Genomic DNA, 55,970 nt, shown 5'->3' with positions numbered 1-55,970 from the left:
GCCCCTGGGCAGCCACGCCACGCGCGACTTCATCGCCGAAGTCTGCTCGCTGACCGGCCTGCCCCAGCCCGCACAAGACCCCAGCAACGCGCACGCCCACTGGTACGCCAAGTCGGTCGACTCGACCTACCTGACCGGCAAGCGCGTCTACATTTTTGGCGACGCCACCCACGTGGTGGCCGCCGCCCGTATCGCCAGCCAAGAGATGGGCTTTGAGGTGGTGGGCCTGGGCACTTACAGCCGCGAATTTGCCCGCGAAGTGCGCGACTGTGCCAAACGCTACGGCGTCGAAGCCCTGATCACCGACGACTACCTCGAAGTCGAAACCCAGATCAACGCGCTGCAACCCGAGCTGATCTTGGGCACCCAAATGGAGCGCCACATCGCCAAGCGCCAGGGCATCCCCTGCGCGGTGATTTCAGCCCCGGTGCACGTGCAGGACTTCCCGGCCCGCTACGCGCCGCAAATGGGTTTTGAAGGCGCGAACGTGCTATTCGACACCTGGGTGCACCCGCTGATGATGGGCCTGGAAGAACACCTGATCGGCATGTTCCGCGAAGACTTCGAGTTCCACGCCGGTGCCGCGCCCTCGCATCTGGGCAGCACGCGGCCTGCGGCGGAGAACGTGGCTCCAATTGTCGCTGCGCCGGTCAGTGCACCCGTCGCAACACCCGTTGCAGCAGTTGCTTTACCAACGGCACCCGCACCCACCAACACCCTGACCACCGACAGCGTTCAAAAGGTCGCTGTCCCCGCCCAAGCCGCCTCGAACCAGGCCACCTGGAGCCCCGAAGCCGAAAAGGAGCTGGGCAAGATCCCGTTCTTTGTGCGGGGCAAAGCGCGCCGCAACACCGAGCGATTTGCCCAAGACCAGGGCGTGGCGACCATCACCGTGGAGACGCTCTACGATGCCAAAGCCCACTTCAGCCGGTAAACAGGCCTCATCCAACACACCTCGCATGAGCGTGGTGCTGTTGACCATGGACAGCCACTTGGCCAGCGCCGCCGAGAGCGCGGCCGAACGCCTGGCCCGCGACCTGCCCGGCCTGCACTTGCAAACCCACAGCGCCTCGGCCTGGCGCGACAGCGACAAAGCCCTGGCCGCATGCCTGGCCGCTGTGGCGCAGGCCGATCTGGTCATCGTCACCATGCTCTTCATGGAAGACCATTTCCTGCCGGTGCTCGACGCCTTGCAGGCGCGCCGCGAGCATTGCGACGCCATGGTCTGCATCATGTCGGCCCCACAAGTCACCCAACTCACCCGCATGGGCAAGCTGGTCATGGGCCGCGAATCGAGTGGCCTGATGGCCTTGCTCAAAAAGCTGCGCCCCAGCGCCAAGAACAAAGACACCGGTTCTGAGACCGGCGCGCCTTCGAGCGCCGGGGCCAAACAAATGGCCATGCTGCGCCGCTTGCCCAAGCTGCTGCGCTTCATCCCCGGCACCGCGCAAGACCTGCGCCTTTTCTTCTTGACCATGCGCTACTGGCTGGCGGGTTCCGAGCACAACATTGAGCACCTGGTCAAAACCCTGGTGCACCGCTACGCCCAAGGCCCACGCGAGCCGCTGCGTGCCTTGGCCCAACCCGAAGACCCCATCGAATACCCCGAGGTGGGCCTGTACCACCCGCAGATGAAAAACCGCATCAGCGAACAGCTGAGCGACCTGCCCGGCCACGGCCGCAAAGACCAGCCCGCCGTGGGCTTGCTGCTCTTGCGCTCGTATTTGCTGGCCGGCAACACCGCGCATTACGACGCGGTCATCCATTCACTGCAAGCGCGTGGTCTGCACGTCATCCCCGCCTTTGCCAGCGGGCTCGATGCCCGCCCGGCCATGGACCGCTTCTTCAAGCAAGGCACGGGCTCCAAAATCCAATCCTTGGTCTCGCTCACCGGCTTCTCGCTGGTCGGCGGCCCGGCCTACAACGATGCCAGCGCCGCCGAAGTGGCCCTGAGCGAACTCGATGTGCCCTACATCGCCGCCCACCCGCTCGAATTCCAATCGATCGAGCAATGGGGCGACTCCACCCGTGGCCTGCTGCCGGTGGAAAACACCATCATGGTGGCCATCCCCGAACTCGACGGCTCGATCTTGCCCATGGTCTACGGTGGCCGCCCTGGCCCCGCCGGTCAAACCTGCCACGGCTGCGACAAGCGCTGCACCTTCCCCAGCGGCCCGCGCAGCCAGGACATGTTCACCTGCAGCGAGCGCACCGAAATGCTCACCGCCCGCGTCGAGCGCCTGGTGCGCCTGCGCGACAAGCCACGTGCCGACCGCAAGCTGGCCATCGTGCTGTTCAACTTCCCACCCAACGCGGGCAGCGTGGGCACGGCCGCTTACCTCTCGGTGTTCCAGTCGCTGTTCAACACCTTGCAGCGCTTGGCGCTTGAGGGCTACCAAGTGACCTTGCCGGACAGCGTGGACGACTTGCGCAACCGCCTGTTGCACGGCAACGCCAGCCAGTACGGCACGCAGGCCAATGTGCTGCACGCGATCGACACCAGCCACCATGTGAAAAACGAACGCTGGCTGAACGAGATCGAAGCGCAGTGGGGCCCAGCCCCCGGCAAGCACCTGACCAACGGCCAGTCGATCTTTGTGCTGGGCGCAGACTTTGGCCAGGTGGTGGTCACGGTGCAACCGGGCTTTGGCTACGAAGGCGACCCGATGCGCCTGCTGTTTGAAACCGGCTGCGCCCCCACCCACGCTTTCAGCGCCTTCTACCGCTACCTGCGCGACGACTACGCCGCCGACGCGGTGCTGCACTTTGGCACGCACGGCGCGCTCGAATTCATGCCCGGCAAACAAACCGGTCTGTCGGCCCAGTGCTGGCCCGACCGCCTGATCGGTGCGCTGCCCAACGTCTACCTGTATGCCGCCAACAACCCGTCCGAAGGTGCATTGGCCAAACGCCGGGGCGCGGCCACGCTGGTGAGCTACCTCACCCCCTCGCTCACGCATTCGGGCCTGTACAAAGAACTGGTCAGCCTGCAGCAATCCATCGAGCGCTGGCAGCAAATGGGCCCGGACCAAGCGCAAGACCGCGACAGCCTGACCACGCTGATCCGTGAGCAAGCGCAGAGCATCGACCTGGCCGTGCCCACCACACAAGACAGCGACCCTACCGCCTGGATCGAGCAGCTGCAGAACCAGTTGCTGGAACTCGAATACGCCCTGATCCCCGAAGGCCTGCACGTCATGGGCCAAGCCCCCACCCGCGAGCAGCGCTTGGGCACCCTCAAAGTCATGGCCGACGCCATGGGCTTGACCGGCGCTCAAAACGCCAGCTTGATGGAGGCCTTGGTCGACGGTGCGAGTGAGGCACAACTGTCCAATCAGTTCAGCACCGACCTGCCCGCTGGCGACAAAGCCCAGGCCGAGACGCTGCGCCAACTGGTGCGCAGCAACCGCCTGCTGGGCGAAGACCACGAAATGCAAGGCCTGATGCGCGCCCTCGACGGCCGCTACCTGCAACCCGCCCCCGGCGGCGACCTGATCCGCAACGCCAATGTGCTGCCCACCGGGCGCAACCTGCACGGCCTCGACCCCTTCCGCATGCCGTCTGCCTTTGCCGTGCGCGATGGCATGCGCCAGGCCGACAAGCTCCTGGCCCGTTACCAGCAAGACCACCAGGCCCTGCCCGAGACCGTGGCCATGGTGCTGTGGGGCACCGACAACCTCAAGACCGAAGGCAGCCCCATGGCGCAAGCCCTGGCCTTGATGGGCGCCGCCCCGCGCTTTGACAGCTACGGCAGATTGGCTGGCGCGCAGCTGATTCCTTTGGCAGAACTGGGCCGCCCGCGCATCGACGTGGTCATCACCTTGTCGGGCATCTTCCGCGACCTGCTGCCCATGCAAATCCGCTTGCTGGCCGAAGCCGCATTTTTGGCGGCCAGCGCCGACGAACCACTCGATCAAAACTTTGTGCGCCAGCATGCCCTGGCCTACCTGGCCGAGCACGAAGGCAGCAACATGGAGTGCGCGGCGCTGCGCGTGTTTGGCAACACCGAAGGCGCGTATGGCGCCAATGTGAACCACCTGATCGACAGCAGCTGCTGGGAAAACGAAAACGAACTCGGCGACGCCTTCACCCAGCGCAAAGGCTTTGCCTACGGCCGAGAAGGCCGCCCGGTGCGCAACACCACCGTGCTGCAAAGCGCGCTGGCCAGTGTGTCGCTCACCTACCAAAACCTCGACTCGGTGGAGCTGGGCGTGACCAGCATCGACACCTACTTCGACACCTTGGGCGGCATCAGCCGCGCCGTGCTGCAGGCCAAGCACCAGCGCGACGGCAACGCCGCCGAAGCCCCGCCTGTGTTCATTGGCGACCAGACCCAGGGCGAGGGCGTGGTGCGCAGCCTGACCGAACAAGTGGCCTTGGAAACCCGCAGCCGCATGCTCAACCCCAAGTGGCACGAAAGCATGTTGCAACACGGCTACGAAGGCGTTCGCCAGATCGAAGCCCACCTCACCAACACCATGGGCTGGTCGGCCACCACAGGGCAAGTGCAGCCCTGGGTCTACCAGCAACTGGCCCAGACCTTTGTGCTGGACCCTGCCATGCGCGAACGCATGGCCCAGCTCAACCCCACCGCATCGGCCAAAGTGGCCAACCGCCTGCTGGAGGCCACGCGCCGTCAGTATTGGCAACCCGACGCCGAAACCATGTCAGCTCTGCTGCGTGCCGGCGAAGAACTTGAAGACCGCCTTGAAGGCATACACGAAGGACTCCCAGCATGATCGAAACCACCAGCATCCCGGTGAACAGCATCCAGAGGGTACGCGGCGCAGACGGCGAGGGCAGTGTGCAGTTCCAGATGGACCCCACCGTCAAGATCGGCACCGCCAAGGTGTTTGCGGTTTACGGCAAGGGCGGCATTGGCAAGAGCACCACGTCTTCCAACCTGTCGGTGGCCTTCAGCAAGTTGGGCAAGCGCGTGCTGCAAATCGGCTGTGACCCCAAGCACGACTCCACCTTCACCCTGACCAAAAAACTCATGCCTACCGTGATCGACGCGCTCGAAACCGTGGACTTTCATGCCGAAGAGCTGCGCCTCGATGACTTCGTCTTCAAAGGATACAACGGCGTGATGTGCGTCGAAGCCGGTGGCCCGCCCGCGGGCACCGGCTGCGGCGGTTACGTGGTCGGCCAGACTGTGAAACTGCTGAAAGAACACCACCTGCTTGAGGACACCGACGTGGTGATTTTTGATGTGCTGGGCGACGTGGTGTGCGGCGGTTTTGCTGCCCCGCTGCAACACGCCGACCGTGCGCTCATCGTCACGGCCAACGACTTTGACTCGATCTTTGCGATGAACCGCATCGTGCAGGCGATTGGTGCCAAGGCCAAGAACTACAACGTGCGTTTGGGCGGCGTGATCGCCAACCGCAGCGACGCGACCGACCAGATCGACAAATACAACGCGGTCACGGGCCTGAAAACCATGGCGCACTTCCCCATGCTTGACGAGATCCGCAAGAGCCGTTTGCAAAAGTGCACCCTGTTTGAGCTGGAACCCACACCCGCCGTCAAGGCCGTGCAAGACGAGTACATGCGCCTGGCCGCTGCGCTATGGCTGGGGGCCGACCCGCTGCCGTCCATCCCGATGAAAGACCGCGACATTTTTGACCTGCTGGGTTTTGACTGATCCGCACGCCAAAACTCGCACAGAAAGCACGCCATGAATACCACCGCCTACGAACAACGCCGCAGCCAGATCGAGCACTACTTTGACCGCACGGCGGCCGATGCCTGGGCCCGCCTGACCTCGAACGAGCCGGTGGGCCGCATCCGCGCCACGGTGCGAGCCGGACGAGACACCATGCGCGAAACCCTGCTGTCGTGGCTGCCTCAAGACCTGCGCGGCCTGCGCGTGCTGGACGCCGGTTGCGGTACCGGCGCGCTGGCCCTGCAGGCAGCCCTGCGCGGGGCCGAAGTGGTGGCAATTGATTTGTCACCCACCTTGGTCAAGCTGGCTGCCGAACGCATGGCGGCCGAACACCCGACGATGCCCGGCTCGGTGGAATTCATGTCAGGCGACATGCTCAGCCCCGACTTGGGCCACTTCGACCATGTGGTGTGCATGGACTCGCTGATCCACTACGACAGCGACCAAATCGCCGAAGCGCTGGCCGGTTTGGCCCAGCGCACCCGCGGCTCCATGGCCTTCACGTTTGCGCCGCGCACACCCCTCTTGGCCCTGATGCACAGCGCGGGCCGCCTGTTTCCGCGCAGCGACCGCTCACCGTCTTTGTCACCCGTGGCGCACGCTGATTTGCTGCAGCGCATGCAAAACCGCCTGGATTTGCAGGGCTGGCAAGGCGCGCGCATGCAGCGCGTGGCCAGCGGCTTCTACACCTCACAAGCCTGGGAGTGGACCCGCTCATGAAACTGCGTGTCCCCATGCCCCGCTGGTTCACGGCCTACGGCACGCGCTTCATGCCGTTTGCCGACGCGGCCTCGCCTGAGCTGCCGATGGCGCGCTTGCTGCGCCTGTCGCTGTTCCAGGTGGTGATCGGCATGGTGACAGCGCTCTTGGTGGGCACGCTCAACCGGGTCATGATCGTGGAGCTGCAAGTGCCAGCCTGGTGGGTCGCCTTGGCAGTCGCCATCCCCATGGTTTTTGCGCCGCTGCGCACCTTGATCGGTTACCGCAGCGACACGCACCCTTCGGCGCTGGGCCTGCGCCGCATTCCCTATATGTGGACCGGCACCTTGCTGCTGTTTGGCGGCCTGTCCATCATGCCGTTTGCCTTGTTGCTGCTGTCCGAGCCCGAGGCCGCCAACCTGTGGGTAGGCCAGCTGGGCGCATGCCTGGCCTTTGTGCTGGTGGGCGCGGGCATCCAGGTCACACAAACTGCAGGCATGGCGCTGGCGCACGACTTGGCCACAGACGACAAACGCCCCCGCGTGGTGGCCTTGCTCTACAGCATGCTGCTGGTGGGCATGATCGCCAGCAGCGCGGTGTTCGGCCTGATCCTCAGTGACTTCAGTCCGCAAAAACTCATCCAGCTGGTGCAAGGCTGCGCCGTCATGGTGGCGGTGATGAACTTGGCCTCGTTGTGGAAACAAGAGGCGCGAGGCACCAAGCGTGGCCGCCGCGAAGCCGGTGGCTTTGCCAGCAGCTGGAAGGACCTGATCGCCCAGCCGCAAATGCGCCGCTTTTTGTGGACCCTGGCGCTGGGCACTTTCGCCTTCAACATGCAAGACATCGTGCTCGAGCCTTATGCGGCCGAGATCCTGAAGCTTGACGTGGGCGCCACCAGCGCCCTCACGGCTTTGAGTGCCGGTGGCGCTTTGTTGGCTTTCCTCGTGTCAGCCCGCTGGTTGTCAGGCGGCATGCACGCCTGCCGCCTGGCCAGTCTGGGTGTGCTGCTGGGCTTGCCCGCTTTTGCCATGGTGATTTTTTCGGGCCCGCTCGAAGCGGCCTGGATGTTCCGCATCGGCGTGGGCCTGATCGGTTTCAGCGGCGGTTTGTTTTCGGTGGGCATGCTGGTCACGGCCATGGGCATGGCGGCGGACGGCAGCCCCCTGGGCCACCTGGGCGGTCTGGTCATCGGCACCTGGGGGGCGGTGCAAGCCACCAGCGCGGGTGCGGCCATGGCACTGGGCGGGGCTTTGCGCGACAGCGTGTCGGTGCTGGCCATGTCGGGCGCTTTGGGCGAGGTGCTGGTCACCCCCATCACCGCCTACAGCTTCGTTTACCACCTGGAAATGTATTTGTTGTTTGTTGTGCTGGTGGCCCTGGGCCCGATGTTGCGCGCGAGCCGTTTGGCCGCACGGTCAGAGGTCCAAAAAACCAGCACCCCCCAACCCTTTGGCCTGGCGCAACTGCCGGGCTGATGCACCGATTTTTTGAAGGAGACAGCCATGGAAACAGGCGCAATCACCCAGTACATCGATGTGGCCCAAATCGTCTTGTACATGTTTTGGGCATTCTTCGCGGGTCTGATTTATTACCTCTTGCGTGAAAACCACCGCGAGGGCTACCCCATGGATTCGGGCCGCGAAAACGGCCCCAAGATCGAAGGCTGGCCACCCGTGCCCGAGCCCAAGACGTTCAAGACACAAGACGGCCACACTTACTTGTCGCCCGATTTGGCACGACCCGATGGTGAGTACAGTGCGCAGCCCACCCACGGCTGGAACGGCGCACCGCTGGAGCCCGTGGGCGACCCCCTGCTGGCAGGCGTGGGCCCTGGCGCCTGGGCCATGCGCGCCGACATTCCCGATGCAGACCCACACGGTCACCCCAAAATCGTGCCCCTGCGCGTCGCTGCTGACCACTCGGTGGCCAAACAGGACGTGGACCCGCGTGGCTTGCCGGTTTGGGGCGCTGACAAGGTGGTGGCGGGCACCGTGGTGGACCTTTGGGTTGACCGCATGGAGATGATGTTCCGTTACGCCGAAGTGCAACTGGCGAACTCGGACAAGCGCGTGCTGCTGCCCATGACCTTTGCGCGCATCAAAAAAGACGGCACCCATGTGCAGGCCATTTTGGGCCACCAGTTTGTGAATGTGCCGCAAACCAAATCGAACGAGCAGATCACCTTGCTCGAAGAAGAAAAAATCACCGCCTACTACGGCGCGGGCACCTTGTACGCCACCCCTGAGCGTCAGGAACCCATCATATGAAAGCCACCCACGAACACGAGTGGGAAGCCGCCCCAGGCCTGCCCAGCGCCCTGCCCCCGGGCGAGCGCGTGGTCTGGCAGGGCGCACCCGACTGGAAACGCCTGGCCATCCACGCGTTTCATGTGCGCAAGATCGCGCTGTACTTCGCGCTCATGCTCGCAGTGCAGGCCATCAACCTCACGGCGCCTGAAGGTCGGGTGGATTGGAAACCTCTGGTCGTGGCCGCCAGCCTCTACGCCCTGGCCCTGGCCCTCCTCTTGGGCACGGCCTGGATGTCGGCGCGCAGCACGCTCTACACCCTCACCAACAAGCGTGTGGTCATGCGCATCGGCATCGTGCTCACGCTGACCTTCAACCTGCCCTTCAAACGCATCGCGGGTGCATCACTCAAGACCCAAGGCGCGGGCACAGGCGACATCGCGCTGGCCTTGCACCCCGAAGACCGCATCGGCTGGGCCCACCTGTGGCCGCACCAGCGCGCTTGGCATGTGACCCAACCGCAGCCCACTTTGCGCTGCGTGCCGGACAGCCAACAAGTCGGTGAGCAACTGCTGAACCTGTGGCGTGCCGAACGTGCGGGCCAAAGCCTGCACTTGGGAGACGTTCCAGTCCATCAGCCGCACACACCCAAGCACGGCATGCTGGCATGAACACCCTGCCCCAACACGACTGGCAGCCCAGCCGCAAAACGCCGCAGGCCCAGGGCCTGAACCGGCCTATGGCCTGGATCGGCGTGATGCTGCTGGCCATGCTGGTGGCCGTGGGCCTGGCCCGCTGGTCGGGCCTGGATCCACGGACACCCGACGCTGCCGTGCAGTGGCAGCGCGACCTGCAGTTTCGCGACCTGCCCAGTGGCGACATCGCCGTGGTGGACCACCGCACCGGCCAGCAAGTGGCCCTGTTTTCTGGCGAGCAAGGCTTTTTGCGCAGCACCTTGCGCGCATTGGCCCGTGAACGCCAGCGCGAAAGCCTGGGCAAAGAAGCCCCCTTTTTGTTGATCGGCCGCACCGACGGCCGACTGACCCTGCAAGACCCCAGCACCGGCCAGCGCATTGACCTGGAGTCTTTTGGACCCAGCAATGCGGCGGTGTTTGCCAGTCTGAGACTGGCCGGCCCAACAGCCCCCTGACCTTGAATTTTTCTGCACCGGAGAACCCCATGACCGCCACCGTTGTCCACACCATCAAAACCGCTGAAGACGCCAACAAAAAGGCCGTGCACGACGACATGATCAGCCCGCGTTTTTACACCACCGACTTCGCCGCCATGGACCGCATCAGCGTCGAACCCGTGCGCGCCGAGTGGGACAGGATGATGGCCGAGTACGAGGGCGACAACAACCACGACCACTTCCAGCGCGACGAGGCATTTGCGGGCGAAGTGGCGGCCGGCATGGCCAGCCTGTCGCCCGAGATGCGCCAGGAGTTCATGGACTTTTTGGTCAGCTCCCTCACGTCGGAGTTTTCCGGCTGTGTGCTCTACAACGAGATCCGCAAGAACGTCACCAACCCCGACATCAAGCAGCTCATGACCTACTTGGCGCGCGACGAATCGCGCCACGCAGGCTTCATCAACCTGTCGCTGCGCGACTTCAACTTAGGCATCGACCTGGGCAACTTGAAGCGCACGAAGAAGTACACCTTCTTCAAGCCCAAATACATTTACTACGCGACCTACTTGTCCGAGAAGATCGGCTACGCCCGCTACATCACCATCTTCCGTCAGCTCGAAAAGCATCCCGAAAAACGCTTTCACCCCATCTTTCGCTGGTTCGAGCTGTGGTGCAACGACGAGTTTCGCCATGGCGAATCGTTTGCGCTGATCATGCGCGCCAACCCCAAGTTGCTCAGTGGCGGCAACAAGCTCTGGATTCGCTTTTTCTTGCTGGCCGTGTACGCCACCATGTACGTGCGCGACCACACCCGCCCCATGCTGCACGAAGCCATGGGCCTGGATTCGAGTGAGTACGACTACCAGGTGTTCCGCATCACCACCGAGATCACCAAGCAGGTCTTCCCGCTCGCGCTTGACACCGACAACCCCGACTTCCGCCGGGGTCTGGAGCGCCTGTTTGCACTGTCGCAAGCCATGGCCAAAGCCAAGGCCCGCGGCGGCGTGGTGGGTAAATTGCAGCAAGGCGTGTGCGCTGTCAAAGCCGCTGCCACCTTTGCGCGTCTGTACTTCATGCCCGTGATTGCCCAAGACCTGTCGCCCCAGGTGCGCATGGAACCGGCATGGTGACTGAAGTCGTTTGGGCCTGCGTTTTCACGGCACTGTGCTGGTGGCTCGGCACGGGCGTGATTTTGTGGCTCGACCGGCTGCCTGCGCGCAGCTTCCGTTTCAGTCTGGCCGGCTGGACGGTGCTTTTGGCTTTGAGTTTTTGGGGCGTGGCCCACAGCATGCAAGAGGTCAGCGTGTTCAACGCCTACCTCGCCTTTGGCAGCGTGATCGTCATGTGGGGCTGGCACGAGCTGGCCTTTTTGACCGGCTGGATCACCGGCCCGCGAAAAATCCCATTGGACCCCGGAACCAAGGGATGGCCGCGTTTTGTGCAATCGGTGCAGGTCATGCTCTACCACGAGCTGGCCTTGCTGGCCAACTTCGCCGTGCTGTGGTGGATGCAAGAGAGTCAGCCCAGCCATGTGGCCATTTGCACCTTTGCGCTGCTGTGGTGCATGCGCCTGTCGGCCAAACTGAATTTGTTTTTTGGCGTGCCACAAAACGGCGCGCAATACCTGCCCGATCACCTCAAATACCTCGCCAGTTATTTCCGAACCACCAGCGGCATGTCGCTGTGGTTCGTGCTGTCGATGGGCGTGGCCATGGGCACCTGGTTCTGGTTGGTTTGGCTGGCGCAACAAGGCGCGGTGGCCATCACCACCGGCTGGGTCATGCTGGCCACTTTGCTGGGCCTCGCGATCGTTGAACACATCATCATGATTTTTCCTTGGCCACTGGAGCGGCTGTGGGGTTGGGCCATGGGCCAGACCACCAAACCGGCTTTGACCACACCCCCTTGAAGGCCCACCATGAACACGATCACACACGCTTACCGCTCTGAAGGTTTCGGCATTCCCGTCTCGCCGCAAGGCCCAGAGCTGGGCACCCCGTCCAAGCTTCGCCAGCGCCCGGTGGCGGTGGTCATTGGCAGCGGTTTTGGCGGACTGGCCGCAGCGATTCGGCTGAGCGTCAAAGGCTACGAGGTCAAGGTCTTTGAAAAACTCGACGCCCCCGGCGGCCGCGCCTATGTGCACCACCAGGACGGTTTCACGTTTGATGCGGGCCCCACCATCATCACCGCGCCCTTTTTGCTCGAAGAGCTGTGGGCGCTGTGTGGCAAAAGCTTTGCGGGCGACGTGAAGCTGGTGGCCATGGACCCGTTTTACCGCGTGCGTTTTGCAGACGGCACTTGGTTCGACTACAACGGCGACCCCGAGCACATGCGCGCCGAAGTGGCCCGTTTTGAACCCGATGACCTGCCCGGTTACGAACGCTTTTTGGAAGAAGCCGAACGCTGCAAAACCCTGGGTTTTGAAGGCATGGGCGACATGGCCTTTGACAAGGTCAGCGACCTGATGGCCGCCATCCCCGACTTCTTGCGCATGGGCGCCTGGCGCAGCCTCTACAGCCTGGTGGCCAAACACATGCGCAACGACAAGCTGCGCATCGTGATGAGCTTTCACCCGCTTCTGATCGGCGGCAACCCCTTTGCCGTGACCTGCGCCTACGCCCTCATCAACTCGCTGGAGCGCACCTGGGGCGTGCACTCGGCCATGGGCGGCACCGGGGCGATTGTCAAAGGCTTGGTCAGCCTGCTGGAAGAACGCGGCGTGCCGCTGCGCTGCAACGCACCCGTCACACAAATTCGCATCGAAAACGGCCGTGCCTGTGGCGTCGAACTGCAAAGCGGCGAGTTCGTGCCCGCCGACATCGTGGTGAGCAACGGCGACACCGCCTGGACCTACAAAAACCTGGTGGCCCCAGAGCACCGCCGCGTGTGGACCGACCGCAAGATCGCCAACGGCAAGTACTCCATGGGCTTGTTTGTCTGGTATTTCGGCACCTCCAAACAATACCCTGACGTGCCGCACCACATGATGGTGCTGGGCCCGCGCTACAAAGGTCTGCTGCAAGACATCTTCAACAAGCACAAACTCGCCGAGGACTTCAGCCTGTATCTGCACCGCCCCACCGCCACCGACCCCTCTTTGGCGCCCGAAGGCTGTGACACCTTTTATGTGCTCTCGCCCGTGCCGCACATGGACAGCGGCACAGACTGGCCTGCGTTTGCTGAGACCTACCGCGCCGCGATTGCCGAGAGCCTGGAAGCCAGCGTGTTGCCCGGTCTGCGCGACTGCATCGTGACCAGCAAGGTCAGCACACCGCAGGATTTTCAGGACAACTTGTGGTCGTACAAAGGCGCAGGCTTTGGCCTGGAGCCGCTGCTGCTGCAAAGCGCGTGGTTCCGTCCGCACAACCGCAGCGAGGATGTGCCGGGCCTGTTTGTGGTCGGTGCCAGCACGCACCCTGGCGCGGGCGTGCCGGGTGTGCTCATGTCGGCCAAAGCTTTGGAATCGGTGGTCCCCCATGTCAACGTCTGAACGCACCCCCAACGCCGTGAGTTTGCAAGAACTCGACTTCGACTCGCAAGACCTGCAGGCCTGCGTGGCCATGATGCAGGGCGGCTCCAAAACCTTTTTTGCGGCCAGCCGCCTGCTGCCACCCCGCGTGCGCACGGCAGCCATCGCGCTCTATGCCTTTTGCCGCGTGGCCGACGACCTGGTGGACGAAGCCGCTGCGGGCGACACCCCACTCGATGTGCTCCAAGAGCGCTTGGACGCCATCTATGCGGGCACCCCACACGACCATGTGGAAGACCACGCGCTGAGCCTGGTGGTGCAGCAGTACAAACTGCCGCGCCATTTGCTCGACGCCCTCATCGAAGGCTTTGCCTGGGACTCTGGGGGCCGATGCTACGACAGCATCGAAGACCTGCACGCCTATGGCGCCCGCGTAGCAGGCAGTGTGGGCGCGATGATGAGTTGGATCATGGGCCCACAAAGCATGGACACGCTGGCCCGTGCCTGCGAGTTGGGCGTGGCCATGCAGCTCACCAACATCGCCCGCGACGTGGGGCACGACGCCAGCATCGGCCGCCTGTACCTGCCGCGCCGCTGGCTGGTGGAAGCCGGTGTTCAGCCCGAAGCCTGGATGGCCGAGCCCACCTTCTCACCAGCCATCGCCAGTGTGGTGGCGCGCTTGCTCGACGAAGCCGACCGCCTGTACAAACAAGCGCATTCGGGCATTGCCGCCCTGCCGCCCGACTGCCGCGCCGCCATTTGCGCGGCCAGCATGATCTACGCCGAAATCGGCCACCAACTGCGCCGCGAAGGCCTGGACTCGGTCAACAAACGCACGGTGGTGAGCACCACGCGCAAGCTCATGCTGCTGGCCAGCGCTTGGACCCAGGTGCACTGGATCCGCGTGGCCGACCACAGCCCCGCGCCGCTGGCCGCCATCGTGGGCCTGGTGCAAGGCTGCCGCGACGCCGCTCAGCAAACCGGCAACAAAGCGTACTTTCCGAACCGGGCCATGCCCCAACGCGTGGCCTGGATGCTGAACTTGTTCGAGCGCCGCGAAACCGAGCGCCTGGACCGCAACGCACTGCGTCAAAACCCATGAGGGTGCCCAGCCACAGCATCAATGTGCGCCTGCTGTACGTGAGCCGCGCCGTCGGCCCACAAACCACCACGATGACCACCACCATCTTGGCTCAAGCCCAAGCCCACAACGCCGCGCAAGGCATCACGGGTGTGCTGTGCCAAGGTCAAGGCTTTTTCTTTCAGGTGATCGAAGGCGAGCGCAGCAAGGTCAACGCGCTGTACCGCCGCATCAGTGCCGACACACGACACCAGGACGTGGAGATCTTGCACTACGAAGAAATTCACGAACGCCGCTTTGGCCAATGGTCCATGGCGCTGGTGCACCTGTCGGTGGACGACCCCATGGTCAAACTGCACCACCCCGACTTCGACCCTTATTCGGCCTCCGGCCCGCAAGTCATGCAGCAGGTGCTGGATTTGCTGGAATCGGGGCAGCCCATTCGGATGCCTGCGGCTTGAGTCGCATCTTGCTTCACATCTGATCAATCGCCGTATTCACCGCTGGCGCTTCGCCCGGCTTGTCCGACAGTGAAAAGCGGTCTTCGGTGCGGGTGTAAAAACTCGCGCCAAAGCGGGCCACTGGCTTGTAGTCGCGCAGGTTGACACGCCAGGCTTCGGTGTCGATCAGGCCATCACGGGCGGCCAGCCACTGGATGCGGCCGATGAAAACGTAGCGGCTGGGGGTTTCGAGCTTTTCGTGCAGCACACACTCAAACGCAATGGGCGCTTCCTGGATGCGCGGGGGGGCCACGGTGTGCGAGGGCACGGGCGTCAGGCCCACGGCGGTCAACTCGCTCACGTCAGAAGGCATGGACTCGCCACAGTTGTGCATTTTTTGCGCCATGGGCTCGTCGGACATGTGCACCACAAACTGGCCGTTGTGCAAGATGTTGGCAGCCGTGTCTTTGAGGCGGCCGTCTTGCAGGCGGTTGATGCTGATCATCAAAATGGGCGGGTCTTCGCCAATCATGTTGAACATCGAAAACGGCGCGGCATTGATCACACCATTGGCGCCGAGCGTGGTCACCAGGGCGATGGGCCGGGGCACGATCAGGCTGGCCATGAGCTTGTAGCGCTGGTAGCTGCTGATCTGGTCAAAGTCGACTTCGGTCATGAAGGGGTTCCACACGGTGGGGGTTGAGGGACGTTACAAAAAAAAACGGCAGCATCCAGTCTAGCCCTCGCTGGATGCCGCCGCCGGTGGGTGGCGTGAAAGCCTTGGCTGGCGCTCAGGCGATCACTTCGACCTTGGCGCGTTTGGCCACCGCGCTCCAGGTGGTGATTTGTGACTGGATGAGCTTGACGAAATCGTCGCCCACCACAGGGGTCTTGCGGGCCAAGGTTTGCACCTCTTCGAGCCGCGCCACCACATCGGGCTTGGCCAAGATTTCAGGGATGAGCGCGGTCAGTCGCTGCGCAATCGGGGCGGGTAAGTTCTTGGGCGCAGACAGACCCAACCACTGTGAGCCTGTCAGCGAGCCATAGCCCAACTCGGCAAAGGTGGGGATGTTGGGGAAAGCCGCCATGCGTGTGGGTGTGGACACGGCCAAGGCGCGCAGCGAGCCGGCCTTGAGCTGGTTGACGTTGGTGGTGACGGGGTCAAACACGCTGTCGATCTGGCCACCCAGCAGGTCTTGCATGGCCGGGGCGCTGCCTTGGTAGGGCACATGGTCGTGCTCGTTGGCCTGGCCTTCGATTTTGAGCAGCTCGCCATACAGGTGGTTGGCCGAGCCAATGCCCGAAGTGCCAAAGCGCACGGGTTTGGTTTTGGCGGCGTTCACATACTGGGCCAACGTTTGGTAAGGCGACTGGGCCCGCACCAGCAGCAGCATGGGCGCTTCGACCAGCATGCCCATGTGGGTGAAGTCGTTGACCGGATCAAAGGGCATGGTGCGGCGTGTGGCCGTGGCATAAATGTGAACCGAAGCGTGGCTGACCAAGAGGGTGTAGCCATCGGCGGCCTGGCGCGACGCGAATTCGGTGCCGATCAAACCGCCAGCCCCTGCGCGGTTGTCCACCACCACGGTTTGCGACAAGGCGCTTGAGAGGTGCGGCGCCATCATGCGCGCCACGGTGTCCACCAGGCCACCGGGTGGGTATTGGCAGATCAAACGGATCGGGCCTTTGCTGGGCCAGGCAGAAGACTGGGCGTGGACCCACGGGGCAGCCAATGTGGCGGCACCCGCAGCCAATAAATCACGACGTTTCATGGGGACTCCTAGAGCAAATCAAGGTTGAAAAAAGGGCTTGACCACCGGCCAGCGGTGTCTCTATGCAGGAGGTGTGCCAACCCGGCACGATGGATGCTTTCAGGAGTGGTACACGCACAAGGCCCTTTGGCCTTGCACTGGCCCGGCCTTTTGGCCACACCAAAACGGGGCTGACCTGCCCAAGGCCGCACCGTTTTGAGTTGGGCGGGTGCACAGGTTTGGGGCGGATGGCACACGCACCCCAAAAAGGAAGCTCCCGTATGGACACCACCTCACAGCGCCGCTATTTGCTGATCAACCCCAACACCAACCCGATGACCACACAGCGACTGCAGGAAGTCTTGCAGCCCCAAGTGCCGCCGGGTGTGCAGCTGGTTGTGCAGACCGCCCAATTTGGCGCCCCCTACATCGCCTGCGAAGCCAGCCATGCGGTGGCGGCCCATGCGTGTCTGGATGTGTGGACCACGCACCGGGGCACGCCAGAGCAGCCGCTGGACGGCGTGCTGATTGGCTGCTTTGGCGACCCGGGTTTGTTCGCACTGCGCGAAGTCAGTGGCTGCCCGGTGACGGGTCTGGCCGAGGCCTCATTCATCCAGGCCGCTGCGCTGGGGCCTTTTGCCATCGTGACCGGGGGCGAGCGCTGGAAGCCCATGCTGCAGCGCCTGGCCAAGGGTCTGGGTTATGGCGAACAGCTGCGGCACATCGAAACCGTGGCCCCCACCGGGGCGGCGCTGCAAGCCGACCCAGAGATGGCCATTCAATGTCTCAGCCAAGCTTGCCAAAACGCAGCGCAGCACGGTGTGGCCAGCATCATCTTGGGCGGTGCAGGTTTGGCCGGTTACGCCCGGCTGCTGCAAGCCCACTGCGACCTGCCCTTGATCGACAGCGCCCAGGCAGGCTGGGAGGTCTTGCTGCAACAACAGGCCCCCGCTGCGCCGACAAGCCACGATGGTTTTTATGTGCAATGGCAGTGCATCCCCGATGCGTTCGGGGACATCTCAACCAGAAGTTAAGGATGAACATTTGAAACATGGATTGAGGCGATGGGCACAAACAACGCCCAGCAGTCGTTTCGCATCAACTGCCCCACTCCTCACCCAAACTCTGCGCCTGCTCCAACACCAGCTCCACCGCCGCGTCGGCCTGGTCGGGCGGGTATTTGTATTTGCGCAAAATCCGCTTGACCATCAATCGCAGCTGCGCCCGCACGCTTTCGCGTTCTGACCAATCGGTTTTGAGGTTGGCCCGCAAACTGGCGGTCAGCTCCTGGGCGATCTTTTTCAGGATCTCGTCTTGCAGCAAACGCACGGCCGACTCGTTGTTGGCCAGCGCGTCGTAGAACTTCACCTCGTCTTCGTGCAGGCCCAGCTGCTCGCCCCGGTTGGCCGCTTCGCGGAACTTGCGGGCCATGGCGATCAGCTCCTCCATGACCTGGGCGGTTTCGATGCTGCGGTTCTGGTTGCGGCGAATCACGTCGGCCAGCATGTCGCTGAACTTGCGGTCTTGCACCACGTTGCTCGCAAATCGGCTTTTGATCTCGCCCTGCAGCAGCCGCTCCAGCAGCTCTACCGCCAGATTCTTCTCGGGCAGGTTTTGCACCTGCGCCAAAAACGCCTCGTCCAGCAGGCCGATGTTGGGCTTGTCCAGGCCCACCGACTGGAAGATGTCCACCACCTCGCCCGACACCACGGCCGAGTTGATGATCTGGCGAATCGCCAGCTCGCGCTCCTCGTCGGTCTTGCGCTGCGCGCTCGCATCGCGCTTGGTCAGGATCACCTTGACCGCCTGCATGAAAGCCACTTCGTCACGGTGCGCCTTGGCCTCGGGCAAAGTGCAGCACAGGCTAAAGGCGTGGCTCATGGCCAGCGCGTGGTCGGCAAAACGCTTTTTGCCGTCGCGCTCTTTGTCTGACTTGAGGCCCAGCACATGGTTGGCCGCACCCGCCAGCACACGGTGCCCGCCCGTTAAAAAGTCTGAATAGTCAAAGCCGTGCAGCATAGCCTGCAGCACGTCGAGCTTTTCCAGCATCACGGCCAGCGCCTCGCGGGCGTCCACCGTGGGTTTGCCTCGGCCTTTGCTGGCCGTGTATTCCTTCATGGCGGCTTTGAGGTCTTCACCAATGCCGATGTAATCCACCACCAAGCCGCCCTGCTTGTCCTTGAACACGCGGTTCACCCGGGCAATCGCCTGCATCAGGTTGTGGCCCTTCATGGGCTTGTCCACGTAAAGCGTGTGCACACAAGGCGCATCAAAACCGGTGAGCCACATGTCGCGCACGATCACCAGCTTGAGCGGGTCTTGTGGGTCTTTGAAACGCTTTTCCAAACGCTTTTTGACCAGACCGCTGTGAATGTGCGGGCGCAGCAAAGGCTTGTCACTTGCGCTGCCGGTCATCACGATCTTGATCGCGCCCTGCTCCGGGTCGTCGTGGTGCCAGTCGGGGCGCAGCTTGACGATCTCGTTGTAGAGGTGCGCGCAAATCTCGCGGCTCATGGCCACCACCATGGCCTTGCCGTCTTGCGCGTTGTTGCGCTCTTCAAAGTGCGCCACCAGGTCGGCCGCCACGCTGGCAATGCGCGGCTCGGCCCCCACCACTTTTTCCAAAGCGGCCCACTGGCTCTTGAGCTTGGCTTGTGTGCTCTCTTCCTCGTCCTCGGCCAGCTCGTCCACCTCGTCGTCCAGGTGCGTGATGTCGGCCTCGTTCAGGCTCAGCTTGGCCAGGCGGCTCTCGTAATAAATGGCCACCGTCGCGCCGTCTTCTTGCGCCTGCTGCATGTCGTACACATGGATGTAGTCGCCAAACACGGCCCGCGTGTCGCGGTCGGTGCTGCTGACGGGTGTGCCGGTGAAGGCCACAAAGGTGGCATTGGGCAGCGCATCGCGCAGGTGTTGGGCGTAGCCGACTTGGTACTTGGCGATTTGGTTGACCACGTACTCGGGCGGCGCAAAGTCGGCGGTGCTGGCCACGCTGGGGCCATCGCCTGTGCTGAGGGCTTGTGCGGGGCTCGCCCCTGGTTTGGGTTTGTGCAGCTTGAGCTTGGCCTCAAACCCATACTGCGTGCGATGCGCCTCGTCCACGATCACCACAATGTTGCGCCGTGCGCTGAGCATCGGGAAAATGTCTTCGTCCTCACCCGGCATGAACTTCTGAATGGTGGCGAAGATGATGCCGCCAGACGGCCGGTTGGCCAGCAGCTCGCGCAGCTCCTGGCGCGTGCGGGCTTGCTGGGGCTGCTCGCGCAGCAAATCCTGGCTCAGGCTGAACACGCCCATCAGCTGGCCGTCCAGATCGTTGCGGTCGGTGATGACCACGATGGTCGGGTTTTCCAGCCGGGGCTCTTGCATCACGCGGGCGGCAAAGCAGGTCATGGTGATGCTCTTGCCGCTGCCCTGCGTGTGCCACACCACGCCACCTTTGCCTCGCCAGATTTCATCGAGCGTGCTGGCCGCGTGCACCACTTGCTCCACCGCTGCACGCACGGCATGAAACTGGTGGTAGCCCGCCACCTTTTTGACCAACTTGCCGTCGTCCTCGAACAGCACAAAAAAGCGCAGGTAATCCAGCAAATTGGCGGGCGACAAAATGCCGCGCACCAAAGTCTCCAGCTCCTGGAACTTGCCCAGCGGGTCCAGCGCCACGCCATCGATCGTGCGCCACTGCATGAAGCGCTCGGCCGTGGCCGACAGCGAGCCCATGCGGGCCTCGATGCCATCGGCAATCACCAACAAACCGTTGTAGGTGAAGACATCGGCAATCTGCTCTTTGTAGGTCTGAATCTGGTCAAACGCCTTCCAGATGTCGGCATTCAGGTCGGCCGGGTTCTTGAGCTCAATGAGCACCAGCGGCAAACCATTGACAAACAAAATGATGTCGGGCCTGCGCGTGTGGCGCGGCCCCTTGATGCTGAACTGCTGCACCGCCAGCCACTCGTTGCGGCTTGCGTCTTGCCAATCCACCAGGCGTACAAAGTCACCTCGTGTCTCGCCATCCTTTTGGTACTGCACATGCACGCCCGTGACCAAAACCCGGTGAAACGCCCGGTTGCCCGACAACAAAGCAGGCTGCCCCATGTCGAGCACTTGCCGAAAAGCATCCTCGCGGGCGGCGGCGGGCACGGCCGGGTTGAGCCGGTCAATGGCTGCACGCAAACAAGGCACCAACACCACATCCCGACTGCTGGCCCGCACCAAGCGCTGGTCCAGATCTGGGTCGCGGGCGTTGAGCGGTGTGTAACCTACAGAGGCCAGCCAGCCGAGGGCTTCTTGTTCGAGTTGGTCTTCGGTCATGTGTGTCAATCGGCGTTCGACAGGGTCCAGATCTGTTTAAGTGGCAGTTCTAGGCGAATGTCTTCATCAAGCTTGCTGTAGTTGGCCAGTAGCTGGGCAATCAAGTCTTCTTGGTTCCAAAGTCTGACCTTGAAGAACTTCACGGGAACTTCTTTCAAAACGGTTGGCTTGAAGCCAGACCATGAGACAAACAGCCCCTGATCGGCATTGACGCTTTGCATCGCTCCAATCAGTTGTGTGAACTCTGGGCGGTCAGCAGGGGTGTTACCCGACTTCACCTGAACGCAAATTCTGGGGTGGTCAAATCCAAATGGCCCGCCAGCCGCAAGAATGTCGATGCCTTTGTCTGGCCCCTCAGGGCTCAAGTACGTCGTGAAGCCTTGTGCTTTCAAGACAGCATCCACGAGGCGAGCCATCCCGTGACCTTTGAATTTCTGAATGATCAGTTTTGCAATGGCGTCCCGAGAAAGTTGTTCAAGATCAATTTCGGCCTCATCTTCATCAAAAACGTCAGGCAGTGCTGCGGCGACGATATCCGTGAGGCGAACGTTTTGTGTTTGCCCATTTGCCAAAGCTTTGACACGCTTCTCGGCATCGTTGCGCTTGATTTCGCAAATGGTCATGATCGCGCCCAACGAGAACAATAAATCCTGATCAAAAGCGCTACGCGGCAGATCTGTATTGATCCATCGGACCTCTCGATAATGACCGTACTTGCCTTCAGCATCTGGATTGAAGTCGTAAGCAGATTTCACTTCTCCGACGGCCACCGTCCCGGTCGATTTGCGTGGAACCACCACATAGTCCCCCGGCTTCATGCCCAAGGTGAATGCCCAAATTTGCCCCGTCCAGTTGCCAAGACGTCGGGTCGGTTCAGCTGGAAAAGAACGCTGCATTAGTGCTTTGATGTCCTCATAAGTGGCAGCGCTCGAAAGACCCGTTGATTCCAAACCGCCCCAAGTCAGGTAAATGCGGTTGTCTTCAAAAAAACGCGGTTCATGTTCACCGTATTTACCAGCGCGTACAAGCCAAAGTGCCATAGTGTGTCCTTGTTAAATTGTTTCTGTTGCGGCTTCAGCCAGGCTGAGTTGACCGGAGATCAGGCGGGGGAGAAGGGTGTCGCGAAGTGACGCCAACTCTTGAATTTGCGTCAGATGCGCGCGAGCGATCAATGGTTGGACCGTCTCCGAAAATGCCTTCAAAACATCGTCAGGCGGACATGCCACCAATTCAGTTTCTAGGAAATGCGTTGTCTGGAAATTGGCAATCCCCGTGCTTTGGTTTTGGTATTCCCATGTCTTTCCTTGCGCGTAGATGTAGGACAGGTGTTGTGCGAGCAGCATGCCTACCTCTTTGTCCACAGGGCGCAATAAACGGCAGAAACTAGCGGGTTCAACAGGGCAATCGAACTGGCTCAACAAAGCATCGGAAAGGTACAAAGAGCGGCCCGTCGGTTGGTCTTTGCTGCCACCCGAAACTTCCAGCAAAAGGTCACCGTCTTCCAGTTTTCGACCCGACAACTTTTTCTGTGAGGTGTAACGAACAGGCACTCGGCTGTTCGCGTTGGTCTGCAAATCTGGTATGTCTGTTCCGCGAATGATGGCAACACGGGTGTCATTCATCTCATCAGCCACATCACTGCCCCAATCGCCGCCAATTGTGTGGCGCAGCAATTGACCAAATGGGACGAGTTTCCACCCCTTCGGCACAGGCTCCAATTCCGACTCTTCAAAGCTCTCAGGGAACAGGGCGGCGGTGGCTTCATCCATGCCTTCGGGGGCGCGGCCTTGCATTTTGGCGTGGACGGGGTCGAAGTCAACGAACCAGGACTTGAACAGGGCTTGGGCGATGGCTTCGAGGGTGGCGTTGGTTTCGCGCAGGAGGGTGATGCGGTCGTCGAGCTGCTTAAGCACATCCACCATGGCGCGCTGAACCTCGATTGGAGGTAATGGAACTTCCAAAGCAGCAATCGCTTTACCCGTCAGATGCTTGATCGTTGTGCCAGTGAAATGAGGCTCCAGCAATCCGGCTTTTGCAGACAGCTGGAACCAATAAAACAGGTAGTAGTTATCCAGCGTGTCCTTGGGCCGTATACGATGCAACGCTTTTTGCACCTTCATTCCAGCTGGGCCTGTCCAAATAGCGCATCGCCCTGGCTCACCACCTTCGCAGACAACCAAGTCACCCGGCTTCAGGCTGTAACGCTCTTCTTCATGGGGCTCGAATCGCATTTCAGCCAAGTCGTTCAGATCAAACTGCCCCCATCGAACATTGCTGTTGCCCAAATAGGGCAGTGGCGTGCCCTTGTTCTTTTTGGCGTCAAGCATCTTGCCAAGGCAAGCATCAACATGATGCCCTAACCGCACTGTCGGCCACTCTGTACTCATACCCCATCCCCCAACTTCAAAAACACCACATATTCATTCATCACATCCAGCGCAATGGTCTTGCCCGCTTGCAAGGCGGCCAAGTGTTCGGGGGTGAGGGTGAAGCGTTCCCCGCCCCAGCGCTGGCCAAAGGGGGTTTCGTTGCCATCGGCATCAAAGGGCTGATCGACGATCAGCACGTTGGTGTGCTTGTCTTGTCTTTGGGTCATGGTGTTTTAGGCTCCCACACTTCACGGCTTAGAAAGGGGGTCAGGCCTGCGGCCCTCACAGATTGAAAACGATCCATCGCGGCAGTCACTCTTTGCAGTTCAGGGCTGATCCACCCGATGACGTTGAGAATCAATTGGTGTTGGGCGTCCAAGTCACGCCAATGCACGATGCGCTCGTGGTGAAAGACGCGGTTGCGCAAACCCCGAACTTGCTCCAGGTCGTTTTTGCGATCTTTGCGTTTGTGCATGCTTTTGGGTAAGTGCGGAAAAACAGCCTTGATTCCCCTGGGCAAAAACGGCGTGTGCTGTTCGTAGTGCGCCTCAAAAAGGCTTGTCCAAAATCCGAATTGCAACTCGGATACCACGCGCCCGGCAGTGAGGGGCTTGTTCATTTTTTGAATTTTGATTTTGACTTTTCTCACCTCATCTTGCGCCCACATCGTGAGACCAAAAGAGGGTGCTTCATACCAGTCTTCTCGTCCCATCAACCGGGTCAAATGATGATGAATGGCATTGCGCAATGCGATTTCACAGTTTTGCAATGCAGGGTAGAGGCTCTCGCACAAGGCCATGTTGAGCATGTAGCGTGCCAATGTGATCTTGGGGTCGATGTGTTCGCCATGGCGCATGGCATAGGCCAGCAATCGCTCGGAAGAAATATGCGTTTCGACTTGCTGGATAAAGGAGTGAGGCATGTCGCGTTTGATTTATCGTAAAATTAAGCGGTAAGCCTCGGAACTCCCTCTCCCGCTCTTTGCGGCGGTGACTGGAGCCGAGGTTTCTTTTTTTGTGGGTTCAAAACGCATACCCCAGCCCCCCCAGCTTCTGGCGGATCAACGCGTCCAGCTCTGCGCCTTTGGCCATTTGCTCGCCCAGCTTGGCGGTGAGCGTTTGCATCTTGTCGGCAAAGGCCTCGTCGTCGTCTTCCACTTCTTCGGCCCCCACATAGCGGCCAGGGGTGAGCACATGACCGTGTTGGGCGATTTCGGCCAGGGGCACGCTGCGGCAAAAGCCTGCAATGTCCTGGTAGTCGGCGCTGCCGGTGCGCCACGCGGCCACGGTTTGGCCGATGCGCTCGATGACTTCGTCGGTCAGCTCGCTTTGCACGCGGCTGATCATGCTGCCCAGCTTGCGGGCGTCGATGAACAGCACTTCGCCTTTGCGCTTTTTCTGTTTGGCTAGGAACCACAAGCACGCGGGGATTTGCGTGTTGAAGAACAGTTGGCCGGGCAAGGCGATCATGACTTCCACCACGTCGGCATCGACCATGGCGGCGCGGATCTGGCCTTCGCTGTTTTGGCTGGAACTCATGCTGCCGTTGGCCAACACCACACCGGCGCGGCCGGTGGGCTTGAGGTGGTACAGGATGTGTTGCAACCAGGCGTAGTTGGCGTTGCCTTGAGGTGGTGTGCCGTACACCCAGCGGGCGTCACCCTCCAGGCTGGCGTGCCACCAGTCGCTGATGTTGAAGGGCGGGTTGGCCAAGCTGAAGTCGGCCCGCAGGTCGGGGTGTTGGTTGCGGGTGAAGGTGTCGGCCGCTTCTTTGCCCAGGTTGTAGTCCATGCCCCGAATGACGAGGTTCATGGCCGCCAAGCGCCAGGTGGTGGGGTTGGCTTCTTGGCCGTAAATAGACACATCGCCCGGCTGGCCGCCATGGTCTTCAATGAAGCGCTCGGACTGCACGTACATGCCGCCCGAACCGCAGCAGCAGTCGTACAGCAAACCTTTGCTGGGCGAGAGCACGGCCACCAAAGTTTTGACGATGCTGGCGGGCGTGTAGAACTGCCCGCCCCGCTTACCTTCGGCGCTGGCGAACATGCCCAGAAAATACTCGTACACCTGCCCCAAAATGTCGCGGGCTTTGGAAGGATCGTCACCAAAGCCAACGCGTGAAATCAGGTTGACCAGCTCGCCCAGCTTGCCGTCGGGCAATTGGGCGCGGGCAAAGCGTTTGTCCAGAATGCCTTTGAGTCGGGGGTTGTCGGCTTCGATCAGGGTCAAGGCGTCGTCGATGCGCTTGCCAATGTCGGGCTGGGGTGCGGCTGCACGCAATGCGTCCCAGCGGGCACCCTCGGGCACCCAAAACACGTTTTCGCTGGTGTAGTAGTCGCGATCTTCCAGCTCGGCGGCGATGTCTTCATCAGCCGCATCGCCATAAAACATCTCGTCAGCCGGGTCGCGCAGACGCAGCGTCAGCTCGGCCTGGCGGGCCACAAAGGCGTCGGAGATGTATTTGACGAAGATGAGGCCGAGCACCAAGTGCTTGTATTCGGCGGCGTCCATGTTGGCGCGCAGTTTGTCGGCCGATGCCCAGAGGGTCTTTTTGATGTCGTCGAGCATGAGTGTTTGTTGGGGGCCATCAGGCAGCCCACGGGGCTGCAGCCAATCGGTTTTTGGAATTTGTCTATTTTTGACTGAATCGGGGGCGGGCTTGGCGTGGGTGCGGCTATTTTTTGTCATGGATGGTGCCTATGGGCAAAAGTGCCAAGGGATCTGGCAAGCTCACGCCCCATGAATTGGAATGACACCTTGTCGGCCGTAGGCCCTGTCTTTGCCCAAGGCCTGTTTTTGGGCCTGGGCCTGATCGTAGCCATTGGGGCACAAAACGCTTTTGTTTTGCGCCAGGGCTTGCGGCGTGAGCATGTGGGCAGCGTGGTGGTGTTTTGCGCGGTCGCCGATGCGGTGCTGATCACGGCGGGGGTGTTCGGCATGGCGCAGGCGCTGGGCGACAGGCCTGAGCTGGCGCGTGGCCTGGCTTTGGGCGGTGCGGCGTTTTTGGCGGTGTATGGCTGGCGTGCGCTGCAGCGGGCGCGCCAGGCCAACACGCTGGATGTAAACAGCTTTGGCCAAGGCCTGAGCCGTGGGGCGGCGCTCGCGCAAGCGGCGGCCTTCACCTTGCTCAACCCGCATGTGTATCTGGACACGGTGCTCTTGGTGGGCAGCATCGGCGCACAACAGCCCGCGCCCCTGCAAGGCTGGTTTGCGGCCGGAGCGAGTGCAGCCAGCCTGCTGTGGTTCAGCGCCTTGGGCTTTGGGGCGCGTTGGCTGGCCCCTTGGTTTGCACGGCCACGCGCTTGGCAGGTGCTGGACGCGCTGATCGGTGTGACCATGTGGGTGCTGTCGCTCTTGTTGGTGCGCCACGTTGTGAACGGGCTTTGATGTCTTTCAAACTGATGGAAATAAAAAATTTGACTTTTATTTCATTCGGAAATATACTTGCGGATTGTTCTGCCATACCCGCATGAACAACACGCAGATGGCTCACAAGGCGTCTGCATAGGCATCGATTGACTTCGAACACCGTCTCCTGTTGAGCTGCAGGCCTCGGCATTTTTCTCACAGCTCTGCGCAAGCCCCTGGATGGTTTGCGACTCGATTGATTTTGATTTCCCCGATTACCACCCGCACGGGCTCCCCGGTCGCTTCGCCCTCGACACACCCTTTTTGCACCGGCCTCGGCCGAACAACAGCTGCCACGGCTTTGCGCCAGGCTCGCCCTGCTCTGCAAGGCTTGGACCTGACGCCCGGACTGCACCACACGGCTTGTGCTTTCACCCAACATGCTGCGCGCCGCGTGCTCGACACCACACGCAACTGGCTGCAAAACAGCCCCAGCCCCGAACAAATGCGCTAAGGCCTCACGGCCCCTGGCGCGTTTCCCTGCGGCCTCTCGGCAACTGCCAAGAATCCGCTTTTCCCTGCATGTCGGCTTCGTTTTGAAGCTGCCACGCCACCTCTCTGAAAGGCTCAACCATGAGCAGCAAAATTTACGTGGGCAACTTGCCTTACACCATCGACGACGCCAGCTTGCGTCAAAACTTTTCTGAATTTGGCGGCGTGATGTCGGCCAAAGTCATGATGGACCGCGACACCGGTCGCTCCAAGGGTTTCGCCTTTGTGGAAATGTCCAGCGCCGAAGAAGCCCAAGCCGCCATCACCGGCCTGAACGGCATGTCGGTCAGCGGTCGCTCGATCGTGGTGAACATCTCCAAGCCCAAAGAGCCGAGCACCGGCTACGGCAGCGGTTACCGCGACACACGCAACTGATCAGTTTCAGGCGCCCACAAAAAAGCCGCTTCACAGCGGCTTTTTTGTGGTCGGGGCTTTTTTCGAAGTCCCCAGGCCATGGGGCGCTTTACTTGCGTGGGCCCTTTGGACGGTTGAACCAGTTGGCCAGCATGAACAGGCCAAAAACCACGAACATGATGATGAGGATGTGTTTGATTTCCATGGTGAGTCCTTGGGTTGCGGGGTGATCTTGAAAAGGCGTAGGGAATAATTATGCTCAGATGTCGGGCGGGCGTACAGCAGCGGGCGCATAACGCAGCAAAGGTCCCATGGCCCACAGGGTCATGCCCAGCAAAAGAATCTCGATGGCATAGACGGCCGAGTAGCCCATGACAGGGGTGCTGATCAGGGCCACACCGTCGCGCACCAAGCCGCCTGCCGCCATGCCCACACCCGCAGCGGTGGCCTGCACGGCGCCCCAGGCGCCCATGGCCAGACCGATCTGCCCCGGTGGGGCCAGCTGCATGGTGGCCGTGAGGGTGCCGTGTGCAAACAAACCACCCCCTAAGCCAATCAAGAAAATGCCCAGTACAAACAAGGCGGGCATGGTCAGAGGGCCAGAGGCAATGACGCAGACAAAAGCAGGCAAACCGACCCAGGCTCCCCAGCCGGACATGCGGTAGGCGTCGCCACCGCGCCCCAATACACGCGAGGCCCAGGCAAAACCAATCAGGCCGCCCAGCGCCAGGGTGGCCGAGAGCAAGGTGGTGCTGGACACACTCATATGCAAAATCTCGCCGCCATAGGGCTCGAGCAAAACATCTTCCATGGTGAAGGCCATGGTGCCCAGGCCCACCGCCAACAAGCGCCGCACGGTGTTGGGCCCTTGGCAAAACAGTTGCCAGGCTTGCGCGAAGGTGTGTTCGATGGGCATGCCGGGTTTGCGCAGTCGGCTACGCGGCTCTTGCTTCCAAAGCGCCACCACATTCAGCACCAGCGTGGTCACGGCCACGGCCTGGACCACACGAATCAGTTGACCAGGGCTGTAGTCGTGCAGCAAATAGCCCAGCACCAAGGCGCTGCCGATCATGCCGATCAGCTGCATGACGTACATGAGGCCCACCACCTGGGGCTGGCGCTCAGGCGGGGCCAGGTCGGTGGCCAGGGCCAGGCCTGCGGTTTGCACGGTGTGCATGCCCAGGCCTACCAACAAAAACGCACCCGCTGCGCCCAGCTGGCCGACCCAGGCCGGGGCCTGGCTGGCTTGCCCGGCACCCGCGAGCACCAAGAGCGCAAACGGCATGATGGAAAAGCCGCCAAACTGCAGCAGACTGCCCATCCAGATGTAGGGCACTCGCCGCCAGCCCAGTTGCGAGCGGTGGTTGTCCGAGCGAAAACCAATGAGCGCGCGCAAAGGCGCAATCAGCAGGGGCAGCGCCACCATGAAGGACACCAGCGTGGCGGAGACTTTGAGCTCCACGATCATCACGCGGTTGAGGGTGCCCACCAGCATGACCATGGCCATGCCGACAGAAATTTGAAACAGCGACAAGCGCAGCAAACGCGACAGCGGCAAATCATCGCTGGCGGCGTCGGCAAAGGGGAGAAACCGGGGACCCCAACTGGCCAAAGCCATGCCCCAGTTGCTGCGATTTTTGGTGGTGTTCATAAATCAAGAGAAAGACCAGGCGCTTGCGCGCCTGGCCGTTCGGGCTTTCACCCTTTACTTCTTCACCGCAGCATCCGCAGCAGGCGCCGCAGCGACCACTTTGGTACCACCGTTCAGGAAGCTTTTCACCCAGGTGGTGTTCGTTGTCAGGGCCAAATGCACGCTGAACGACGAAATCGCCACAGCCGCAATGAACACCGGAATACCCACCGAAGGCTTCACCACACACCACATTTTGGAGTAGATCATGATGATTTTCCTTTACTTGAGCCAGGGTGAATAGATGTAGGCCAGCAGGTGCGCAAATGCGGCAATCATGCCGAAGATTTGCGTACCCTGGATGAGATTGCGGTGAATCTCTTCCGATTCGGCCTCGGTCAGTCCCGTTGGCCAGACTTTGTCTGAGTTAGACATAGTTTTCTCCTTGCAGAAGACGTGCACGGCCCGCACGAGGGCTATTCTTGGCCACCGCGGCCAGGAATGGGGTTGCCTTGACATCACGTTCAAGGTTGTTCATCTCAAGCCCGCCTTGGCATGCGAAAAGGCAGCATGGCTTGAACCACCGGTGACACCAAACGCGGCACCGACAGGGTTTCGTGAAAGGCGAGCAAGGGCTCGCCTGCGTAATCAAATTGCAGCAAGGCACGCTGGTAAAACGGCGTGTCTTCGAGTTGTTCGTGCACACGCACGCTCTGCGTGCTGCGCATGCGCCGGTCGATGCGCCAGCCGGTCTTGGACAGGCGCTGCACCGGGGGCGTGGCGATGGGCTCGACCGTGCCTTGTGGCGTGAAGCGCAGCGAGAGCACGCGGTCTTCGGTGCCAGGCGATTGCATGTCGTAAAACACCACGGTGCTGCCGTCGCGTGTGCGGGCACGGGACCAGTCCCAGGTGTGAAAACCCCGGTCCACCGGCTCGTCGCCTTCGTTGGAGTCCAGATACGCGTGGCCTTGCCATTTCAGATCGGGGGCACTCAAGTCCACCTCGATGCGCGAGGCGGGCGCCAGCGGCCCCCAGCGGTGCTGCGCATTCACATCAAGCGGTGTCGAGTAAGCAAACAACTGCTGCGGCCAGAGCTTGATGCGGCCGCGCACGCGGCGCGGAATGGGCACACACACCTCATCGATGTCGATGGTCAGGCAGTTGCCGTCCCAGCTCAATTGGCTCGGGCCGATGGTGAACTGGCGAGCGCTGCGGGCGCAGTGGCGCTGGCCGCGCTCGGTCATGGCCCAGCGGCCTTGGCCTTTGCTGTAGATGGCCACGTTCAGAGCGCAATGGTTGTCTGCAGAGGCCTTGCCGCGCCCACGCGCCCAAGCGTAATAAGGCGAGAACACACTGCCCACAAACGCAATGAGGGTGATGCCGTGTTGGCCGTCGTCACTCATGGCGTCGACATACCACCACAGGTAGCCCCCGTCGGGAACGTGCTGGTCGAAGCGAGGCTCGCCATCAGCGCCTCGGCCGCCCGCTGCCCGGACAAAGCCGCCATCGGCACGCCCGGCCCCGGGTGCACGCTGCCCCCCGCCAGATACAGGCCCTGCAGGGGTGTGGTGGAGCCAGGTCGGCTGAAGATGCTGGTCCAGCCGTGCGTCGCCTGCCCGTAAAGCGCTCCCCCGCTGGCCGGAAAGCGTCGATGGAAATCCTGTGGCGTCGTGCGCAGGCTGTTGCTCGCCGTGGGTTGCAGGTGCAGGCCCAGTTGGCGCAGGTGCTGAAAGGTGTGCGTTTGGCATTGTTCTAAAGCCTCCTCGGTGATTGCGCTGCCATCACCGCAGGCGGGGGCGTTGACCAAACAAAACAGGCGCTCGGCTTGGCCGTGCGACAACTGAGCGGGTCGGTCTTGTGCACAGACATAGACCGTGGGCTGCTCGGGCAAGCGCTGGCGCTCAAAGATGTCTTCGAACTCGCTGGCGTAGGTGCTCTGAAAAAACACGTTGTGCCGGTCCAGCGCCACGCCATCGGCAGGGGTGTGCATGGACCAGGTCAAGGCCGACAGGGAGCGTGGCGGCGCGTCTGTTGGCACAGCGCGGCGCACGTCCTCGCCCAGCAAGCCTTGGCGCAGAGCGGCGGCGTCGCCATTAAAAATAACGCGGTCGGCCGGTAAAAATTCACCCGACTGCAGGTGCACACCGCACACACGGCCCTGGCGCTGCTCGATGCGCTGGCAAGTGCTGTGGTAGCGGAACACCGCACCACGGCGACGGGCCACACGGGCCAGTGCCTGGGCCATACAGACCATGCCGCCTTCAACCGACCATACCCCGTCCATCTCGACCTGCGCGATCAGCATGAGCGTGGCCGGCGACTGCCAAGGCGATGAGCCGCAGTAGGTGGCGTAGCGCGCAAACAGCTGGCGCAAACGCGGGTCTGAAAACTGGTGGCCCAGTTGTTGCCACAGGCTGCGCATGGGGCCAAGTTGGGCCAACACACCCAAACCTTTGAAACCCAAGTCGCCCATGAAGCCACCCATGCTGGGGCGCTGGGCGCGGATCATCGGACCTTCGAGCGTGGCGTAGAGCTGGCGTGTGGTCTTGCAAAAATCTCTGAAGCGCCGGGCTTCGTCGCCACCCGACCAGGCGGCAATGGCCGCCTCGCTCTCGCGTGCGTCGGCCGATAAATCGAGCTGGCTGCCATCGGGCCAGAAGTGGCGCGCGAGCACCTGCAGCGGCGTGATGCGCATCTCGGCCTCGACGCTGGTGCCCACACTGCGCAGCAAGTCGTCGAAGACCCAGCGCATGGTGAACACGGTGGGGCCACTGTCGATGTGGGCGCCGTTCACCTCGCGGCTGTGCACCTTGCCACCGGGCGCGCCCGAGGCTTCAACCACGGTGACATCGAGCCCTTGGTGCGCGAGCTGGATCGCGCTGCACAAGCCGCCCATGCCCGCGCCGACGATGACGACGCGGTGCTCAGACATGGCTGACCTCCAGGCTGGGCACACCGGCCAGGCGGCTGTCGGCCAGCGCTGCATCGAATGGGGCGGTGCTATGAACGGCCTTGGCGGGCGCATCGAAGCTGCGGCCTTGCCAGACACCGGCCATCTGCAGCACCTGCATGCGCACGAACAGCGATTCGGAAAAAAACTGGTGCTTGTAAGCAGCGGCACTGGCCACCTGGTGTGCGCCCTGGCGGGCGTACTGCAGCATGGCGGCCGTGTCCTGCCACAGGCTGAAGGTGCATTGGCGCACCAAAGGCGCCTCGCCCAGGCCCATGGCGAGCAGGCAACCAGGAGCTTGGCCCAGGTCGGCTTGCGCGGCCGGGGCATAACGCCAAAAAGCCATGGCCTTGGTGGGCACGATGCTGGCACGGGTGAGCACAGCAAAGGGTGCTGTGTGCGGCAGGCTATCCAAGCCCAAGCTTGGTCCGGCCTGATCGCCCTTCTCTTCCTTCTCGCCCGACAGGCCCAGCGCTTGTGCGCTGCTCGCTTGCCAGGCTTGTTTGTCCCAATGGCCCCGGGCCGATTGCACGGACAACACGCCTGTCCAGCACTCGCGGGCACGGCTGCGGTAGGCCTGCACCGCTGGACTGTCCAGAAACTTCAGGGCCAGATCGAGGTGGCTGAAGGTGCAGATCAGCCCCTGGTGCGTGGCACTGGGGCGCAAGCTGAAACCGCCACCATGGCCACTGCCCATGACCTTGACCATGGTCAGACCGGGCACGTCCTTGTAGGGCGTGGCCCCGGCCACCAGACGCAACCAGCCCCAGCCCTGGTGCTGGCGCAAAAAATCGGCCAGCAACACCACCACCACGCCGGACAGCGGGTCATGAAGTGAGGGGAGTGCGTCCATGACGGGGTCCGGTGTGGGGCGAAGGCCGTGCGCGACTACTTTGAAGCTGTAGCGGGTGCTGTTTGGGCTGCAGCCACCTTGGCTGCTGCCAAGGCAGGTTTGAGCAACTCAGGGAAGTCCTTGGCCATGGGCGCGCCGTTCAGCGGCTTGTAGGCCCCTTGGTGGCACGTGGCGCAATTGAGCTTGGCCACATCACCCATGGGGCCCTTGCGGTGGGCCGGGAAGACTTCGGTCAAAGGCTCCATGAAGGTCAGGTTCAGGTCCCGCGCCATGCGGATGCCGTGCCAGGCCGTCACGCGCTGTGGCGGGCTGTTTTCCCAGTTCTGGAAGGACTGCGTGTTGTGGCAATAGGTGCAGTTCACGCCCAACGAAGTCGACATGTGCGTCATCAGGCCATAGGTCCACTCGGCTTGCTTGATCGACTGGCGGTTGCCCGAGGGCAGCGCGGTGGGGCCGTTCACACGGATGTTCTGCTTGTCCAGCAAAAACGGGGTGAACGGGTCGTTGGGCAGCGATGACAAATTGACCACGGCCGAAGGCTCGTTTTGTCCGGCCTTGTCGCCCATGAAGTTCGAGCCATAAGGCTGCGGGTTGGACTTGAACCAGATGGCGCTAGGCACCGGCTCGCCACGGTGGCATGTGTAGCAGGTCACGCCCGTCTGGGCGACGTGCGGCTGCCAGTCGGCGTTGATGTGCTGGGTCATCTCGACCATGCGTCGCGCCACCACCTTGGTGTACTTGCTGTCGTCTTCAAAGTTGGGCAAGGCGTGGCAATAGGCGCAACCTTCGTTGGGCGCCACCCAGCTGGTCATGGAGACCATCAGGCGGTTGAAATCGCCCACGCTCAGGTCGCCCAGGACCTTGACGTTTTTGTACACCTGAGAGGCCTTGGGGCCATCAGACCCTGCCGCAGGGATGACCGCAGGCGGTTGGTTCTTTTCGGTTTTGACTTCGAGCAGGCGCGCGTTGTAGACCTGCACCATGCCGGTGCCCCGGTAGCCGCTTTGCACCGATTCGGGAATCGGGCGTTCGCAACCGGCCAGCACAAGGCCGACCAGTGCCAGGCCCAAGCCTTTGGCCATGCGGCCCATCCATCGGGATTGAAGTGTGGTGATGGGGTTCATGGCTTGACTCCTGTGCTCAGCGCGGGGTCAACCATCGCTGGAAAAATTTCGGGGTACGGTGGCGCCACGCCATGCTTGATGGCCCAGAGGTACCAGTTGTCCACCACGGTGCCGGTCAGCAAGATGCCGATGCCGCCGGTGATGGGGCACAGGACCGCAAACCACCAGGCCCAGCGGTGAATCGATTCCATGGTGGCGTTGAAGCCCATGGTCCAGCGCCAGAACAAGGCCGCACGCTCAGAGGCCGTGCCCCGGTCGGTGATCTGCTCGATCTCGCGTTCGCCACCAAAGCGGGTCACGGCCAGAATGGTCGCGCCGTGCATGGCAAACAGCAGGGCCGAGCCATAGAGGAACACGATGGACAGCGCGTGGAAGGGGTTGTAGAACAGGTTGCCGTAGCGCAGCGAGAAAGCCGCCGTCCAGTCCAGGTGGGAGAAGATGCCATAAGGCACAGCCTCACCCCATGAACCCATCAAGATGGGGCGGAACAAGCCCAGCACCAGGAACAACCAGATGGCGGCTGCAAAGGCCCAAGCGATGTGTGTGCCCATGCCCAGCTCAACCGCACGGCGGTAGGTGCGGGCCCACCAGAACATGATCGATGCGGTGAGGAACAAACCCACGATGAGGAACCAGCCGCCCTGGTTGAGTGGCGGCATGCTCAGGCCATAGCTGGGCGGCGGCGGCTCCAGCGACAGCCAGAACAGCTGGCGCACGAACTGGATCGGGTCGTAGTTGACCGAGGCCAGCATGTTCATGCCGATCAGGGTGAAGGCGATCAAGCCAAACACGAGCGAAGCCAGACCCAGGCCACCGAGGTAGATGGGACCGAGCTGGGCGTTGCCCAGTTTGCCGATCCAGTAGTTGATCAGGGGTTGTCCGGTGCGTGGGCTGTTGCCGTGTCCAAGCTCCACCCCGTGGTGGACTGGACCCACGGCTTGCACCGTGGTGAACAGGTTTTGATAGTCGGCCATTTGCGGTACTCCTCAATTCTTGGGGTTCGGGCTGTGTGCAGTCCGAATCAGACCGGCCACTGGGACCAGATCGGCATGTTCAGCCACCAGCTCCACCACTCGGGCCAGCCACGGCTCCAGAAGGGGCCGCTGAGCACAATGCACAGGGCACTGAACAGCACTGCGGCGAGCGCCAGGAACAGACCCAGGCGGTGGATGCCCAAGGTGCCAATCGAGTAGCCGATGATGTCGCGAAAGAAGGTGTCTTCGTGCTCGGGTGTCTTGACCACGGTGCCCGGTGTGGGGTTGGTGGACGACAAAATCAAACCACCGTGCAGCGACAAGGCAAACACGCTGGCGAAGAAGAAACTCACGGCGATCATGTGCGCCGGGTTGTAGTGAAAGTGCAGGTACTGGTAGCCCACGTTGGACACCCAGTCCAGGTGGCTGTAGATGCCATACGGAAAGCCGTGGCCCCAAGCCCCCATGAGCACAGGACGCACCACCACCAAAGTGACATAGGCCGAGATGGCCACACCAAAGGCCACAGGCACATGAAAGCCCATGCCCAGCTTGCGGCAGATTTCGACCTCACGCATCATCCATGAGCCGAAGGCGCCGATGGCACACACCGTGATGAGCTGCCACAGGCCGCCTTCCATCAGGGGCGCAAAGCGCAGGCCATACGACAGATCAGGCGGTGCGATGCTGATCTGCCAGAGGTTCCAGGTAGGCCCTTGTGAGGCGCCCCACAAGATGAGGGCTGTACCCAGGAACGAAAAGAACAAGGTTGTCACGCCGAAGAAGCCGACGTAAAACGGCCCGACCCAAAAGTCGAACAAGTCACCACCCAGCAGGGTACCACCGCGAACACGGTACTTTTTCTCAAAACTCAGCATGGCCATGGTAGGGTCCTCCTGCTTCAGTGGATCAACAGATGCCGCATTGACACGAAGTCAATGGCGGCAACTGAACGACAAGTCCTGGATCAGGACTTGGGCGCGGGGAGCGATGCCACCGCAGTCGGCAGCGGCGAGTTTTGCGCCGATGCTGCTACGGGTTTTTTCGCGCCGTCGAGCCAGTTGAATTTGTTGGTGCTGAGCAAGATGAGGTGAATCATCGCGGCCAGGCCAAACAAGAAAATGCCCTGCAGTACCATGGCACGCAAAGGGTCGTAAAGTCGCCAAATTCTCCACATGGTGAATCTCCTAAATGATGTGGGACATGAAGGTGTACACAGCAGCTTTCACACCCTGACTCATGCTCTTGGCATCTTCTGCACCAGGCAGCAGATCCCGCCAGTGAACGCCGACCAGTTTGGCCAGTACGACGACCACAAACAGACATCCGAATCCGATGAGGAAAATGGACCAGTAAGCGGGAGACTCATCCGCACGCGAATGGGCCTCATTGAGGTGGGTTGTGTTTTGCATGACAGTGACTCCGTCAATCTATGGTTGAAAAATCAGGCTCTGAATCAGAACCAGGGACGCCACGCCCAGACCAGGATGTGTGCCAGCACAGCAACTGCTGTGAAGCCCACGGTGCCCTGCATCCAGTAGTGGTGGAACTCCTGGGCTTCCTCATCGGTGAGTCCGGAAATTGATGTCTTGGTGGACATGTTTTGCTCCTGTTAACGAGGCCTTGCGACCCGGGTTGCGCACAGCCCGCGCAGATGGGCATCCGCAGCCAAAGGCCACGACATCGGATAAGCCGTGCCGCACGCGGCGGCACCGGCTGGTGTGTTGTTGGGGGTGTGGCTCATGCCGCGATCCCCAGACCCAGTTCGCGGCTGGCCGCGTTCACATGGGCTTCGGTCACCTCGCTGTGGCCTTGGGCCTGCGAGAGTTGTTCGGCCTGATCGCGCAAGCGCTTGGCCGCTGAAATCTGCACCAGCACCGGCTGGCTTTGCACCACATCGCGCAGGCGCTGCTGAGCCTGGTCTTGCCAGCTGGCATTGGGGGCGACCACGCCACGCGCTTGCGTGGCTTCGACTTTGTCCATCTCGGTGCCCAGCGGCAGGATGTGGAACAGCGCATCAAACAGCGCGTTGCAAACCTCCTGGATCACATAGCTCGCACCGCTGTAGCCCATGAAGGGGGTGCCCGTGTGGCGGCGGATGATGGCGCCGGGAAAGGACGCGGGAATGAAGGCCGCACGCATGGGGCTCCCGCCCGAGATCTCGCTCAGGTACATGCGCTCGTTGTAGCTGCCGAACATGATGAGTGGCGTTTGCGTTTTGACCAGCTCGCGCACAGCGGCGTTGTCGGTCTTGTTGCCTGCGGTGCGTGAGACGCTGAAGCGGCAGGGCAAGCCCATTTCGTTTTCGAGGAAGTTTTTCAGGCCCCGCGAATAGGTCTCGCCCGCCACCACCGCAAAACTGGCGGTGGCAAAAAAGTCTTGCGTGACCGAGCGCCACAGGTCCCACATGGGCTTGAGCGTCGTGTGCTTTTCGCGCTCAATGAAGGGCTCGGGGTCCAGGTGCAGCAACTCACCCAATTTACGCAAGAAGTTGGTGGTGCTGTGCAGGCCAATCGGCGCTTGCAAATAAGGGCGCTCCAGCGCCTCGCACAGCATGCGGCCAAACTCTCGGTACATGCAGATGTTGACGTCGGCTTCGACCAGGCGCGACACATCGGCCAAGTGGCTGGTCAACGGGAAGACCATGTTGACGTCAGCACCAATGCCTTGCACCAGTCGGCGAATTTCGGCCAGGTCGCTCGGACTGTTGAAGGTGCCGTAGCAGGGACCAATGATGTTGACGCGGGGCTTTTCGCCCACAGGACGGTCTTCAAAAGGCTTGCGTGCAGGCACTTTGCGCAGACCGTACTCGCTCCAGAGCCAATACATGGCGCGGTTGGCGCATTGCCACTGGTCTTCGTCGATGGTGCGCGGCAAAAAGCGCGCGATGTTGGTGCCTTCGGGCGTGACACCGCCGCCGATCATCTCAGCGATCGAGCCCGTCACCACCACAGCGGGCAATTCGGGATCGAGTGTGGCGTGGGCGCGTTTCATCGCGCCTTCCGTGCCTTCGCGGCCCAATTGCTCTTCGGCCAGGCCCGTCACCACAATCGGTAACTCGTGCGGGGGCAGTGCATCGGTGTAATGCAGCACCGAGGTCACGGGCAGGTTTTCACAGCCCACCGGACCGTCGATCACCACCTGCAAACCCTTGATGGCGGTGAACACATACACCGCGCCCCAGTAACCGCCTGCGCGATCGTGGTCGAGGATGAGCGGCGACTTGGGCTTGGCCACGGTGCTGGGGGGTGGAGACACTTGGTTCATGAACCCATCTCCTCAGCTTTGCGCTTTTTCAACAACTTTTCGATCTGGCGGCGGGTTTCGGCCTTGAACTCGGGCCGGTCTTTGGGTACCGACTCCCACACGCCTGCGGCGTGGCCTGCACCCACATCGCCAAAGAAATCCTTCATGGCGTCAAAGCGGGCCTGGTTGCCCATGGCCGCCTGGACCACCTGCACCAGCGATCCGGCACCTGCCACCCCCATCAGGGGACGGGCCGAAATCAGATTGGTGAAATACAGTGCAGGCACGCTGTTTTGCTTGGCGATCTGCACCACAGGCGTGGTGCCGATGGCCAGCTGCGGCCGGTACTCGTACATGGCATTCAGGTCTTGCTCGAGCGAGGCTCGCATTTGCACCTGCACGCCTTTGGCTTGCAACCAAGCGATGTCTTGCGCATTCCATTCGGTGGCCGGGCAGGCTGAGCCCACATAACGCAAATCGGCACCACACTCGACCAGCAAACGGCCCACCAACAACTCGGAGCCCTCGTAACCACTCAGGGTGATGCGGCCAGAGATGGGCTTTTGCATCAAGAGCCCGCGCATTTGCGCCAGCGACTGGTTGCGCGCCACATCGATTTGCGCCTGCGCAATGCCGGCCGCTTGGCCGATGTTTTGCAACCAGTCTTGAGTTCCCTCCAAGCCCACCGGGGCCGAGCCCACGATGGGGCGACCGGCGGCTTTGAATTCGCGCACGCTCGCGGTGTAGAACGGGTGGATGGCGGCGGCCACCGAGCAGTCGAGCGCGGCGTACAACTCGCGCCACTCGCGGGTGGGCACCACCGGGCCAGCGGCCAGGCCCATGGGGGCGAGCATCTGACCGATGATGACCGGATCGGCTGGGAACATTTCACCCAGCAGGGCCACCGTGGGCAAATCGCCACGACCGGCGCGGGGCGCGGCCACCGGGCCGCTCATGATTTCTTCGCGGGCGTATTTCAGCATCGCCCCGGCCAGCACGTCTTTGGCTTCGGCATGCGTGGGCACCCCAAAACCGGGCACGTCGATGCCGATGATGCGCACGCCGTTGATCTCTTTGGGCAGCAGCTGCAGCGGCACACCGCTGGCGGTGGGCACACACAGGTTGATGATGATGACGGTGTCGACCTGGTTCGGGTCGGCCTCGGCGTGCACCGCTTCGCGGATGTCTTCAAAAAGCTTGCCGGTGACCAGCGACTCGGAGTTGAAGGGCACGTAGCCCACGCTGCGGCGTGCGCCGTAGAAGTGCGATGTGAACGTCAGGCCATACACGCAGCAGGCCGAACCCGACAAAATGGTCGCGGTGCGCTTCATGCGCAAGCCCACACGCAGCGAGCCAAAGGCCGGGCACATGCTTTGCGGCTGGTCATGCGGGCCGGCATCGGGTTGGCGCGGGTAGTCGCGAGCGTATTGGTCCAGCACCTCGGACTTGCCCGCCTCTTTGGCGGCGGCCACCATGGCTTCGGTGCCGGCGTGGCAGCCCATGCCGTCGCCTTGCAGCCCTGCGGGGTTGGGGGCGTCGGTGCTGGGGTGAATCGGGATGGTGCGCGACATGGTGGTGTCCTGCTCAGGCGGCGTCGTACACGACTTCGAGCGAAGGCTTGATGTCTTCGTGCTTGCCGACCATGTCGAACACGGTGGCGGGCTCGAGCACCACGTTGCGACCGACCACGTCGGCGCTGAACAGGCCCAGCAACTGGTCCTGGGTCTGGGGTTTCGGACGCATGGGCGGGGCTTCTGCGACGTTCTTGGCCAGCTCGGCAAACAGCGGGCCCCACTCGCCGTCGGGGCGGCCGATGATTTCGTAGCTGGCGCTCTTGCGGCGGATGTCTTCGTTAGCGGGGATCGCAGCCAACACAGGAATACCGGCATTGGTGGCAAAAGCCTGCGCTTCGCCTGTGCCATCGTCCTTGTTGATGACCATGCCGGCCACGCCGACGTTGCCGCCGAGTTTGCGGAAATACTCCACCGCACTGCACACGTTGTTGGCGACGTACAGTGACTGCAAGTCGTTGCTGGCCACCACGATGACTTTTTGGCACATGTCGCGGGCAATGGGCAGACCAAAGCCGCCGCAGACCACATCGCCCAAAAAGTCGAGCAGCACGTAGTCAAAACCCCAGTCGTGGAAACCGAGTTTTTCGAGGGTTTCAAAACCGTGGATGATGCCGCGCCCGCCGCAACCGCGACCGACTTCGGGGCCACCCAACTCCATGGCGAACACGCCATCGCGCTTGAAACACACGTCGCCAATGCTCACGGCCTGGCCGGAGAGTTTGAGGCGCGATGAGGTCTCGATGATGGTGGGGCAAGCCTTGCCGCCAAACAGCAAACTGGTGGTGTCACTCTTGGGGTCGCAACCGATCAGCAGCACTTTTTTGCCCTGCTGCGCCATCATGTAAGACAGGTTGGCCAGCGTGAAGCTTTTGCCAATGCCGCCTTTGCCATAGATGGCAATGATTTGTGTCTCTTTGGTCACCTCGGAGGTGCTCACGGCGTCGGGTTCAACGTCGGCCTCGCGTCGCAGCACTTCAACAAATTTGATGGGCTGGGTGGTGGTATCTGTGTTCATGCGGTGGCACTCCAATCAAGGATCATCTTGAGACAGCTCGCATCTCCGAAGGCGGTCTCGTAGGCAGAACCAGCTTGCGTCGATGGCTGGGTGTGGGTGATCAATCCGTCGAGCGACAAACGGCCGGTGTTCACCAGCTCGTTGACGGCCAACAGGTCCGGGCGCTTCCACTCGGCGGCGATGCGCATGCGCGCTTCGCGCATGAAGGCCGGGGCGTAAGCAAAGGACAGGTCGTGTTTGTAAAAACCGGCCAACACCAATTCGCCACCGGGGCGCAGGCGCTGGATCAGGCTGTTGAGCAGGCTGCCGTCGCCGCTCACGTCGTAAATGGTGCGGTAGTCGCGGCGCGGGTCGTCTTGCGGCTGCACCACCGTGTAACCCTCGGCCCCAGCTGAGCGTTGGGCCTGGGTTTCCCACACGGTGGGTGCTGGCAGGCCAGCTGCGACGGTCAAACGGGCCAGCAGGCGGCCCATGACGCCGTGACCCACGATGAGTTCGGGGGCTTCAAAAGGGTCTTGCTGCCCACCGCCCGACACCGCGTGGTAAGCCGTGGCGGCCAAGGCCAGCAGCACCGATTGGGCGCCGAGGTGTTCGGCCACTGGCACGACTTTTTGCTCGGTCACCACCAGGCGCGAAGCCGCACCACCAAACAGGCTTTTGACGCCGGTGAAGCAATTGGCCCCCGGCACAAACACGCGCTGACCGGCTTGCATGCCGGTGTCCGAGGCGACACGGACCACACGGCCCACCGTCTCGTAACCGGGCACCAGCGGGTAGCCCATACCCGGGAAGGGTGGCATGCTGCCGTCCCAGAGCATGCGCTCGGTGCCGGTGCTGATGCCGCTGAACTCCACGGCCACATCCAGCTGACCGGCTTGCAGCTCGGGCAAGTCCAGGGCCTGCAAGCTCAGTTGCTTGGGGCTGTTGAAGACGACGGCTTGGGATTTCATGGTTGTATTCTTTGCTTTACATCAAAACATGTCAAAGCTAATTGACACTTTTTCCCGAAACCAAGGGTAAACACTGAGATTTGCGCCCCACAAGGATGCGCGCATGGATGGGCATGGCGTTGGGCACCAGCTCCACATGGGTGAAACCGGCCTCTTCCATCATGGTTTGCAGCTCTTGGGGGGTGCGCAGCCGCCCTGCCCCCATGGCCAAGAGGTAAAAGTGGAAATAGGCGTCGACCGAGGCCTCGGGCTGCCCGGCTTCTTCGTCGGGTTGGGCCATGGGTTCGGCCAGCAACATGACGCCGCCTACGGGCAAAGCGGCATGGGCTTTTTGCAAAATCTGCCGCACCACCGCATCGGGGTGGTCGTGCGCCACGCGCACCAAGGTGATCAGGTCCGCGCCTTCGGGCAAGGGGTCATCCAGAAAGCTGCCGGGGTGAAGGCTCACACGCTGCGTCAAACCCTTGGCCTGCAGGCCTTCACGGGCCAGCGCCAGCACAGGGGGCAGATCGAACATCTTGAACTGCAGGTGCGGCGCATGCGCCGCCAACTCGCTCACAAAGCGGCCCTTGCCCGCCCCGACATCGAGCACGCAGCGGTGCTCGTCAAAAAAGTAGGACGACAAGATCTCCTGCACCACAAAGCCTTGCGAAGCGGCCATGAGCTGCGAGTAGCGGGTGAACTTGTCCACCTGCTCTGCCGGCATGTGGACAGCGGGTTTTTCGTGGGCATAGGGCCAGTACTCGGCCATGCCGCCGCTCCAGGCGTTGTTCAGGAACTGCACCGGGTCCTGCATGTCTTGGTAGAGCAGGTGGTTGTGCTCGATCATCTGCGCAATGCCCTCGTGCTGCGCCAGCGGCACACCCAGCGGACCCAGACCAAAACGGCCTTGGCTGCGGTGCTCCAAGAGGCCCAGCGCCACGGCCGAGAGCAGCAAACGCTGCAAAACCGCCGGAGCTAGACCCGTGCGACGGGCCAGATCGGTCAAGCTGGCAGGGGCTTGGTGCAAGGCGCGAAACAGGTCCAGGCGAACGCAGCCCAGCAGCACCTGGCTGTGCACGAAACCGGCCATCAAATCAAACAGCTGGCGGGTGCGACGGCGCGTGAGCCAGCGTGTGAGGGGGTTGCCCAATGACCAGCGGTACAGGCCAGGGTGCGCATACCAGCGCTCGAGACGGGCCTGCCAGGCGTCCTTGAAAGTGGGGGCTGCGGGGGCCTGCAAGGCGGCCAGATCCAGGGGTTGTGACATGCGGCTTCCTTCGCGTCTGGCAGCTGGTGCGCTCAATGCGCGGCACCGATGCGGGCCGGGGCGACGGCCGGGTGGGTCTTGAAATAGCCTTCACACAAGGCCTTGGGCACGAGGCGTTCGGCTTCGAGTTGCACCAACTGACGCAACATGTCGCGGCACGAGCAGGCTGGAATCGACGAGGCGGCCTGCTCGATCAGGTGGTCAAAGTGGGCAATGGCCCCATCAAGGCCCAGCGCCTGGGCCGAGCTGGGGCGGGCGTGCAACGCGTCTTGCCCTGCAGGCTTGCCCAAGGTAGCGGCATCGGCGATCACATCGCGGATGTCGTCGGCCACTTGGTAGGCCTCGCCCAAATAGGCTCCCAATGGCGCCCATGGCTCGGGCTCGTAACCGCAGCTGAGCGCACCCGCGCAAGTGGCCGAGACGAACAAAGCCCCTGTTTTGGCGCGTTGGTACTGGCCCAGGTCCGCGCTGGTCTCGCACTCCCAGGCTTGCCCGGCCACGATGCCATTGGGCAGGCCCACGCCGGTGGTCATGTTGTCCATCAGGGCAATCAGGCGATCAGGCCGCTGCGCGCCGGCTTGCAGCAAGACACGGTAGGCCATGACGATCAGGCCATCACCGGCCAACAGCGCCAGCGGCTCACTGAAGGCCTTGTGCACTGTGGGGCGGCCGCGCCGGGTGTCGGCGTTGTCAAAGGCGGGCATGTCGTCGTGCACCAAAGAGGCGCAATGCATCAACTCCAGGGCCACAGCGGCGGCGTTGGTCAACTGGGGCGCGTCGTCGCCACAGGCAGTGGCCACCGCCATGCACAGCTGCGGGCGGATGCGTGCGCCGCCCGAAAACACCGCATGCCGCATGGCCGCCACCAGCCGGGAAGGCGAGCCCACACCGGCGGCTTGCTCAAAATGGGAGCTCAAAGCTTGTTCGGCGCGTGTCAACAGACTCATGGGACCTCCGAATGGGAAGACCTGTCAACATGAACTGACAGGCATGAGTGTCAATATAACCTGATAATTCATACTGTCAACCTTTATTGACACACCCACACACGGAAGGTCAAGCCATGGGAATTTGGTTGGAACTGGGCATTTTTGGCCTGGTGTTCGTGTTTGCCTTTTGGCAAATGCACGACGTGCGCAAGGCGCAGGAGCAAACGCGCCAGCAGCGGGCGCGGGAAAAGGCGGCGCAAGAGGCGCAGGATGCGCAGGATCAGGAAGCGGCTGCCCAGCAAGCAACAGACGCTACAGACAAGAAGTCGTGAGTCACGCGCCTGTGCCAGAGGGTTTTGGGGCAGTTTTGGGGCTTGCGCCACGCCGACCGCCCACGGGGTAGGTGCCTACAAGGACGACTTCAGTGGCCTGAGGGGATGTTGAACTGAAGCGCCGCCAGGCTGGCGTAGAGCCCGCCTTTGGCTTGCAGCTCGGCGTGGGTGCCCTGCTCCATCAGGCGGCCGCGCTCGAGTACCCAGATCACATCGGCGCGTTGCACCGTGGCCAGACGGTGGGCAATCACCAGCGTGGTGCGGCCGACCATGGCTTTGTCGAGGGCGGCTTGCACCATTTTTTCGCTTTGCGCATCGAGCGCGCTGGTGGCTTCGTCCAGCAGCAAAAGCGGCGGGTTTTTCAAAATGGCCCGTGCTATGGCGATGCGCTGGCGTTGACCGCCCGACAAACGCACGCCCCGGTCGCCCAAATAGGTATCAAAACCCTCGGGCAGTTCGCGGATGAACTCTTGCGCATAAGCGGCCTCGGCTGCGGCGTGCACGTCTTCCAGGCTGGCGTCGGGGCGGCCGTAGCGGATGTTCTCGATCACGGTGCCCGAAAAAATCACGGGTTCCTGCGGCACGATGGCCATGCGCTCGCGCAGGGCGTGCAGGTCCATTTGGTCGATCGGCACACCGTCGAGCACAATGCGGCCCGACTGCGGGTCGTGAAAGCGCATCAACAAATCGAACAAGGTGGTTTTGCCCGCGCCGCTCGGGCCCACCACGGCCACGGTCTGTCCGGGGTGGATTTGGCCCGTGAGCTGGTCCAGCGCCCAGGTGTCAGGGCGCGATGGGTAATGAAAGCGCACCGACTCGAGCTGCAAAGACGAGCCGCCTTGCGGCCAAGGCGCTTGTTGCGGCTGGGCTGCGATCTTCAGATTCGACTCGGTGTGCAGCAACTCCATCAGGCGCTCGGTCGCACCCGCTGCGCGCAGCAAGTCGCCGTACACCTCGCCCAGCACCGCAAAGGCGCTGGCCAGCAAGATGACATAAAACACCGTCTCGCCCAGCTGGCCTGCGGTGCTGGTGCCCGCGCGCACGGCCAGCGTGCCCATGTACAAGCCCCAGAGCAAGACGGCGCTTGAAGCCATGATGATGAAGCCCACCAGCACCGCACGGGCGCGGATGCGGCCCAAGGCGGAGCTCAGGGCGCGCAGAGTGGAGTCGATGAAGCGGCGCGTTTCGCGGCCTTCGGCGGTGTAGCTTTGCACAACGCTGATGGCGTTGAGCACTTCGGAGGCGATGGCGCTTGAATCGGCCACGCGGTCCTGGTTGGTGCGCGAGAGGCGGCGCACGCGGCGACCCAAATAAACACTCGGAAAAATCACCGCCACCAGCACCGCCACCACCTGCAGCATCAGCACCGGGTTGGTCCACACCAGCATGATCAGTGCCCCGGTGCCCATGACCAGGTTGCGCAAGCCCATCGAAAACGATGAGCCCACGACGGTTTGCACCAAGGTGGTGTCGTTGGTGAGGCGCGAGAGCACTTCACCCGACTGCGTGGTCTCAAAAAAAGCCGGGCTTTGCTTGAGCACATGGCCGTACACAGCGTTGCGCAGGTCGGCGGTGATGCGCTCGCCCAGCCAACTCACGGTGTAATAACGCCCTGCCGAAAACACCGCCAAAGCGGCTGCCACACCAAACAGCTGCAAGAAATTGCCCGACAACTGATCGGCCGGTGCGCCACTGGCCAGGCCTTGGTCAATCAGCTGGCGCAAAACCCAGGGAAAGGCCAGCGTGGTGCCTGCGGCCAGCAAGAGGAACAGGGCCGCCACACCCAAGGCCACGCGGTAGGGCTTGAAAAAAGGGGCCAGGCCCGAGAGCGATTTGGGAGTTGCAGCCATGAACGATCAGAAAAACCAAGACAAAAACGGGAAAGCTTGTGAGCCCATCAAGCATAACGGCAAACCAGCGGCTGTCCGTGCGCTGAGCGCAGGCATGGACTCAGGGCCTGCCCGGTCCAGTTGCCACCGCGCCCGCTTCACAAATCGATCACCACATTGCCCACCGTCTGCCCTGCTTCCACCGTGCGGTGCGCCTGCGCCACCTGGTCCAGCGCATAACGCGCCCCGATGCTGTGCTGCAACTGCCCGGCAGCCAGCATGCCCGACAAACGCGCTACGGCCGTTTGGCGGTCAGAGGGCGTCAGGTCGTAGACCAAAAAGAACTTCACGCCCATGGACTGGTACAGCCAGGGCCGAAACGGCAGGGGAACTTCCAGCGCATTCGAGCCGTAGCACACCACTTGGCCGTGCGGGGCCAAAGCGCCTTCCGAGGCCCAGGCGGCGGTGGTCGAGAAATCCATGTCGATGATCACATCGGCCCCACGCCCTTGCGTGAGCGCCTTGACGCACTCGGGCACCGACTCGGTTTTGTAAAAAACAGCCTCCTGCATGCCTGCAGCACGGGCGTGCGCGGCCTTGGCCTCCGAGCCCACCGTGCCGATCACCCGGCCGCCAGCCTGCGTCACCATTTGGGTGATGTAGTGACCCACCGCCGACGAGGCCCCGGTGACCAAGACCGTCTGCCCGCGCAAGTCACCCGAAAGGCGCTCGGCCAGGATGACGGCCTGCACCGCCGTCAGGCCCGGAATGCCCATGCAGGCCCCGGCGGCAAAGTCTGTGCCCTCGGGCAAGGCCACGGCCTGCGCAGCGGGCAAAGCGATGTACTGGGCGCAGGTGCCCATGGGGCGCTGCCACTGCCCGTTCCAGACCCACACCCGCTCGCCCACGCGCGAGGCGGGCACGCCATCGCCCACGGCGTCGATCACGCCTGCCCCGTCGCTGTGCGGCACGACCAGCGGATCGTTCACCGGACGGGCTCGGCGCGACTTGACGTCTGAGGGGTTCACGCCCGAGGTGGACAAGCGCACCAGCACCTCACCGGCCTGGGGGCTGGGTGTAGGCAACTCGCCCACCTGCATCACGTCTTGGGCTTCGCCGTTGCGGCTGTACCAGGCTGCTTTCATGAAAGGTCTCCTTGAGAATTAAAAAACGACTCAACGCCAGCCATCCCACAAGAGCTTGCAGCCCGTGAGGAACATGCCCAGGCGGATCAGGCGGTAAAACAAATCGGGCTGGATGCGCCGCGCCAGGCGCACGCCCATCCACACGCCGATGGGGGCCAGCGGCAAGAGCACCAACGACGTTGCAAAGTTGCGCCAATCCAGCAAACCCAACCAGGCGTAAGGCACCCACTTGGCCATGTTGATGAAGAAAAACAGGTACGCGAGCGTCCCGGTGAAGAGGATGGGCTTGAGCTTCAGGCGCATCACGTAAGCGTTGACCGGCGGCCCACCCGCGTGCGCAATGAAGCTGGTGAAGCCCGAGGTGATGAGCAGCAAACCGCCCAGCCAGCGCGGCGGCGGCGGCCCGTTGGGGGCAGGCTTGAACAGCATTTGCTGCGCCAAAAACAGCAAGGTGAAAGCGCCCACAATGGCCGCCACTTTTTGGGCATCCAGCAGTTTGAACAACAAAGCCCCCAGCACAATGCCCAGCATGGCAAAGGGCACCATGAAGCGCAGCAAGGCCTTGTCCACGTCCTTGCGAAAAGCGGCCATGCCCAGCAGGTCCATCACCAGCAAAACGGGCATCAAAATCGCAGCGGCCTGCGGCACCGTGACGGCCAGAGCCATCATGGGCACGGCCAAAGAGCCAAAGCCGGCACCAAAACCGCTTTTGCTCAAACCCAACAGCAACACGGCGGGCACGGCGATCGTGTAAAAAAACGGGTCGGTGATGAGCGGGAAGTTCATGGGCTGGCAGTTTGTGGGGCCATCTTAACGGCCCAAGGTCTCAGCCCCTGTCCCGCACTTTGACAGCCACTTTACGGGCCATCCGGGCACACATGCCAACGCAAGCACCACGCAATTGGCTGGCTACAAGCCTCAATCCAGGCCGCTTTCAGAGCCTCGCAAGGCTTCGCTCAAGGCATCTACCTGATGGGCCCATCCGTTGTCCTGTAGCAAGCTCTCACGCAAAAAATCAGCCTGCGCGGGGCTCCAGAAATCGGCATCGGGCAAGGCGACACGCCCTGGCAAAGGGCTGTGCGTTTGCACAAACAGCGCAATGCTGAGCGCGTCGCTGGGCAGGCCCAGTTGTGCAAACAGTTCGTGAAATGCGTGCTGATTTTTTTCCATGCCGCTCTTTTATTTTTGCAAAACGTAGGTCCCCGGTGCCGGGCACAGCGGTGGCGCGCTTGGCGCACCCATGGTGGGTGGCCGCTCGGGCGGTCCCGAATGGTCTTGCAGCCAGCCGAACCAGTGCGGCCACCACGAGCCCTCATGCGAAGGCGCTGCCTGCAACCAGGCTTCTGGGTCCAAGTAAGGGCCATCGTGGAGACGGGTCAGCGCCTGGAAGTTGCGCCCCGCCAACCCGGGCGGATTGACAATGCCCACGTTGTGCCCACCCGAAGTCAGTACAAAGGTGGTGTCCACGTTGGTGAGCAAATGCAGTTTGTGCACCGATCGCCAAGGGGCCACATGGTCACGGACTGTGCCGATGGCGTAAATCGGGCACTGGATGGCCGTCAGCGCCACAGGCTTGCCATCCACTGGATAGCGCCCACTGGCCAGGTCGTTGTTCAGAAATAGGCGACGCAAGTATTCGGTATGCATGCGGTAGGGCAAACGCGTGCCATCCGCATTCCAGGCCATCAGGTCGCTCAGCGGGCTGCGCTCGCCCAACAAATAGTCGCGCAGCATTCGCGACCAGATCAGGTCATTGGAGTTGAGCCACTGGAAAGCCCCGGCCATTTGCGAGCTGTCCAGATAGCCCCGGTCCCACATGATGTCCTCGAGGTGCGCCACCTGGCTGTCGTCGATGAACAGCGCCAGCTCGCCCGGTTCGCTGAAGTCGGTTTGGGCCGCGATCAGCGTCACGCTGGCCAGGCGTTGGTCGCCATCGCGGGCCATGGCCGCCGCCGCAATGGCCAGCAGCGTGCCGCCCAGGCAATACCCCACGGCGCGCACCGGGCGATCCGGCAGCACCTCGCCCAGCACATGGAGCGCATCCATCACGCCCATGTGCAGGTAGTCGTCCATCGACAAGTCACGGTCCTGTGCGCCCGGGTTGGTCCAGGACATGGCGAACACCGTGTGGCCCTGACCCACCAGGTGTTGGACCAAAGAATTGTGCGGCGACAAGTCCAGGATGTAGTACTTCATGATCCACGAGGGCACGATCAACACCGGCTCGGGCCGCACCTGCGCGGTGCTGGGGCTGTACTGGATCAACTCAATGAGGTGGTTGCGGTAGATGACCTGACCGGGGGTGATGGCCACCTCATGCCCCACGCGGTAAGCCTCGCTCCCGGGGGGCGGTGCACCCGCTTGCCAGCGCTGCACATCTTCAAGCCAGTTCTGCAGACCCTGACGCAAATTGGCACCGCTGGTTTTTTGGGTCCGCTCCAGCACCTCGGGGTTGCTCAACCAGAAGTTGGCGGGCGAGACCATGTCCAGCATTTGGCGCACCGTGAAATGGACCACTGCCTCGTGGTGTGGCGAGACACCGCGCACGCCCAAGCAGGCGTCTTGCCACCATTGTTGGGTCAGTAAAAAGCCTTGGCTGAGCGCGTTGAAGGGCCAGTTTTGCCAGCTCGAGTGGGCGAAACGGGTGTCATGGACCGGGGGCTCAATGCAGGGTTTGCAATGGGGCTGCTGCGCTTGTGTCACAAAGCCCCACCACTGCTGGCTACTTTGCATGGCCCTTTGCAAGAGCTTGAGCTGCTCGGCCGGGTTGTGTGACAAGTGGGTCAACCAGTCGTCAAACGCCATGCGCAGCGAAGCGGTGGAGACCCCCCGCGTGAAGGGCGAGAGCTGGGCGTGCGCCCACCGGTCGAGCATGGGCCCGGGGTGGTCACTGGGCCAGTGGGTGTGTTTGTGGGCGGGTGAGCGGGCAGGTGATGTGTTCACCCGCCCATGCTAGGACGCTGGTCCTGCTTTCGACATCTGCCTTTAGGTCTGTTTTGGATCTATTTTTGGCATCTGTTTCACGATTCGCTTGGGGGCTTGCCCCGAAAAACCCTGCAGACCGCACACCCTTTGACCAAGGCGACAGACTCGGTACGACAGGACACACACAATACGACTCCCTTCATCACTTGCTCTTGGACACCCATGACTCGCTCCGGTTTGAACGTTCTCGGTGGCGAATTGATCCCCTGCTCCTATGACCCGCTGACGGGTTTCTTCAGGGACGGCTGCTGCAACACCAGCGATGAGGACGCAGGCACCCATGTGATCTGCGCCAAAGTCACGCAGGCTTTTCTGGATTTTTCACTCTCGCGTGGCAACGACCTGATCACGCCTCGCCCCGAACACCGCTTTGCAGGCTTGAAAGCGGGTGACCGTTGGTGCCTGTGTGCGCTGCGCTGGCTCGAAGCCTTTCAGGCCGGGGTGGCCCCGCATGTGGTGCTCGAGTGCACGCACCAAAAAGCCCTGCAGTACGTGACCCTGGAGCAACTGCGCGAGTTCGCCTGGACCACCCACTGAAAAACCCACGGGGGGTGGGTTGTTCACATCATCATGCTGAGCTGGAACACCGAGTTAGGCGCGCGCGGCATGACCGGTGCGGGCAGAGGCTTCAAGCGGAACTGACCCAACATGGACGTGACGCGAGCATCACGAGGCATGAAGGGCACAGCCACATCGGACAGGGTTTGCGCCTGCAGCAGGGCTTGCATGTTGCTCTGGATGTCGCTTTCCAGGGCCTTCATGGGGTGGTCGCCTTCGGGGTAGAGGGCGTCGAAGCTGTGGACTTCTTCGAAGTGCTGCACCACATCCCACAGGCTGATGTCTTCGGGGTTGCCCCGGATCTGGTAGCCGCCGCCCGGGCCGCGGTGCGCACGGATCAGGCCTGCCTCGCGCAGCTCCTTCAGAATCGATTCGGTGTACGAAGACGACAAGCTCAGGCCATGGGCGATCTCTTCGGTGGTCACAGGCTTGACCACCGCACGCGAGGTGATGAACACAGCGATGTCAAGGGCTTTGACGGTTTTCTTCTGGATCATGACGTTCTCCGTTAACGATGAGATATTCTATGACCAAGCAGTCACAAAACAACCCATAATTTTCAAAATAGCCGTAAATTCATTGAACATGCCTGAAATAGCACTACAAACGGACCCGGGTGGTGGCGCATGAAACGCCATGTGGCCGCCGTGATGGTGGCACTGACCACCTGGCTGGTCATCGACAGCCATGTGGACTGGGTGCGCCAGGACGGCATGCGTCTGCTGGAGGTCAATGGCCAGCGATTGGACGTCCACGGCTGGGCCGCCGAGCAGTGGCTTGCGCTGCGCCGAGATTGCACGCCTGTGAGCAGCTGGCCCACCGACAGCCCGACGGAAAGCACCCCGGACAGCCCCACCACACGCGCCATACTGCCTGTGATCCAGCAGCACAGCCTGCCCGACTCGCAAAGTGCGCGTTGGCTGCAGCTGCAGCAGCTGGGCGACTGGAGCGTGGCTGAGGTGGCATTTGACGTCCTCAAGCCCACGCTGGTGGTTTTGCGCCTGCAATCTGGGCAGTGGCGCGTGCAAGACCAGGCGGTGTGGAGCGGCTCCACCGCGCCCTGGCACAGCGGCGACTTTGTGCGCCGCTACCTGCGCCAGCAAGCGCCCGATCTGCCTCAGGCCTTGCTCGCTTGCGTGTCGGTCGACCCGGCGCGTTATGGCGCGGGGCCCGGCGGATTGGGTCCCGTTTCAGCCCTCGGGGCGCAGCCATGACGTACCGCGTTGTCTGGTTCAAACGCGACCTGCGTCTGCACGACCATGCGGCACTGGCACACGCTGCCGAGCAGGGGCCGGTGCTGTGCCTGTACATCGTGGAGCCGGGTCTGTGGGCGCAGCCCGATGCGGCCTTGCAGCACTTTGAATTTGTGCGCGAATCTTTGTGTGAACTGCACGAAGAACTGCAAGCGCTGGGCGGCAGCTTGCAGGTGCGCGTGGGGCCTGCGGTGCAGGTGCTGGCGGCCCTGCATGCGCAAGCCCCGTTTGCCGAACTGGTGGCGCACGAAGAAACCGGCAATGCCTTCACCTACGAACGTGACCTGCAAGTGGGCGCGTGGTGCCGCAGTGCGGGTGTGGGCCGGACCGAGTTGCCTCAGTTTGGCGTGGTGCGGCGTCTGAAAAGCCGCAACACCTGGCAAGCCCGCTGGGAAGCGCACATGGCCGCGCCGCAAGCGGTTTTGCCCCCGTTGCACTTTTTTCATGCGCCCAACCATTCAGGCCCCGAGGTGATGACCCCGCCTCCCGGTCTGCAGCACAACCCCACCCAGCGCCAGCGCGGCGGCCGTCGACTGGGTTTGGAGACCTTGCACAGCTTTCTGGATGCCCGGGCGCTGGGTTACCGAGGTGGCATTTCATCGCCCTTGTCATCGCCCACCGCCTGTTCGCGCATTTCGGCCTACTTGGCCTGGGGCTGCATCAGCATGCGCGAGGTGGTGCAAAGCACCCGCACTGCTTTAGACGCCCTGCCGCCGCAAGCGGGCAGGCACCGGGCGGGCCTGATCGGTTTCATCAGCCGCTTGTATTGGCATTGCCACTTCATCCAAAAACTCGAAAGCGAGCCCGAAATCGAGTGGCGAAACATGCACCGGGGTTACGATGGCCTGCGTGAAGACGGCTGGAACGACGCCCACTTTTCGGCCCTGACCTCAGCCCGCACAGGCTGGCCCATGGTGGACGCTTGTGTGGTCATGCTGCACGAAACAGGTTGGCTCAACTTCCGCATGCGGGCCATGCTGGTGTCGGTGGCGGCTTATCCGCTGTGGCTGGACTGGCGGCCCGTGGGCCATTGGCTGGCCACGCAGTTTCTGGATTACGAACCCGGTATCCACTGGAGCCAGTTGCAAATGCAGTCGGGTACCACCGGCATCAACACCACACGGGTGTACAACCCCATCAAACAAGCGCAAGACCACGACCCCAAAGGCATCTTTGTGCGCCGCTGGCTGCCCCACATGCGCCGCGTGCCTGACACCTGGCTGTTCGAGCCTTGGCTCATGCCTCCTGAAGTGCAGCGCCACTTCGGCCTAACGGTGGGCAGCGGGCCAGACGCCGACATTCCCCTGCCCGTGGTGGACCTGGCCGAAGCAACACGCAACTCCAAAGCCGCGCTGCACGCCCGGCGGGCCGAACCCGATGTCAAGGCGGGCAAAAAAGCCATCGTCGAAAAACACGCTTCGCGCAAATATGGCAACGGCGCACAACGTGACGTGTTCACCCGCGACACGGACACCCCCAAGGCCGGCCGCCGAAAGTCGGCCAAGTCCTCTTCAGACATCACCCCACCCAGCGCTCAGCTGGGCTTTGACTTTTAAAACATGCGCACCACCATCTACTGGTTTCGAAACGACTTGCGCTTGCACGACCAACGCGCACTGCAGCAAGCCGTTGAGCACGCGCAGGCGGAGCAACAAGCCCTGCTGCTGGTTTATGTGCACGAACCCGTGCAAGACGAGTCCACCGCCTGGGGCTTTCGCCGCATGGGTGCGCACCGCAGGCGCTTTGTGGTCGACACACTGCTCAACCTGCACAGTTCATTGCAGGCCCTAGGTCAGAAACTGGTCTTGCTGCACGGCCCCGTGGCCGAGGTGCTGCCTGCCTGTGCACGCTTGATGCAAGCCGACACCGTGTTTTGCGAAGACATCGCCGCGCCCGAAGAAGAGGCCCAAGTGCAAGCCCTGATCAACGCGGGCCTCACGGTCAAAACCCTGTGGCAGTCCAGCCTGCTCGAACCCGACGCCCTGCCTTTTGCAGCCGAAGACATGCCGCAGGTCTTCACCGAGTTTCGCCAGCGCATCGAATCGGCACGGCTCCAGCCCTTGGCACCGCTGCCAGCGCCCACCCTGCTGCCAGCGCCTCCGAATGAGCCCTCAAGCGCATGGGCCAGCTTGTCCGGCTGGACTGAAGACCCCTTCACACTGCTGCAAGCCCACACCGAGGGCAATGAGCAAGAGGACGCGCACCCACGCTCGAACTTTCCCTACACCCAAGCGGCCAGCCGAGGCGGCGAAGTCAGCGCCTTGGCCCACCTGAGAAGCTACCTCACACCCCCTTGGCCCGACCGCTACAAACAAACCCGCAACGCCCTGCAAGGCCAGCACACCAGCAGCCACTGGTCGCCTTGGTTGGCCACGGGCGCGTTGTCGGCCCGCCGCATTTGGGCAGAACTCCACGCCTACGAACAAATACACGGCAGCAACGACGGCACTTATTGGCTCTGGTTTGAGCTGCTGTGGCGCGACAACTTCCGCATGCTGCATTTGCAGCACGGCTCCCAACTCTATGCGGCACGGGGCTTGTCGAACCTGCCCCAACCCTCACACTTCCCCAAAGACTTTCAGCGCTGGTGCAACGGCCAAACCGGCGAGCCCATCGTGGACGCGGGCATGCGCGAGTTGGCCGCCACGGGTTTTACCTCCAACCGCATGCGCCAGATCGTGGCGAGCTTCTTGGTTCATGACCTGTCTTGCGACTGGCGCGCAGGCGCGGCCTGGTTCGAGTCGCAGCTGGTGGACTACGATGTGCAGAGCAACCAAGGCAACTGGCTGTACGTGAGCGGCCGCGGCACCGACCCGCGTGTGGGCCGACGCTTCAACCCCACCAAACAAACCCAGGACCACGACGCGCAAGGGCGCTATCGGCAAGTCTGGCTGGCCTGATAATTGCGGGCATGTATGCCATTCAAACTTGGGGAGACACTCTGCGCCTGCTGGTCGAGCTGTCGGCCACTGCCGCCTTTGCGCTGTCGGGCCTGATGGAAGCGGCGCGCAAGCGGCTCGACGCGGTGGGCGTGTGTGTGGTGGCTTTTCTGGCCGCGTTTGGCGGCGGCACATTGCGCGACCTGCTCCTCGACCAGCGCCCTTTCTTTTGGGTGCAGCACACCGAAATGCTTTGGGGCGTTTTGGCCCTTTGTGTGATGGCCATGGTCTTCATGCGCCAGCGCCATTTTGAAGTCACCGAAAAAGCCATCCTCTGGCCCGACGCCTTGGGGCTGGGCCTCTTCACCGCAACCGGCGTGCACCACGCACTGCAGGCCCTCATGCCGCCTGTGGTGGCCGTGCTCATGGGCCTGATCACAGGCGTGTTTGGCGGCGTGCTGCGCGACATGGTGTGCAACGAAATCCCCACCGCCTTCAAAGACCACCGTCCTTATGCCGTCTGCGCCTTTGCGGGTGGCTGGGTCTATGTGGGCCTGTGGTCCGTTGAAGCACCCGGCTGGCTGGCCCTGCTGAGCTGCGTGCTGGTCACGGTGGGGCTGCGAGCCCTGGCCTTGTGGCGCAACTGGCAACTGCCCGCCTGGCGAACCTGAACATTTTTCCATCATCTTCATGTCCAAGCATCCAGCCGCCCTGACAGGCGGCATCTTCTTTTCCTTGGCGGCTGGCATGCTGTGGGGCCTCGTGTTTGTAGGCCCGCTGCTGCTGCCCGACTACCCGGCTGCCTTGCAAACCTTTGGACGTTATCTGGCCTTTGGCCTGATCGCCTTGCCACTGGCCTACATCGACCGCGCCGACATCCGGCGTCTGACCCCCAGCGACTGGCTGGCCGCTTTGAAACTGGCGGCGATTGGCAACGTGCTGTATTACCTGTTCCTGTCCAGCGCCATCTTGCGTGCAGGTGGGGCGCTGCCCACCATGATCATTGGCACGCTGCCCGTGGTCATTGCCATCGCCGCCAACTTGCTCAACCACCAGCGCGACGGGCGTTTTCCGTGGCT

General features: G+C 62.2%; 56 protein-coding genes (1 of these 56 running past the window's edge). 24 read left to right on the top strand and 32 right to left on the bottom strand.

What is annotated here, in order from left to right:
• The 13 genes in view from bchB to QZ190_RS01910 are tightly spaced (at most 33 nt apart) and all read left to right on the top strand, a layout consistent with a single transcriptional unit that may run on beyond the window.
• Window positions 1–934, top strand: partial view of a ferredoxin:protochlorophyllide reductase (ATP-dependent) subunit B gene (gene bchB / locus QZ190_RS01970; RefSeq protein ID WP_291912919.1) — the 3' portion only. It extends 716 nt beyond the left edge of the window; only the last 934 of its 1,650 coding nucleotides appear in the window; its start codon lies off the left edge, out of view; it ends in the stop codon at window positions 932–934.
• The gene (locus QZ190_RS01965; protein WP_291912916.1) at window positions 909–4,739 is read left to right on the top strand and encodes a magnesium chelatase subunit H; all 3,831 of its coding nucleotides are present in this window, start codon (window positions 909–911) and stop codon (window positions 4,737–4,739) included. The genes bchB and QZ190_RS01965 overlap by 26 nt, the downstream gene beginning before the upstream one ends.
• The gene (gene bchL / locus QZ190_RS01960) at window positions 4,736–5,647 is read left to right on the top strand and encodes a ferredoxin:protochlorophyllide reductase (ATP-dependent) iron-sulfur ATP-binding protein (RefSeq protein WP_019429120.1); all 912 of its coding nucleotides are present in this window, start codon (window positions 4,736–4,738) and stop codon (window positions 5,645–5,647) included. Before QZ190_RS01965 ends, bchL begins: the two co-directional genes overlap by 4 nt.
• 33 nt (window positions 5,648–5,680) lie before the next feature.
• Entirely contained in the window at window positions 5,681–6,388 is a 708-nt protein-coding gene (gene bchM / locus QZ190_RS01955; protein WP_291912912.1) for a magnesium protoporphyrin IX methyltransferase, read from the top strand.
• Complete coding sequence (locus QZ190_RS01950) at window positions 6,385–7,842, top strand: BCD family MFS transporter (RefSeq protein WP_291912910.1); 1,458 nt, start codon at window positions 6,385–6,387, stop codon at window positions 7,840–7,842. The genes bchM and QZ190_RS01950 overlap by 4 nt, the downstream gene beginning before the upstream one ends.
• 27 nt (window positions 7,843–7,869) lie before the next feature.
• The gene (puhA, locus tag QZ190_RS01945; protein WP_291912908.1) at window positions 7,870–8,634 is read left to right on the top strand and encodes a photosynthetic reaction center subunit H; all 765 of its coding nucleotides are present in this window, start codon (window positions 7,870–7,872) and stop codon (window positions 8,632–8,634) included.
• A complete protein-coding gene (puhB, locus tag QZ190_RS01940; RefSeq protein ID WP_291912906.1) occupies window positions 8,631–9,284 on the top strand; it encodes a photosynthetic complex putative assembly protein PuhB in 654 nt (217 codons plus the stop codon). The genes puhA and puhB overlap by 4 nt, the downstream gene beginning before the upstream one ends.
• On the top strand, window positions 9,281–9,763 hold the full coding sequence (gene puhC / locus QZ190_RS01935) for a photosynthetic complex assembly protein PuhC (RefSeq protein ID WP_291912904.1): 483 nt from the start codon (window positions 9,281–9,283) through the stop codon (window positions 9,761–9,763). The genes puhB and puhC overlap by 4 nt, the downstream gene beginning before the upstream one ends.
• 29 nt (window positions 9,764–9,792) lie before the next feature.
• A complete protein-coding gene (gene acsF, locus QZ190_RS01930; RefSeq protein ID WP_291912902.1) occupies window positions 9,793–10,875 on the top strand; it encodes a magnesium-protoporphyrin IX monomethyl ester (oxidative) cyclase in 1,083 nt (360 codons plus the stop codon).
• Entirely contained in the window at window positions 10,869–11,654 is a 786-nt protein-coding gene (gene puhE, locus QZ190_RS01925) for a putative photosynthetic complex assembly protein PuhE (RefSeq protein ID WP_291912900.1), read from the top strand. Before acsF ends, puhE begins: the two co-directional genes overlap by 7 nt.
• A 9-nt stretch (window positions 11,655–11,663) precedes the next feature.
• Window positions 11,664–13,235, top strand: coding sequence for a phytoene desaturase (locus tag QZ190_RS01920; protein ID WP_291912899.1), 1,572 nt, complete (start codon window positions 11,664–11,666; stop codon window positions 13,233–13,235).
• Complete coding sequence (locus QZ190_RS01915) at window positions 13,222–14,316, top strand: phytoene/squalene synthase family protein (RefSeq protein WP_291912897.1); 1,095 nt, start codon at window positions 13,222–13,224, stop codon at window positions 14,314–14,316. Before QZ190_RS01920 ends, QZ190_RS01915 begins: the two co-directional genes overlap by 14 nt.
• Window positions 14,313–14,756 carry a BLUF domain-containing protein gene (locus QZ190_RS01910; RefSeq protein WP_291912895.1) on the top strand — a complete coding sequence of 148 codons (444 nt, stop codon included), beginning with the start codon at window positions 14,313–14,315 and terminating at the stop codon, window positions 14,754–14,756. The genes QZ190_RS01915 and QZ190_RS01910 overlap by 4 nt, the downstream gene beginning before the upstream one ends.
• A 13-nt stretch (window positions 14,757–14,769) precedes the next feature.
• On the opposite strand, the gene QZ190_RS01905 is transcribed toward QZ190_RS01910, so the two are convergent.
• Together QZ190_RS01905 and QZ190_RS01900 are read right to left on the bottom strand one after the other, a co-directional pair.
• On the bottom strand, window positions 14,770–15,411 hold the full coding sequence (locus QZ190_RS01905) for a flavin reductase family protein (protein WP_291912893.1): 642 nt from the start codon (window positions 15,409–15,411) through the stop codon (window positions 14,770–14,772).
• A 115-nt stretch (window positions 15,412–15,526) separates the two neighbouring features.
• Window positions 15,527–16,507, bottom strand: a complete 981-nt coding sequence (locus QZ190_RS01900; protein ID WP_291912891.1) for a tripartite tricarboxylate transporter substrate binding protein — start codon at window positions 16,505–16,507, stop codon at window positions 15,527–15,529.
• A 260-nt stretch (window positions 16,508–16,767) separates the two neighbouring features.
• On the opposite strand from QZ190_RS01900, the gene QZ190_RS01895 reads away from it, so the two are divergent.
• The gene (locus tag QZ190_RS01895) at window positions 16,768–17,520 is read left to right on the top strand and encodes an aspartate/glutamate racemase family protein (protein WP_291912889.1); all 753 of its coding nucleotides are present in this window, start codon (window positions 16,768–16,770) and stop codon (window positions 17,518–17,520) included.
• Between the two features lie 64 nt (window positions 17,521–17,584).
• Here the strand turns inward: QZ190_RS01895 and QZ190_RS01890 are convergent, their stop codons facing one another.
• From QZ190_RS01890 to QZ190_RS01865, 6 genes are all read right to left on the bottom strand, one after another.
• The gene (locus QZ190_RS01890) at window positions 17,585–20,794 is read right to left on the bottom strand and encodes a type I restriction endonuclease subunit R (RefSeq protein WP_291912887.1); all 3,210 of its coding nucleotides are present in this window, start codon (window positions 20,792–20,794) and stop codon (window positions 17,585–17,587) included.
• Between the two features lie 5 nt (window positions 20,795–20,799).
• Window positions 20,800–21,834 carry a restriction endonuclease gene (locus QZ190_RS01885; RefSeq protein WP_291912886.1) on the bottom strand — a complete coding sequence of 345 codons (1,035 nt, stop codon included), beginning with the start codon at window positions 21,832–21,834 and terminating at the stop codon, window positions 20,800–20,802.
• A gap of 12 nt (window positions 21,835–21,846) precedes the next feature.
• Entirely contained in the window at window positions 21,847–23,121 is a 1,275-nt protein-coding gene (locus tag QZ190_RS01880; protein ID WP_291912884.1) for a restriction endonuclease subunit S, read from the bottom strand.
• A gap of 56 nt (window positions 23,122–23,177) precedes the next feature.
• A complete protein-coding gene (locus tag QZ190_RS01875) occupies window positions 23,178–23,390 on the bottom strand; it encodes a hypothetical protein (protein ID WP_291912882.1) in 213 nt (70 codons plus the stop codon).
• Complete coding sequence (locus QZ190_RS01870) at window positions 23,387–24,085, bottom strand: hypothetical protein (RefSeq protein WP_291912881.1); 699 nt, start codon at window positions 24,083–24,085, stop codon at window positions 23,387–23,389. Before QZ190_RS01870 ends, QZ190_RS01875 begins: the two co-directional genes overlap by 4 nt.
• A 100-nt stretch (window positions 24,086–24,185) precedes the next feature.
• Window positions 24,186–25,730, bottom strand: a complete 1,545-nt coding sequence (locus QZ190_RS01865) for a class I SAM-dependent DNA methyltransferase (RefSeq protein ID WP_291912880.1) — start codon at window positions 25,728–25,730, stop codon at window positions 24,186–24,188.
• 171 nt (window positions 25,731–25,901) lie between these two features.
• Between QZ190_RS01865 and QZ190_RS01860 the strand changes: the two genes are divergently transcribed.
• From QZ190_RS01860 to QZ190_RS01850, 3 genes are all read left to right on the top strand, one after another.
• Window positions 25,902–26,549: a LysE/ArgO family amino acid transporter gene (locus QZ190_RS01860; protein ID WP_291912878.1), complete on the top strand. Its 648-nt coding sequence runs from the start codon at window positions 25,902–25,904 to the stop codon at window positions 26,547–26,549.
• Window positions 26,550–26,772: 223 nt separating this feature from the next.
• The gene (locus tag QZ190_RS01855) at window positions 26,773–27,024 is read left to right on the top strand and encodes a hypothetical protein (protein ID WP_291912876.1); all 252 of its coding nucleotides are present in this window, start codon (window positions 26,773–26,775) and stop codon (window positions 27,022–27,024) included.
• A gap of 119 nt (window positions 27,025–27,143) precedes the next feature.
• Window positions 27,144–27,437 (top strand): RNA-binding protein, encoded by a 294-nt coding sequence (locus tag QZ190_RS01850; RefSeq protein ID WP_062403242.1) that lies wholly within the window; start codon window positions 27,144–27,146, stop codon window positions 27,435–27,437.
• A gap of 238 nt (window positions 27,438–27,675) precedes the next feature.
• Here the strand turns inward: QZ190_RS01850 and QZ190_RS01845 are convergent, their stop codons facing one another.
• From QZ190_RS01845 to QZ190_RS01760, 18 genes are all read right to left on the bottom strand, one after another.
• Window positions 27,676–29,067, bottom strand: coding sequence for a PucC family protein (locus tag QZ190_RS01845; RefSeq protein WP_291912869.1), 1,392 nt, complete (start codon window positions 29,065–29,067; stop codon window positions 27,676–27,678).
• Window positions 29,068–29,121: 54 nt separating this feature from the next.
• Window positions 29,122–29,316, bottom strand: coding sequence for a light-harvesting protein (locus QZ190_RS01840; RefSeq protein WP_291912867.1), 195 nt, complete (start codon window positions 29,314–29,316; stop codon window positions 29,122–29,124).
• Between the two features lie 12 nt (window positions 29,317–29,328).
• Window positions 29,329–29,481 carry a light-harvesting antenna LH1, beta subunit gene (gene pufB, locus QZ190_RS01835; protein ID WP_019429105.1) on the bottom strand — a complete coding sequence of 51 codons (153 nt, stop codon included), beginning with the start codon at window positions 29,479–29,481 and terminating at the stop codon, window positions 29,329–29,331.
• A gap of 104 nt (window positions 29,482–29,585) precedes the next feature.
• Window positions 29,586–30,449 carry a carotenoid 1,2-hydratase gene (locus QZ190_RS01830; RefSeq protein WP_291912862.1) on the bottom strand — a complete coding sequence of 288 codons (864 nt, stop codon included), beginning with the start codon at window positions 30,447–30,449 and terminating at the stop codon, window positions 29,586–29,588.
• Window positions 30,446–31,978 (bottom strand): 1-hydroxycarotenoid 3,4-desaturase CrtD, encoded by a 1,533-nt coding sequence (gene crtD, locus QZ190_RS01825; RefSeq protein ID WP_291912860.1) that lies wholly within the window; start codon window positions 31,976–31,978, stop codon window positions 30,446–30,448. Before crtD ends, QZ190_RS01830 begins: the two co-directional genes overlap by 4 nt.
• Window positions 31,971–32,849 carry a hypothetical protein gene (locus QZ190_RS01820; protein ID WP_291912859.1) on the bottom strand — a complete coding sequence of 293 codons (879 nt, stop codon included), beginning with the start codon at window positions 32,847–32,849 and terminating at the stop codon, window positions 31,971–31,973. Before QZ190_RS01820 ends, crtD begins: the two co-directional genes overlap by 8 nt.
• A 35-nt stretch (window positions 32,850–32,884) precedes the next feature.
• A complete protein-coding gene (pufC, locus tag QZ190_RS01815; protein ID WP_291912858.1) occupies window positions 32,885–33,973 on the bottom strand; it encodes a photosynthetic reaction center cytochrome PufC in 1,089 nt (362 codons plus the stop codon).
• Window positions 33,970–34,947 (bottom strand): photosynthetic reaction center subunit M, encoded by a 978-nt coding sequence (gene pufM / locus QZ190_RS01810; protein WP_291912857.1) that lies wholly within the window; start codon window positions 34,945–34,947, stop codon window positions 33,970–33,972. Before pufM ends, pufC begins: the two co-directional genes overlap by 4 nt.
• 47 nt (window positions 34,948–34,994) lie before the next feature.
• Entirely contained in the window at window positions 34,995–35,831 is an 837-nt protein-coding gene (gene pufL / locus QZ190_RS01805; protein WP_291912855.1) for a photosynthetic reaction center subunit L, read from the bottom strand.
• 83 nt (window positions 35,832–35,914) lie between these two features.
• Window positions 35,915–36,124 (bottom strand): light-harvesting antenna LH1, alpha subunit, encoded by a 210-nt coding sequence (pufA, locus tag QZ190_RS01800; protein ID WP_090045568.1) that lies wholly within the window; start codon window positions 36,122–36,124, stop codon window positions 35,915–35,917.
• Window positions 36,125–36,134: 10 nt separating this feature from the next.
• Window positions 36,135–36,359, bottom strand: coding sequence for a hypothetical protein (locus QZ190_RS01795; RefSeq protein ID WP_062403216.1), 225 nt, complete (start codon window positions 36,357–36,359; stop codon window positions 36,135–36,137).
• Window positions 36,360–36,403: 44 nt separating this feature from the next.
• Window positions 36,404–36,547 carry a light-harvesting antenna LH1, beta subunit gene (gene pufB, locus QZ190_RS01790; RefSeq protein ID WP_019425952.1) on the bottom strand — a complete coding sequence of 48 codons (144 nt, stop codon included), beginning with the start codon at window positions 36,545–36,547 and terminating at the stop codon, window positions 36,404–36,406.
• Between the two features lie 140 nt (window positions 36,548–36,687).
• Window positions 36,688–38,214, bottom strand: a complete 1,527-nt coding sequence (gene bchZ / locus QZ190_RS01785; protein WP_090140173.1) for a chlorophyllide a reductase subunit Z — start codon at window positions 38,212–38,214, stop codon at window positions 36,688–36,690.
• Entirely contained in the window at window positions 38,211–39,764 is a 1,554-nt protein-coding gene (gene bchY / locus QZ190_RS01780; protein WP_291912853.1) for a chlorophyllide a reductase subunit Y, read from the bottom strand. The genes bchZ and bchY overlap by 4 nt, the downstream gene beginning before the upstream one ends.
• A 13-nt stretch (window positions 39,765–39,777) precedes the next feature.
• Window positions 39,778–40,782 carry a chlorophyllide a reductase iron protein subunit X gene (locus QZ190_RS01775; RefSeq protein WP_291912852.1) on the bottom strand — a complete coding sequence of 335 codons (1,005 nt, stop codon included), beginning with the start codon at window positions 40,780–40,782 and terminating at the stop codon, window positions 39,778–39,780.
• Entirely contained in the window at window positions 40,779–41,732 is a 954-nt protein-coding gene (bchC, locus tag QZ190_RS01770; protein WP_291912851.1) for a chlorophyll synthesis pathway protein BchC, read from the bottom strand. Before bchC ends, QZ190_RS01775 begins: the two co-directional genes overlap by 4 nt.
• A gap of 37 nt (window positions 41,733–41,769) precedes the next feature.
• Complete coding sequence (locus QZ190_RS01765; protein ID WP_291912850.1) at window positions 41,770–42,981, bottom strand: methyltransferase; 1,212 nt, start codon at window positions 42,979–42,981, stop codon at window positions 41,770–41,772.
• A gap of 32 nt (window positions 42,982–43,013) precedes the next feature.
• Window positions 43,014–43,928: a polyprenyl synthetase family protein gene (locus QZ190_RS01760; RefSeq protein WP_291912849.1), complete on the bottom strand. Its 915-nt coding sequence runs from the start codon at window positions 43,926–43,928 to the stop codon at window positions 43,014–43,016.
• Window positions 43,929–44,044: 116 nt separating this feature from the next.
• On the opposite strand from QZ190_RS01760, the gene QZ190_RS01755 reads away from it, so the two are divergent.
• Window positions 44,045–44,242 (top strand): hypothetical protein, encoded by a 198-nt coding sequence (locus QZ190_RS01755; protein WP_291912848.1) that lies wholly within the window; start codon window positions 44,045–44,047, stop codon window positions 44,240–44,242.
• An 89-nt stretch (window positions 44,243–44,331) separates the two neighbouring features.
• Here QZ190_RS01755 and QZ190_RS01750 read toward each other — a convergent pair whose 3' ends face one another.
• The 5 genes from QZ190_RS01750 to QZ190_RS01730 form a co-directional block, all read right to left on the bottom strand.
• Window positions 44,332–46,092: an ABC transporter transmembrane domain-containing protein gene (locus QZ190_RS01750; protein ID WP_291912847.1), complete on the bottom strand. Its 1,761-nt coding sequence runs from the start codon at window positions 46,090–46,092 to the stop codon at window positions 44,332–44,334.
• Between the two features lie 137 nt (window positions 46,093–46,229).
• A complete protein-coding gene (locus tag QZ190_RS01745; protein WP_291912846.1) occupies window positions 46,230–47,216 on the bottom strand; it encodes an NADPH:quinone reductase in 987 nt (328 codons plus the stop codon).
• Between the two features lie 30 nt (window positions 47,217–47,246).
• Window positions 47,247–48,002, bottom strand: a complete 756-nt coding sequence (locus QZ190_RS01740) for a sulfite exporter TauE/SafE family protein (RefSeq protein WP_291912843.1) — start codon at window positions 48,000–48,002, stop codon at window positions 47,247–47,249.
• Between the two features lie 132 nt (window positions 48,003–48,134).
• Window positions 48,135–48,386 carry a DUF2789 family protein gene (locus QZ190_RS01735; protein WP_291912841.1) on the bottom strand — a complete coding sequence of 84 codons (252 nt, stop codon included), beginning with the start codon at window positions 48,384–48,386 and terminating at the stop codon, window positions 48,135–48,137.
• A gap of 9 nt (window positions 48,387–48,395) precedes the next feature.
• Window positions 48,396–50,159, bottom strand: a complete 1,764-nt coding sequence (locus QZ190_RS01730; protein ID WP_291912840.1) for an alpha/beta fold hydrolase — start codon at window positions 50,157–50,159, stop codon at window positions 48,396–48,398.
• Window positions 50,160–50,363: 204 nt separating this feature from the next.
• Between QZ190_RS01730 and QZ190_RS01725 the strand changes: the two genes are divergently transcribed.
• Window positions 50,364–50,738, top strand: coding sequence for a DUF2237 domain-containing protein (locus QZ190_RS01725; protein WP_291912838.1), 375 nt, complete (start codon window positions 50,364–50,366; stop codon window positions 50,736–50,738).
• Window positions 50,739–50,761: 23 nt separating this feature from the next.
• On the opposite strand, the gene QZ190_RS01720 is transcribed toward QZ190_RS01725, so the two are convergent.
• Complete coding sequence (locus QZ190_RS01720) at window positions 50,762–51,256, bottom strand: Rrf2 family transcriptional regulator (RefSeq protein ID WP_291912836.1); 495 nt, start codon at window positions 51,254–51,256, stop codon at window positions 50,762–50,764.
• Window positions 51,257–51,385: 129 nt separating this feature from the next.
• On the opposite strand from QZ190_RS01720, the gene QZ190_RS01715 reads away from it, so the two are divergent.
• From QZ190_RS01715 to QZ190_RS01695, 5 genes are all read left to right on the top strand, one after another.
• Complete coding sequence (locus QZ190_RS01715) at window positions 51,386–51,973, top strand: hypothetical protein (RefSeq protein WP_291912834.1); 588 nt, start codon at window positions 51,386–51,388, stop codon at window positions 51,971–51,973.
• The gene (locus QZ190_RS01710; protein ID WP_291912832.1) at window positions 51,970–53,568 is read left to right on the top strand and encodes a cryptochrome/deoxyribodipyrimidine photo-lyase family protein; all 1,599 of its coding nucleotides are present in this window, start codon (window positions 51,970–51,972) and stop codon (window positions 53,566–53,568) included. The genes QZ190_RS01715 and QZ190_RS01710 overlap by 4 nt, the downstream gene beginning before the upstream one ends.
• Before the next feature lie 3 nt (window positions 53,569–53,571).
• The gene (locus tag QZ190_RS01705) at window positions 53,572–54,912 is read left to right on the top strand and encodes a DASH family cryptochrome (protein ID WP_291912830.1); all 1,341 of its coding nucleotides are present in this window, start codon (window positions 53,572–53,574) and stop codon (window positions 54,910–54,912) included.
• A gap of 11 nt (window positions 54,913–54,923) precedes the next feature.
• Window positions 54,924–55,562, top strand: coding sequence for a trimeric intracellular cation channel family protein (locus QZ190_RS01700; RefSeq protein ID WP_291912827.1), 639 nt, complete (start codon window positions 54,924–54,926; stop codon window positions 55,560–55,562).
• Between the two features lie 19 nt (window positions 55,563–55,581).
• Window positions 55,582–55,970: DMT family transporter (locus QZ190_RS01695; RefSeq protein WP_291912825.1), on the top strand; the 389-nt coding region annotated here is incomplete at its 3' end.

The organism is Limnohabitans sp. (assembly GCF_017848645.1).
Classification (GTDB): domain Bacteria; phylum Pseudomonadota; class Gammaproteobacteria; order Burkholderiales; family Burkholderiaceae_C; genus Limnohabitans_A.
This window is presented reverse-complemented; position numbering and strand designations above follow the sequence as displayed.

Coding starts and splice junctions, on each gene's coding strand:
- QZ190_RS01965 (WP_291912916.1), top strand. CDS start 909: ATGCCAAAGCCCACTTCAGCCGGTAAACAGGCCTCATCCAACACACCT.
- bchL (WP_019429120.1), top strand. CDS start 4,736: ATGATCGAAACCACCAGCATCCCGGTGAACAGCATCCAGAGGGTACGC.
- bchM (WP_291912912.1), top strand. CDS start 5,681: ATGAATACCACCGCCTACGAACAACGCCGCAGCCAGATCGAGCACTAC.
- QZ190_RS01950 (WP_291912910.1), top strand. CDS start 6,385: ATGAAACTGCGTGTCCCCATGCCCCGCTGGTTCACGGCCTACGGCACG.
- puhA (WP_291912908.1), top strand. CDS start 7,870: ATGGAAACAGGCGCAATCACCCAGTACATCGATGTGGCCCAAATCGTC.
- puhB (WP_291912906.1), top strand. CDS start 8,631: ATGAAAGCCACCCACGAACACGAGTGGGAAGCCGCCCCAGGCCTGCCC.
- puhC (WP_291912904.1), top strand. CDS start 9,281: ATGAACACCCTGCCCCAACACGACTGGCAGCCCAGCCGCAAAACGCCG.
- acsF (WP_291912902.1), top strand. CDS start 9,793: ATGACCGCCACCGTTGTCCACACCATCAAAACCGCTGAAGACGCCAAC.
- puhE (WP_291912900.1), top strand. CDS start 10,869: ATGGTGACTGAAGTCGTTTGGGCCTGCGTTTTCACGGCACTGTGCTGG.
- QZ190_RS01920 (WP_291912899.1), top strand. CDS start 11,664: ATGAACACGATCACACACGCTTACCGCTCTGAAGGTTTCGGCATTCCC.
- QZ190_RS01915 (WP_291912897.1), top strand. CDS start 13,222: ATGTCAACGTCTGAACGCACCCCCAACGCCGTGAGTTTGCAAGAACTC.
- QZ190_RS01910 (WP_291912895.1), top strand. CDS start 14,313: ATGAGGGTGCCCAGCCACAGCATCAATGTGCGCCTGCTGTACGTGAGC.
- QZ190_RS01905 (WP_291912893.1), bottom strand. CDS start 15,411: ATGACCGAAGTCGACTTTGACCAGATCAGCAGCTACCAGCGCTACAAG.
- QZ190_RS01900 (WP_291912891.1), bottom strand. CDS start 16,507: ATGAAACGTCGTGATTTATTGGCTGCGGGTGCCGCCACATTGGCTGCC.
- QZ190_RS01895 (WP_291912889.1), top strand. CDS start 16,768: ATGGACACCACCTCACAGCGCCGCTATTTGCTGATCAACCCCAACACC.
- QZ190_RS01890 (WP_291912887.1), bottom strand. CDS start 20,794: ATGACCGAAGACCAACTCGAACAAGAAGCCCTCGGCTGGCTGGCCTCT.
- QZ190_RS01885 (WP_291912886.1), bottom strand. CDS start 21,834: ATGGCACTTTGGCTTGTACGCGCTGGTAAATACGGTGAACATGAACCG.
- QZ190_RS01880 (WP_291912884.1), bottom strand. CDS start 23,121: ATGCTTGACGCCAAAAAGAACAAGGGCACGCCACTGCCCTATTTGGGC.
- QZ190_RS01875 (WP_291912882.1), bottom strand. CDS start 23,390: ATGACCCAAAGACAAGACAAGCACACCAACGTGCTGATCGTCGATCAG.
- QZ190_RS01870 (WP_291912881.1), bottom strand. CDS start 24,085: ATGCCTCACTCCTTTATCCAGCAAGTCGAAACGCATATTTCTTCCGAG.
- QZ190_RS01865 (WP_291912880.1), bottom strand. CDS start 25,730: ATGCTCGACGACATCAAAAAGACCCTCTGGGCATCGGCCGACAAACTG.
- QZ190_RS01860 (WP_291912878.1), top strand. CDS start 25,902: ATGAATTGGAATGACACCTTGTCGGCCGTAGGCCCTGTCTTTGCCCAA.
- QZ190_RS01850 (WP_062403242.1), top strand. CDS start 27,144: ATGAGCAGCAAAATTTACGTGGGCAACTTGCCTTACACCATCGACGAC.
- QZ190_RS01845 (WP_291912869.1), bottom strand. CDS start 29,067: ATGAACACCACCAAAAATCGCAGCAACTGGGGCATGGCTTTGGCCAGT.
- QZ190_RS01840 (WP_291912867.1), bottom strand. CDS start 29,316: ATGATCTACTCCAAAATGTGGTGTGTGGTGAAGCCTTCGGTGGGTATT.
- pufB (WP_019429105.1), bottom strand. CDS start 29,481: ATGTCTAACTCAGACAAAGTCTGGCCAACGGGACTGACCGAGGCCGAA.
- QZ190_RS01830 (WP_291912862.1), bottom strand. CDS start 30,449: ATGAGTGACGACGGCCAACACGGCATCACCCTCATTGCGTTTGTGGGC.
- crtD (WP_291912860.1), bottom strand. CDS start 31,978: ATGTCTGAGCACCGCGTCGTCATCGTCGGCGCGGGCATGGGCGGCTTG.
- QZ190_RS01820 (WP_291912859.1), bottom strand. CDS start 32,849: ATGGACGCACTCCCCTCACTTCATGACCCGCTGTCCGGCGTGGTGGTG.
- pufC (WP_291912858.1), bottom strand. CDS start 33,973: ATGAACCCCATCACCACACTTCAATCCCGATGGATGGGCCGCATGGCC.
- pufM (WP_291912857.1), bottom strand. CDS start 34,947: ATGGCCGACTATCAAAACCTGTTCACCACGGTGCAAGCCGTGGGTCCA.
- pufL (WP_291912855.1), bottom strand. CDS start 35,831: ATGGCCATGCTGAGTTTTGAGAAAAAGTACCGTGTTCGCGGTGGTACC.
- pufA (WP_090045568.1), bottom strand. CDS start 36,124: ATGTGGAGAATTTGGCGACTTTACGACCCTTTGCGTGCCATGGTACTG.
- QZ190_RS01795 (WP_062403216.1), bottom strand. CDS start 36,359: ATGCAAAACACAACCCACCTCAATGAGGCCCATTCGCGTGCGGATGAG.
- pufB (WP_019425952.1), bottom strand. CDS start 36,547: ATGTCCACCAAGACATCAATTTCCGGACTCACCGATGAGGAAGCCCAG.
- bchZ (WP_090140173.1), bottom strand. CDS start 38,214: ATGAACCAAGTGTCTCCACCCCCCAGCACCGTGGCCAAGCCCAAGTCG.
- bchY (WP_291912853.1), bottom strand. CDS start 39,764: ATGTCGCGCACCATCCCGATTCACCCCAGCACCGACGCCCCCAACCCC.
- QZ190_RS01775 (WP_291912852.1), bottom strand. CDS start 40,782: ATGAACACAGATACCACCACCCAGCCCATCAAATTTGTTGAAGTGCTG.
- bchC (WP_291912851.1), bottom strand. CDS start 41,732: ATGAAATCCCAAGCCGTCGTCTTCAACAGCCCCAAGCAACTGAGCTTG.
- QZ190_RS01765 (WP_291912850.1), bottom strand. CDS start 42,981: ATGTCACAACCCCTGGATCTGGCCGCCTTGCAGGCCCCCGCAGCCCCC.
- QZ190_RS01760 (WP_291912849.1), bottom strand. CDS start 43,928: ATGAGTCTGTTGACACGCGCCGAACAAGCTTTGAGCTCCCATTTTGAG.
- QZ190_RS01755 (WP_291912848.1), top strand. CDS start 44,045: ATGGGAATTTGGTTGGAACTGGGCATTTTTGGCCTGGTGTTCGTGTTT.
- QZ190_RS01750 (WP_291912847.1), bottom strand. CDS start 46,092: ATGGCTGCAACTCCCAAATCGCTCTCGGGCCTGGCCCCTTTTTTCAAG.
- QZ190_RS01745 (WP_291912846.1), bottom strand. CDS start 47,216: ATGAAAGCAGCCTGGTACAGCCGCAACGGCGAAGCCCAAGACGTGATG.
- QZ190_RS01740 (WP_291912843.1), bottom strand. CDS start 48,002: ATGAACTTCCCGCTCATCACCGACCCGTTTTTTTACACGATCGCCGTG.
- QZ190_RS01735 (WP_291912841.1), bottom strand. CDS start 48,386: ATGGAAAAAAATCAGCACGCATTTCACGAACTGTTTGCACAACTGGGC.
- QZ190_RS01725 (WP_291912838.1), top strand. CDS start 50,364: ATGACTCGCTCCGGTTTGAACGTTCTCGGTGGCGAATTGATCCCCTGC.
- QZ190_RS01720 (WP_291912836.1), bottom strand. CDS start 51,256: ATGATCCAGAAGAAAACCGTCAAAGCCCTTGACATCGCTGTGTTCATC.
- QZ190_RS01715 (WP_291912834.1), top strand. CDS start 51,386: ATGAAACGCCATGTGGCCGCCGTGATGGTGGCACTGACCACCTGGCTG.
- QZ190_RS01710 (WP_291912832.1), top strand. CDS start 51,970: ATGACGTACCGCGTTGTCTGGTTCAAACGCGACCTGCGTCTGCACGAC.
- QZ190_RS01705 (WP_291912830.1), top strand. CDS start 53,572: ATGCGCACCACCATCTACTGGTTTCGAAACGACTTGCGCTTGCACGAC.
- QZ190_RS01700 (WP_291912827.1), top strand. CDS start 54,924: ATGTATGCCATTCAAACTTGGGGAGACACTCTGCGCCTGCTGGTCGAG.